At 36.3% G+C, this 57,671-nt stretch carries 56 protein-coding genes and 1 tRNA gene (2 of these 57 cut by a window edge); 30 read left to right on the forward strand and 27 right to left on the reverse strand.

The window, feature by feature from the left end; translation table 11 throughout:
* A protein-coding gene (locus tag Q1K34_RS06360; protein ID WP_300436032.1) for a single-stranded DNA-binding protein crosses the window boundary here: on the reverse strand, positions 1–305 show its 5' portion. Its footprint begins 49 nt before the window's first position; the window shows 305 of its 354 coding nt (coding positions 1–305); its start codon is at positions 303–305; its stop codon lies beyond the left edge, outside the window.
* 880 nt (positions 306–1,185) lie between these two features.
* Positions 1,186–1,262, reverse strand: a tRNA-Met gene (locus Q1K34_RS06365).
* Positions 1,263–1,453: 191 nt separating this feature from the next.
* Between Q1K34_RS06365 and Q1K34_RS06370 the strand changes: the two genes are divergently transcribed.
* Together Q1K34_RS06370 and Q1K34_RS06375 are read left to right on the forward strand one after the other, a co-directional pair.
* Positions 1,454–1,840: an START-like domain-containing protein gene (locus Q1K34_RS06370; protein ID WP_300436035.1), complete on the forward strand. Its 387-nt coding sequence runs from the start codon at positions 1,454–1,456 to the stop codon at positions 1,838–1,840.
* 51 nt (positions 1,841–1,891) lie between these two features.
* Entirely contained in the window at positions 1,892–2,737 is an 846-nt protein-coding gene (locus Q1K34_RS06375) for an aminotransferase class IV (RefSeq protein ID WP_300436038.1), read from the forward strand.
* Here Q1K34_RS06375 and Q1K34_RS06380 read toward each other — a convergent pair.
* The 5 genes from Q1K34_RS06380 to Q1K34_RS06400 form a co-directional block, all read right to left on the reverse strand.
* Positions 2,734–3,294, reverse strand: coding sequence for a YqgE/AlgH family protein (locus Q1K34_RS06380; RefSeq protein WP_300436041.1), 561 nt, complete (start codon positions 3,292–3,294; stop codon positions 2,734–2,736). The genes Q1K34_RS06375 and Q1K34_RS06380 overlap by 4 nt on opposite strands.
* A 120-nt stretch (positions 3,295–3,414) precedes the next feature.
* Positions 3,415–3,687: an HU family DNA-binding protein gene (locus Q1K34_RS06385; RefSeq protein ID WP_006990442.1), complete on the reverse strand. Its 273-nt coding sequence runs from the start codon at positions 3,685–3,687 to the stop codon at positions 3,415–3,417.
* A 185-nt stretch (positions 3,688–3,872) separates the two neighbouring features.
* A complete protein-coding gene (gene fmt / locus Q1K34_RS06390; protein WP_300436044.1) occupies positions 3,873–4,820 on the reverse strand; it encodes a methionyl-tRNA formyltransferase in 948 nt (315 codons plus the stop codon).
* Positions 4,817–6,718 (reverse strand): ATP-dependent DNA helicase RecQ, encoded by a 1,902-nt coding sequence (locus Q1K34_RS06395; protein WP_300436047.1) that lies wholly within the window; start codon positions 6,716–6,718, stop codon positions 4,817–4,819. Before Q1K34_RS06395 ends, fmt begins: the two co-directional genes overlap by 4 nt.
* Positions 6,719–6,720: 2 nt before the next feature.
* Complete coding sequence (locus tag Q1K34_RS06400) at positions 6,721–7,257, reverse strand: ATP-binding protein (protein ID WP_300436049.1); 537 nt, start codon at positions 7,255–7,257, stop codon at positions 6,721–6,723.
* A gap of 82 nt (positions 7,258–7,339) precedes the next feature.
* Here Q1K34_RS06400 and Q1K34_RS06405 point away from each other — a divergent pair, with 82 nt between their 5' ends.
* From Q1K34_RS06405 to murA, 3 genes are all read left to right on the forward strand, one after another.
* Complete coding sequence (locus Q1K34_RS06405; protein ID WP_300436052.1) at positions 7,340–7,633, forward strand: DUF493 family protein; 294 nt, start codon at positions 7,340–7,342, stop codon at positions 7,631–7,633.
* Positions 7,634–7,733: 100 nt separating this feature from the next.
* On the forward strand, positions 7,734–8,372 hold the full coding sequence (locus Q1K34_RS06410; RefSeq protein WP_300436054.1) for a DUF4290 domain-containing protein: 639 nt from the start codon (positions 7,734–7,736) through the stop codon (positions 8,370–8,372).
* 15 nt (positions 8,373–8,387) lie between these two features.
* Positions 8,388–9,701, forward strand: a complete 1,314-nt coding sequence (gene murA, locus Q1K34_RS06415; protein ID WP_300436056.1) for a UDP-N-acetylglucosamine 1-carboxyvinyltransferase — start codon at positions 8,388–8,390, stop codon at positions 9,699–9,701.
* A gap of 70 nt (positions 9,702–9,771) precedes the next feature.
* Here the strand turns inward: murA and Q1K34_RS06420 are convergent, their stop codons facing one another.
* The gene (locus Q1K34_RS06420) at positions 9,772–11,235 is read right to left on the reverse strand and encodes a TonB-dependent receptor (protein WP_300436059.1); all 1,464 of its coding nucleotides are present in this window, start codon (positions 11,233–11,235) and stop codon (positions 9,772–9,774) included.
* A gap of 104 nt (positions 11,236–11,339) precedes the next feature.
* Between Q1K34_RS06420 and Q1K34_RS06425 the strand changes: the two genes are divergently transcribed.
* Both Q1K34_RS06425 and Q1K34_RS06430 read left to right on the forward strand, forming a co-directional pair.
* Positions 11,340–12,101, forward strand: a complete 762-nt coding sequence (locus Q1K34_RS06425) for an MBL fold metallo-hydrolase (RefSeq protein ID WP_300436061.1) — start codon at positions 11,340–11,342, stop codon at positions 12,099–12,101.
* Between the two features lies 1 nt (position 12,102).
* Positions 12,103–12,600: a hypothetical protein gene (locus tag Q1K34_RS06430; protein ID WP_300436062.1), complete on the forward strand. Its 498-nt coding sequence runs from the start codon at positions 12,103–12,105 to the stop codon at positions 12,598–12,600.
* Here the strand turns inward: Q1K34_RS06430 and Q1K34_RS06435 are convergent.
* The 9 genes from Q1K34_RS06435 to Q1K34_RS06475 are packed head-to-tail and all read right to left on the reverse strand — an operon-like array spanning position 12,597 to position 23,281.
* Positions 12,597–13,253, reverse strand: a complete 657-nt coding sequence (locus Q1K34_RS06435; RefSeq protein WP_300436064.1) for an alpha/beta fold hydrolase — start codon at positions 13,251–13,253, stop codon at positions 12,597–12,599. The genes Q1K34_RS06430 and Q1K34_RS06435 overlap by 4 nt on opposite strands.
* A complete protein-coding gene (locus tag Q1K34_RS06440) occupies positions 13,253–13,576 on the reverse strand; it encodes a hypothetical protein (RefSeq protein ID WP_300436067.1) in 324 nt (107 codons plus the stop codon). Before Q1K34_RS06440 ends, Q1K34_RS06435 begins: the two co-directional genes overlap by 1 nt.
* Before the next feature lie 10 nt (positions 13,577–13,586).
* Entirely contained in the window at positions 13,587–14,837 is a 1,251-nt protein-coding gene (locus Q1K34_RS06445; protein ID WP_300436070.1) for a dihydroorotase, read from the reverse strand.
* Positions 14,834–16,753: a BatA domain-containing protein gene (locus Q1K34_RS06450; RefSeq protein WP_300436071.1), complete on the reverse strand. Its 1,920-nt coding sequence runs from the start codon at positions 16,751–16,753 to the stop codon at positions 14,834–14,836. The genes Q1K34_RS06445 and Q1K34_RS06450 overlap by 4 nt, the downstream gene beginning before the upstream one ends.
* Positions 16,754–16,802: 49 nt before the next feature.
* Positions 16,803–18,005, reverse strand: coding sequence for a GAF domain-containing sensor histidine kinase (locus Q1K34_RS06455; RefSeq protein ID WP_300436074.1), 1,203 nt, complete (start codon positions 18,003–18,005; stop codon positions 16,803–16,805).
* A 59-nt stretch (positions 18,006–18,064) separates the two neighbouring features.
* Positions 18,065–19,282 carry a GAF domain-containing sensor histidine kinase gene (locus Q1K34_RS06460; RefSeq protein WP_300436077.1) on the reverse strand — a complete coding sequence of 406 codons (1,218 nt, stop codon included), beginning with the start codon at positions 19,280–19,282 and terminating at the stop codon, positions 18,065–18,067.
* A 57-nt stretch (positions 19,283–19,339) separates the two neighbouring features.
* A complete protein-coding gene (locus Q1K34_RS06465) occupies positions 19,340–20,110 on the reverse strand; it encodes a TIGR02757 family protein (protein ID WP_300436210.1) in 771 nt (256 codons plus the stop codon).
* A 20-nt stretch (positions 20,111–20,130) separates the two neighbouring features.
* The gene (locus tag Q1K34_RS06470) at positions 20,131–20,790 is read right to left on the reverse strand and encodes an ABC transporter ATP-binding protein (RefSeq protein ID WP_300436080.1); all 660 of its coding nucleotides are present in this window, start codon (positions 20,788–20,790) and stop codon (positions 20,131–20,133) included.
* Positions 20,791–20,842: 52 nt separating this feature from the next.
* Positions 20,843–23,281, reverse strand: coding sequence for a DUF5916 domain-containing protein (locus Q1K34_RS06475; RefSeq protein WP_300436083.1), 2,439 nt, complete (start codon positions 23,279–23,281; stop codon positions 20,843–20,845).
* A 145-nt stretch (positions 23,282–23,426) separates the two neighbouring features.
* Between Q1K34_RS06475 and msrA the strand changes: the two genes are divergently transcribed.
* Genes msrA through Q1K34_RS06490 form a run of 3 tightly spaced genes read left to right on the forward strand, consistent with a single transcriptional unit; the run spans position 23,427 to position 24,918 of the window.
* On the forward strand, positions 23,427–23,969 hold the full coding sequence (msrA, locus tag Q1K34_RS06480) for a peptide-methionine (S)-S-oxide reductase MsrA (RefSeq protein ID WP_300436213.1): 543 nt from the start codon (positions 23,427–23,429) through the stop codon (positions 23,967–23,969).
* Between the two features lie 6 nt (positions 23,970–23,975).
* Entirely contained in the window at positions 23,976–24,572 is a 597-nt protein-coding gene (folE, locus tag Q1K34_RS06485; RefSeq protein ID WP_300436086.1) for a GTP cyclohydrolase I FolE, read from the forward strand.
* A 43-nt stretch (positions 24,573–24,615) separates the two neighbouring features.
* The gene (locus Q1K34_RS06490; RefSeq protein ID WP_300436089.1) at positions 24,616–24,918 is read left to right on the forward strand and encodes a hypothetical protein; all 303 of its coding nucleotides are present in this window, start codon (positions 24,616–24,618) and stop codon (positions 24,916–24,918) included.
* 91 nt (positions 24,919–25,009) lie between these two features.
* Here Q1K34_RS06490 and Q1K34_RS06495 read toward each other — a convergent pair whose 3' ends face one another.
* Complete coding sequence (locus Q1K34_RS06495) at positions 25,010–25,336, reverse strand: YbaB/EbfC family nucleoid-associated protein (protein ID WP_300436092.1); 327 nt, start codon at positions 25,334–25,336, stop codon at positions 25,010–25,012.
* Positions 25,337–25,400: 64 nt separating this feature from the next.
* Here Q1K34_RS06495 and Q1K34_RS06500 point away from each other — a divergent pair, with 64 nt between their 5' ends.
* The 3 genes from Q1K34_RS06500 to Q1K34_RS06510 all read left to right on the forward strand — a co-directional run bounded on the left by Q1K34_RS06500 (position 25,401) and on the right by Q1K34_RS06510 (position 30,045).
* On the forward strand, positions 25,401–27,527 hold the full coding sequence (locus tag Q1K34_RS06500) for a S9 family peptidase (RefSeq protein ID WP_300436095.1): 2,127 nt from the start codon (positions 25,401–25,403) through the stop codon (positions 27,525–27,527).
* Positions 27,528–27,601: 74 nt separating this feature from the next.
* Positions 27,602–28,642: a PLP-dependent cysteine synthase family protein gene (locus Q1K34_RS06505; RefSeq protein ID WP_300436098.1), complete on the forward strand. Its 1,041-nt coding sequence runs from the start codon at positions 27,602–27,604 to the stop codon at positions 28,640–28,642.
* A 140-nt stretch (positions 28,643–28,782) separates the two neighbouring features.
* Positions 28,783–30,045, forward strand: coding sequence for an aminotransferase class I/II-fold pyridoxal phosphate-dependent enzyme (locus Q1K34_RS06510; RefSeq protein WP_300436101.1), 1,263 nt, complete (start codon positions 28,783–28,785; stop codon positions 30,043–30,045).
* A gap of 77 nt (positions 30,046–30,122) precedes the next feature.
* Here Q1K34_RS06510 and Q1K34_RS06515 read toward each other — a convergent pair whose 3' ends face one another.
* On the reverse strand, positions 30,123–31,118 hold the full coding sequence (locus Q1K34_RS06515) for a transporter (protein ID WP_300436103.1): 996 nt from the start codon (positions 31,116–31,118) through the stop codon (positions 30,123–30,125).
* Positions 31,119–31,200: 82 nt separating this feature from the next.
* On the opposite strand from Q1K34_RS06515, the gene Q1K34_RS06520 reads away from it, so the two are divergent.
* The 4 genes from Q1K34_RS06520 to Q1K34_RS06535 all read left to right on the forward strand — a co-directional run bounded on the left by Q1K34_RS06520 (position 31,201) and on the right by Q1K34_RS06535 (position 36,734).
* A complete protein-coding gene (locus Q1K34_RS06520; protein WP_300436106.1) occupies positions 31,201–31,482 on the forward strand; it encodes a DUF4834 family protein in 282 nt (93 codons plus the stop codon).
* 75 nt (positions 31,483–31,557) lie between these two features.
* Complete coding sequence (locus tag Q1K34_RS06525) at positions 31,558–33,972, forward strand: YfhO family protein (RefSeq protein ID WP_300436108.1); 2,415 nt, start codon at positions 31,558–31,560, stop codon at positions 33,970–33,972.
* A gap of 20 nt (positions 33,973–33,992) precedes the next feature.
* On the forward strand, positions 33,993–35,276 hold the full coding sequence (locus tag Q1K34_RS06530) for a glycosyltransferase family 4 protein (protein ID WP_300436111.1): 1,284 nt from the start codon (positions 33,993–33,995) through the stop codon (positions 35,274–35,276).
* Positions 35,277–36,734, forward strand: a complete 1,458-nt coding sequence (locus tag Q1K34_RS06535) for a lipopolysaccharide biosynthesis protein (RefSeq protein WP_300436113.1) — start codon at positions 35,277–35,279, stop codon at positions 36,732–36,734.
* 80 nt (positions 36,735–36,814) lie between these two features.
* Here Q1K34_RS06535 and Q1K34_RS06540 read toward each other — a convergent pair whose 3' ends face one another.
* Together Q1K34_RS06540 and uvrA are read right to left on the reverse strand one after the other, a co-directional pair.
* Positions 36,815–38,074, reverse strand: coding sequence for a hypothetical protein (locus tag Q1K34_RS06540; RefSeq protein WP_300436116.1), 1,260 nt, complete (start codon positions 38,072–38,074; stop codon positions 36,815–36,817).
* A gap of 365 nt (positions 38,075–38,439) precedes the next feature.
* Complete coding sequence (gene uvrA / locus Q1K34_RS06545; protein ID WP_300436119.1) at positions 38,440–41,226, reverse strand: excinuclease ABC subunit UvrA; 2,787 nt, start codon at positions 41,224–41,226, stop codon at positions 38,440–38,442.
* A 235-nt stretch (positions 41,227–41,461) separates the two neighbouring features.
* On the opposite strand from uvrA, the gene Q1K34_RS06550 reads away from it, so the two are divergent.
* The gene (locus tag Q1K34_RS06550) at positions 41,462–42,046 is read left to right on the forward strand and encodes a sigma-70 family RNA polymerase sigma factor (RefSeq protein WP_300436121.1); all 585 of its coding nucleotides are present in this window, start codon (positions 41,462–41,464) and stop codon (positions 42,044–42,046) included.
* A 61-nt stretch (positions 42,047–42,107) separates the two neighbouring features.
* On the forward strand, positions 42,108–42,260 hold the full coding sequence (locus Q1K34_RS06555) for a hypothetical protein (RefSeq protein WP_300436123.1): 153 nt from the start codon (positions 42,108–42,110) through the stop codon (positions 42,258–42,260).
* 38 nt (positions 42,261–42,298) lie between these two features.
* Here Q1K34_RS06555 and nth read toward each other — a convergent pair whose 3' ends face one another.
* On the reverse strand, positions 42,299–42,955 hold the full coding sequence (gene nth / locus Q1K34_RS06560; protein ID WP_300436126.1) for an endonuclease III: 657 nt from the start codon (positions 42,953–42,955) through the stop codon (positions 42,299–42,301).
* A 33-nt stretch (positions 42,956–42,988) separates the two neighbouring features.
* On the opposite strand from nth, the gene bcp reads away from it, so the two are divergent.
* Positions 42,989–43,441: a thioredoxin-dependent thiol peroxidase gene (bcp, locus tag Q1K34_RS06565; RefSeq protein ID WP_300436129.1), complete on the forward strand. Its 453-nt coding sequence runs from the start codon at positions 42,989–42,991 to the stop codon at positions 43,439–43,441.
* A 36-nt stretch (positions 43,442–43,477) separates the two neighbouring features.
* Here the strand turns inward: bcp and Q1K34_RS06570 are convergent, their stop codons facing one another.
* The 5 genes from Q1K34_RS06570 to Q1K34_RS06590 form a co-directional block, all read right to left on the reverse strand.
* A complete protein-coding gene (locus Q1K34_RS06570; protein WP_300436132.1) occupies positions 43,478–43,858 on the reverse strand; it encodes a hypothetical protein in 381 nt (126 codons plus the stop codon).
* Between the two features lie 3 nt (positions 43,859–43,861).
* On the reverse strand, positions 43,862–45,064 hold the full coding sequence (locus Q1K34_RS06575; protein WP_300436135.1) for an alanine dehydrogenase: 1,203 nt from the start codon (positions 45,062–45,064) through the stop codon (positions 43,862–43,864).
* A gap of 58 nt (positions 45,065–45,122) precedes the next feature.
* Entirely contained in the window at positions 45,123–45,728 is a 606-nt protein-coding gene (locus tag Q1K34_RS06580; RefSeq protein WP_300436137.1) for a hypothetical protein, read from the reverse strand.
* 369 nt (positions 45,729–46,097) lie between these two features.
* Entirely contained in the window at positions 46,098–46,502 is a 405-nt protein-coding gene (tsaE, locus tag Q1K34_RS06585) for a tRNA (adenosine(37)-N6)-threonylcarbamoyltransferase complex ATPase subunit type 1 TsaE (RefSeq protein WP_300436139.1), read from the reverse strand.
* Positions 46,503–46,630: 128 nt separating this feature from the next.
* Positions 46,631–48,181, reverse strand: a complete 1,551-nt coding sequence (locus Q1K34_RS06590) for a response regulator (RefSeq protein WP_300436142.1) — start codon at positions 48,179–48,181, stop codon at positions 46,631–46,633.
* A 206-nt stretch (positions 48,182–48,387) separates the two neighbouring features.
* On the opposite strand from Q1K34_RS06590, the gene Q1K34_RS06595 reads away from it, so the two are divergent.
* From Q1K34_RS06595 to sucD, 10 genes are all read left to right on the forward strand, one after another.
* The gene (locus Q1K34_RS06595; protein ID WP_300436144.1) at positions 48,388–49,617 is read left to right on the forward strand and encodes an HD domain-containing protein; all 1,230 of its coding nucleotides are present in this window, start codon (positions 48,388–48,390) and stop codon (positions 49,615–49,617) included.
* A 24-nt stretch (positions 49,618–49,641) separates the two neighbouring features.
* Complete coding sequence (gene lpxD / locus Q1K34_RS06600) at positions 49,642–50,667, forward strand: UDP-3-O-(3-hydroxymyristoyl)glucosamine N-acyltransferase (protein WP_300436147.1); 1,026 nt, start codon at positions 49,642–49,644, stop codon at positions 50,665–50,667.
* On the forward strand, positions 50,660–52,057 hold the full coding sequence (locus Q1K34_RS06605; RefSeq protein WP_300436150.1) for a bifunctional UDP-3-O-[3-hydroxymyristoyl] N-acetylglucosamine deacetylase/3-hydroxyacyl-ACP dehydratase: 1,398 nt from the start codon (positions 50,660–50,662) through the stop codon (positions 52,055–52,057). The genes lpxD and Q1K34_RS06605 overlap by 8 nt, the downstream gene beginning before the upstream one ends.
* 5 nt (positions 52,058–52,062) lie before the next feature.
* Complete coding sequence (lpxA, locus tag Q1K34_RS06610) at positions 52,063–52,848, forward strand: acyl-ACP--UDP-N-acetylglucosamine O-acyltransferase (RefSeq protein ID WP_300436152.1); 786 nt, start codon at positions 52,063–52,065, stop codon at positions 52,846–52,848.
* 7 nt (positions 52,849–52,855) lie between these two features.
* Positions 52,856–53,422 carry an elongation factor P gene (gene efp / locus Q1K34_RS06615; RefSeq protein ID WP_300436155.1) on the forward strand — a complete coding sequence of 189 codons (567 nt, stop codon included), beginning with the start codon at positions 52,856–52,858 and terminating at the stop codon, positions 53,420–53,422.
* Positions 53,423–53,432: 10 nt separating this feature from the next.
* Positions 53,433–54,362, forward strand: coding sequence for a UDP-3-O-(3-hydroxymyristoyl)glucosamine N-acyltransferase (locus tag Q1K34_RS06620; protein WP_300436158.1), 930 nt, complete (start codon positions 53,433–53,435; stop codon positions 54,360–54,362).
* A gap of 8 nt (positions 54,363–54,370) precedes the next feature.
* Positions 54,371–54,766, forward strand: coding sequence for a nuclear transport factor 2 family protein (locus tag Q1K34_RS06625; protein WP_300436160.1), 396 nt, complete (start codon positions 54,371–54,373; stop codon positions 54,764–54,766).
* Between the two features lie 116 nt (positions 54,767–54,882).
* Complete coding sequence (locus Q1K34_RS06630) at positions 54,883–55,248, forward strand: BlaI/MecI/CopY family transcriptional regulator (protein WP_300436162.1); 366 nt, start codon at positions 54,883–54,885, stop codon at positions 55,246–55,248.
* 1 nt (position 55,249) lies between these two features.
* Positions 55,250–57,025 carry a M56 family metallopeptidase gene (locus tag Q1K34_RS06635; protein ID WP_300436164.1) on the forward strand — a complete coding sequence of 592 codons (1,776 nt, stop codon included), beginning with the start codon at positions 55,250–55,252 and terminating at the stop codon, positions 57,023–57,025.
* Positions 57,026–57,191: 166 nt separating this feature from the next.
* Positions 57,192–57,671, forward strand: partial view of a succinate--CoA ligase subunit alpha gene (sucD, locus tag Q1K34_RS06640; protein WP_300436167.1) — the 5' portion only. The gene runs 396 nt beyond the window's last position; the window shows 480 of its 876 coding nt (coding positions 1–480); its start codon is at positions 57,192–57,194; the stop codon falls past the right edge of the window.

Raw genomic sequence — 57,671 nt, forward strand, 5'->3', positions numbered from 1 at the left:
GCTAAAATTTCTGTCACATATCGTTTCTCACCATTTTCAGTTTTATAGGTTCGGGAAGTAAGCTTTCCTTCGATAGCGATTTCTTTTCCCTTACCAACATAGTTTTCAACGATTTCTGCAGTTTTGCCCCATGCGACAATACTATGCCATTGTGTGTTTTGCACTTTCTCACCATTGGAATTTTTATAAAATTCGTTAGTGGCAATTGAAAAACTGGCTACTTTTTTGCCGCTTTCAAGGTTCTTGATTTCGGGAGCGTTACCTACATTTCCGATTAACTGTACTTTGTTTCTAAGTGTACTCATGATTAAAAAAATTTTAAGTTGAAATATTTATGTTTCCCGCTTTCACCCACGGGTAGGTTAAAAAATTTACTTATTGTATCCTGAGCGTTTTCCTTTTTTGATTTTTTAACTTTCTTTCCGCTTCAGTTTTATGGATTTGATACGATTTCATGATTTCTGATTTAAAATTTACTTCCCGTAGAGCCGTCGCTGTTACCTTTTTTGATGCCAATACAGTTTCATGATTTAGAATTAGAGAGGAGTTATAAAAGGGAAAGCGTAGCCGACCGGTTATGCACTCCGGCTAACTTCTAAATCATGGTATTTTGCATTATAAAAAAGGTGAAACGGGTAGGCTGGGATGGAGTTTTAATAAATTATGAGAAGTAAAAAGAAGTTGAAGTGGAAGAAAGATTATTATAATATACCAATCTGGCGGACTCCGTTCCTTTCCGAAATTTTAAGATGGCTAAACTATTTAATTTGTAATTCTGAATAAAGAACGTTTCAAAAGTTTTAAAGGGGAACGGTGTCCAAGATTTTTTTTGTGAAGCTCTTTGCCCGGAATGTAGTGATAACGAAATGCAGGAAAATGTGCTGAACTACTTAAATCAGAAACTAAAGAATAATTTTCAGTTTTCATTTATTATGAATAAATATTGCGTGAATAGCTGTGAATACCAATATTCTTTCTAGCTATAAAACACTAATGATCATTTGCAGATCATTCGCCAATTTCATTCAAATATTAGTCATTTTCCGATTTTACGAAAGAAATGTAATCAAATGCATTGATTTGATATCAATTAATATAAATAAGAAAAATTGCTTAAATGTTGTACCTATGTTGTACCTGGAGAAAAAATAAAGGCTCCCGATTTCTCGAAAGCCTTGTTTTTACTGGTAGCGAGACCGAGATTTGAACTCGGGACCTCCGGGTTATGAATCCGACGCTCTAACCAACTGAGCTACCTCGCCATAAATTCTGCAAAGCTTTAAATCCTGCATGAGTACTGAGCTTGTCAATCTCCCTTACAGTTTTTGCTAATGCGGGTGCAAATATAAAAACAATTTGATTTGGCACAAACTTTATTTTCCGAATTATTTATTTTGATTTCTTTTTATCTTACTAATTAATATCTATATTGCCCGAAACTAATTAATCAAGAATGGAAGAAAAGATCAAATACGAAATGGAGTTTCCTATTCAAGCTTCTCCTTCATTACTTTACCAATATATTTCAACTCCCTCAGGTTTAAGTGAGTGGTATGCAGATAATGTGAATTCCCGGGGGGAATTTTTTACTTTTATATGGGAAGGTAGTGAGGAAAAAGCAAAGCTTGTTAGTAAAAAAAGTGATGAGCGTATCAAATTTAAATGGGTAGATGATGAAGACACTCCTTATTTTTTCGAACTGCGTATACAGGTAGATGATATTACCAAAGATGTGTCCCTTATGATTACAGATTTTGCTGAAGAGGACGAAGTAGACGAAGGTAAGATGCTTTGGGATAATATGGTTTCAGACTTAAAACAGATTCTAGGATCAGCCTAGAATTCTTATTATAAATAGTAACTTTGCCCCGTCTAAAAACGGGGTTTTTTTATGATCAATTTAAATGGTAAAATAGTTAAAAAAGAGAACGCGAAATTATCGGTTGCAAATCGGGGCTTTTCTTATGGAGATTCTGTATTTGAGACTATTCGTGTAATTAGTGGTAAAATTATGTTCTGGGAAGACCATTATTTTAGATTAATGGCTTCCATGCGAATTATGAGAATGGAGATCCCTTCTAGTTTCTCACCTGAATTTCTGGAAGCTGAAATAAAAGGTATAATTGAGGCCAATGATCTTTCAACTTCTCCGTGCAGAATTAAATTCTCAGTCTATAGATTACAGGGAGGTTATTATACACCGGCAACCAGAGATATTGGTTACGTGATAAGTGCCGAGCCTATGGAGAATTCATTCTACCTCTTTAATGATGATCCCTACGAAATTGAGCTTTTTAAAGACCATTATGTGACCAGTGGTTTGCTTTCTACCATAAAATCTAATAACCGGGCGGTAAATGTGCTTGGAAGTATTTATGCAAGCGAGAATGGCTATAATAATTGTTTACTTATAAACGAGAAGAAGAGTGTAGTGGAAGCTCTTAACGGAAATTTATTTCTGGTAAAAGGAACTACTGTAAAAACACCTCCGTTAAGCGATGGGGTCCTTACTGGGATAATTAGGAAGCAACTTATTAATATTGTGAAGAAAACAGAAGGATATAATTTAGAAGAATCTTCTATTTCTCCCTTTGAACTACAAAAAGCTGATGAACTTTTTATTACGAACGTTGCGTTGGGAATTCAGCCAGTGAGTAAATATCGTAAAAAGGATTTTTCACATAAGGTTTCAAAAGACCTATTGAGCAAACTAAATGTGAAAGCAAGATTGGGTTAGTTATACGTTGGATTTTCTGGTGAATTAGACCAAAGCACATATTCACCACCTAATTCTAACATTTTATCCTTCCAGAAGGAATTGTAAGGCTTTTCAAGCAAATCTTTATTATTTTCATTTTCTGTAATCACCCACGAGTGTGAATTTAATTCTTCATCCAGTTGATTTGCGTCCCAACCAGAATAGCCTAAAAAGAATTTTATTTGTTTATCATCTATAAGTTCTTTTGCAATTAAATCCATAACGGCATCAAAATTTCCGCCCCAATAAATTCCATGGGCTATTTCAATACTATCCGGAATGAGATCTGGAACCTTATGTATAAAATATAAATTGTCCTGTTCCACGGGGCCTCCATTATATACTTTGAAATTGCCTTTTACTTCGGGAATAAGGTCTTTAAGGGTAAAATCGAGAATTTTATTCAGAATAAATCCAACCGATCCATTATCTGAATGGTCGGCAAGCAGAACGACAGAACGATTAAAAGAGACATCCCCAATAATAGATGGTTCTGCGACTAATAGATGCCCTTTGGTTGGTTTCAACGCGATCATTGTAGCAGTCTTTTTAACTAAACTAATTATTTATTGTATTAAAAGCAATACAAAGCTTAAAATTTTACATAAAAAAAGCCTTCCCTGAGGAAGGCTTAAATTTTTCACTAATACAAATTATTAGTTCACAGCTTTTTGTAAATCTGCTCCGGCTTTAAATTTCACTACATTTTTAGCAGCAATCTTAATAGTTTTTCCGGTTTGTGGGTTTCTTCCTTCGCGAGCAGCTCTTTTAGATACAGACCAGGATCCGAATCCTACTAATGATACTCTATCTCCTTTTTTAAGGGATTTTTCTACGTTTTCAAGGAAAGACTCTAATGCTTTTTTTGCTGCTGCTTTTGAAATTCCAGCGTTTTCAGCCATTGCATCGATTAAATCTGTTTTGTTCATAATTTGAATTTTAAATTAATTGTTGGTTAAACATTCTGTTAAACTGGTATACAAATTTATACGGATTTCTTGTTCATGCAAGTAATGACAAGGGAAAAGCCCGTATTTGTTAATAACTTGACAGTATTGTTAATAAAGATAATTGTTTTTTATTAAAATGCAACAAAATCAGTGTTAATCAGGCTTTAGCGCATTTTAGCATCTGGAGCAAAATTAAAACCATTTAAAAGTGCTTTGGATGGCATTTTTCTTTTCCCGGGAAGCTGAATTTCATTTACCAGGATATATCCATCTTTTGCAGCGATCTTAATTTTATTATCTGTAATAGTCACTGTGCCATTTGGCAGGTGATGTTCCTGAGTAATTTTTTCAATATCATAAATTTTGACCTTTAATTCTTCTGAACTGTTCTCTAAATAGCACCATGCCGCCGGATAGGGGTTTAAGCCCCTAATGTGGTTGTATATCTGTTCTACTGAAGCGTTCCAGTCTATTTTCGTATTCTCTTTGGAAAGTTTTGGAGCTTCTTTTAAAGAATTAGATTCCTGCTGGGGTGTTGTTTTCACCTTATCTGCCGCAATTATTTGAAGCGTTTTAACTACCAGTTCAGCACCAATTTTCATGAGACGATCATGTAAAGAGGCTACATTTTCGGCCTTATTAATATTAATATCTTTCTGAAGTATCATTGCGCCGGTATCTATCTTTTCGTCCAGAAAGAAAGTAGAAACACCTGTTTTGTGTTCTCCATTAATAATAGCCCAGTTTATTGGAGCAGCGCCCCTGTATTGGGGTAACAGGGAGGCATGTAAGTTAAATGTCCCGTATTCGGGAAGATCCCAGACAGATTTTGGAAGCATTCTAAATGCTACCACAACCTGCACATTTGGCTTTAAATCTTTCAGTTCTTCCTGAAATTCTTCAGATTTTAGGTTGGTTGGTTGAAGTATTTTCAGATTTTTAGACTGGGCATACTCTTTTACCGCACTTCCTTTAAGTTTTCTCCCGCGGCCTGCTGGTTTATCTGGAGCAGTTATCACGCCCACTACATTATACCTGGCTTCTAAGATAGCTTCCAGGCTTTTTACAGCAAATTCCGGAGTTCCCATAAAGACTATTCTAAGGTCTCTCATTTCTTTAAGATTTTATACTTATTATTTTCTGTACGAATAAGTACTTCTTTTTCACAAAGAAGACCTAGTACTTTTAATACAGAATCTTCTGGATAATTTAATTTCGCAACGATTTTCCTTGAATTCTGAGGAGTATATTTCAGAAATCGCAAAATACCCAAATAGATTTCATTCATATCATCCCTGGATAATTTTTCAGCTTTTTTATTACATACAGAGCATTTACCACAAGGTTTAGGAGCTATTTCCCCAAAATATGTTAATAGCTGAACCTGTTTGCAAATTTCTTCGTTTTCTACAAACTCAAGAACAGCTTCAATTTTAGCTTTTTTAGTATTGTTGTATTCTTTTATAAATGCTGAAACAGGATTTATGGTAGACTCATCTTCCCTCGGAAGCAAATAGATGATGCTTGCGTCATGTTTGGATAAATTAAACTCTATAATTTCTTTTTCATCCAATTCTTCAAAGATCTTTACACATTCTTTTTCTGAAAGATTTGCTTTTTCACTTACCGAGGATAAATTAAAGGAAACCAAATTTTCAAAAACACCACCATAATTTCGCAATATAGTTCTCATTAGAGTGGCGTATCTTGGATTCTCGTCAAGATAATTATCCAGATAATTACCCGAAAGCACTATCTTTATTTCGGTTTTCTTCTGGTAATTTTGCGATAGCCTTAAAATACTGCATCTATCCAGCAATTGCAACGCGTTAAATGCTTTATGTGAATTGAATTTATATTGATTACAAAAATCGGCGAAATTAAAATCATATTCGTTGTTTTCCCCTTCTCCAAAGGCAATTCTGAAATAGGCGTTCAATTTGCGATATACCAGTTTTACATCTTCCACAGAAGCCAGATTATTTAAAAACTGATTTTTTAGAACAGGAATATCCCCGGCATTTGTTAAAATAATCGCCCGTGCTGGTTTAGAATCTCTTCCAGCTCTTCCTGCCTCCTGAAAATAACTTTCCATACTTTCAGGGAGATCTATATGGATTACAGTTCGTACATCTGGTTTATCTATTCCCATCCCAAATGCGGTGGTTGCTACCATGACGCTAACATTATTCTGAATCCATTGCTGAAATTTGGCCGATTTATCTTCCTTTTTCATTCCACCATGATAGGCAGCAGCAGTGATTCCATTTTTATTCAAAAACCTACTGATTTCCTGGGTAGCATTTCTGCTTCGAACATAGATAATAGCCGACTCCTTTTTTAGAATTTGAGTGAGCCTAAAATATTTGTCTTCCGTTTTTATAACGTCGTACTGAAGATTGGTTCTTTCAAAAGATTTTTGATGAATTACAGGTTTCTCAAAATGGAGTTGGGCACCTATATCTTTTACAACTTCTTTGGTTGCGGTAGCTGTGAAAGCTGCGATAGGTATTTCGGGTAAAAATTCTCTTATTTCAGCAATATTTCTATAGGCAGGTCTAAAATCATGTCCCCACTGTGAAATACAATGAGCCTCGTCTACGGCAATAAGATTGATGTTCATTTGTTTTAAACGCTCACGGACTAATTCCTGCTGAAGCCTTTCCGGTGAGAGATAAAGGAATTTATAATTTCCGAAGATACAGTTGTCCAGGTTCCTGTCAAGATCGGCATAAGAGATGCCGCCCGTAATAGCCATTGCTTTGATATTTCTTTGCTGTAAGGCATTCACCTGATCTTCCATTAAAGAGATTAAGGGAGAAACCACGATGCAAATACCTTCCCGCATCATTGTAGGCACCTGAAAACAAATAGATTTTCCCCCGCCGGTAGGAAAAAGAGTTAGTGTGTCTTTCCCTTCCAGAATAGAAGAGATTACTTCCATTTGTTGAGTTCTAAACTCATGGAAACCCCAATGTTTTTCTAATATCTTTAAAGCCTCTTCCTGCAAATTTATTCTATCTTATCTAAAATAAAATTAGTACGATCTTCCACCTTTAACTTTGGAACTTCAATCGGCTCATAACCGTACCTCTTATAGGTAGAATAAAGATAAGACGAAATTTTTAAGGCTTCTTCGAAACTTTCATAGCGCTCATTGTCGCTAATATAAATTTCCTTCCAGGGTGGAAGTATAAAGACCTTATCATAGCGATTGTTTTGACAGGTTTTCTCAAAAACTTGAGGATACTCTGTATTAAAATAATCCATATAAGCGACGACATCTGGTAAGCCACGATCTAAAAATATATGGTCTGATCCAAATTCTGATGCCTCCGTGTATTGTTTCAGCCGGCCTTCTAACAGTTTTTCACTGAACAGTAAGGGTTTTTCTAGAAACAACTGGGCAATTCCTTCTTTTTGCGCTTCCAGTGTAACCTGCCTGGAGATTTCATGAAGACATTTTTCACCCTTTTCTTCCAACTTATGGATAATGGATGATTTTCCTGTTCCCGGTCCTCCGGTAATGACAATCTTTCTGTTTTTCACGCAACAAATTTCGACAATTGAATTTGATTATAAAAATGGGATCATTCCTTGTATCTTTGCCAGGAAAAGAAGGAGAAAAATTATGAGTGAATCAAAGAACCCGGAAGAATTTTACGCAAACCTTAAAAAGCAACTTCAGGATACGGCCCTGTGGCCCTCAGAATATTTATACAAATTCATTGTTCCTACCAAAGGAGATAAGGTAGATGAAGTACAGGCTATTTTTAATGATATGGGAGCGGTAATAGAAAACAAACAATCCAAGAAAGGTACTTATACCAGTGTTTCCATTAATGTTAGGATGAAAAATCCTGATGCTGTTATTGAAAAGTATAAAGAAGTAGCAGAAAAAGTTGAGGGCGTCATCTCTCTTTAACTTGTGTATAAAAGAACCTTTTTGTTGTGCATCTTTCGTAATATTTAGTATTTTGCAGGCAGGAGTAAACTTCAATAAATTACCTAATTAAACTTCAATTTTGACAAACGCATTAGAATATAACTCTGAAAGGAGTAAACTGATAATTCCCGAGTATGGAAGACATCTTCAGAAAATGGTGGAACACACTGTGAGTATTGAGGATGATAAAGAAAGAAATAAGGTGGCAAATTCCATCATTGCGGTCATGGGAAATATGAATCCGCATTTGCGAGATGTGCCCGATTTTCAGCATAAACTTTGGGACCAGTTATTTATTATTAGTGATTTTAAACTCGATGTAGAATCACCCTTTCCAAAACCAACTAAAGAGATGTTGGCAGAAAGACCAGAAATGCTTGAATATCCGGAAAACAATCCTAAATACAGGTTTTACGGAAACAATATCAAGCGCATGATTGATGCTGCTAAAGATTATGAAGAAGGCGATTTTAAAGAGGCGCTTGTGCTCACTATAGCAAATCACATGAAGAAGTCTTATCTTAACTGGAACAGGGATTCTGTAGATGACGAAGTGATCTTTAATCATCTTAAAGAGCTTAGCAATGGTAAGATTACCGTTAAGAATATAGATGAAGATCTAAGTCAGGCTTCAGATCTAATTCGAGGAGGAGGAAAGAAAAAATACTCCAAAAGCAAAAAGAATACTGGCCGTAAAGGAGGTCGCAAACGCCACTAAACTCAAGAAATTTTAATGGGAACTTTTCAAATTGAAGGCGGTCATCGTTTGAGCGGGGAGATTCAGCCCCAGGGAGCAAAAAACGAAGCACTGCAAATTTTATGTGCCGTTTTGTTAACAGAAGAGACGGTGACGATCCACAACATTCCGAATATACTTGATGTAAATAAGTTGATCAACCTTCTCAAAAATCTTGGGGTAAAGGTTGAAAATACAGGAAAAGGCAGCTATACCTTTAAAAGTGATACACTTGATATGGACTACCTCAATAGTGAGCAGTTCAAAGTAGATGGCGGAGGTCTTAGAGGTTCTATAATGATTGTGGGCCCCATGTTGGGAAGATTCGGAAAAGGTTTTATTCCTAAGCCCGGGGGCGATAAGATTGGTAGAAGAAGGCTGGATACACACTTCGAGGGTTTTATGAAACTCGGTGCCGATTTTAGGTATAATAAAGAGGAAAGGTTTTATGGGGTAGAGGCGCCAAACGGGTTAAAAGGTGATTATATGCTGTTGGAAGAAGCTTCGGTTACCGGAACAGCGAATATTGTCATGGCTGCTGTCCTGGCGAAAGGAACTACTACCATTTATAACGCTGCCTGTGAACCTTATTTACAGCAATTATGTGGTATGCTGAATTCTATGGGGGCTAATATCAGTGGAGTAGGCTCTAATTTACTCACGATTGAAGGAGTAGAAAAACTAGGTGGCTGCGAACATACGATCTTACCCGATATGATCGAAATTGGCTCATGGATAGGGCTGGCTGCAATGACCAAAAGTGATATCACGATAAAGAACGTCAATTGGCAAATGTTGGGTATTATTCCAACAACTTTTAGAAAGCTAGGAATTACAGTAGAAAAGAAAGGGGATGATATTCATATTCCTGCTCATGAAAATGGTTATGAAGTACAAAATTTTATTGATGGTTCTATTATGAATATTAGTGATGCTCCATGGCCTGGGTTTACCCCGGATCTTTTGAGCATTATGCTGGTAGTGGCCACGCAGGCCAGAGGTAGCGTTCTAATACATCAAAAGATGTTTGAAAGCCGATTATTTTTCGTGGATAAATTGATTGATATGGGTGCAAAGATCATACTTTGTGATCCGCATAGAGCTACTGTTATTGGTCACGATTTTAAGTCGCAATTAAAGGCTACTACTATGACTTCACCAGATATTAGGGCGGGTATTTCCTTATTGATAGCAGCACTCTCAGCTAAAGGAACTTCTACTATTCATAATATTGAACAAATAGATAGAGGATACGAGCATATCGTAGAGCGCTTGAAAGGAATTGGAGCGAAAATTACAAGATTGGATTAATTTCTATACTTCAATAAATAAAAAAAGCTGCTATTTAAAGCAGCTTTTTTAATATTCATATAACTCTAAGCTACACTTCTTCAGTCTTTGCTTTCGCTTTATTTTCTTTATAATGAAAGAGATTTTTATCCTTGATCATTGCGGCTGTTTTTTCAGGCAGCATTTCTTCCCAGCCTTCTTCTCCCTCAGAAATCATTTTTAAAACCTCTCTGGAGTATACATTCAGGGTGTCAGGATTATAATCTTCAATATCCTCTACACGTCCGTTGTATTTGAAGAATTTATAAAGTTCCTTCATTCTAGGATGTACTTTTAAGCTATCGCTTGTGGTAATTTCTCCCGTTTCAGGATCTTTAAGAGGATAAAGGTAAACTTTCAGATCTTTAAAGAATAGTTTTCCAAAAGCTTCAAGAATGCCTCCACTTAAGTGTCGATAATACTTTTCGTCAAATACATCTATCAAATTTTGAACCCCCATGGTAAGACCCATTCTCTGCTTGGAATATCTTGAAAAATATTCTACCACTTTAAAGTATTCCTGGAAGTTGGATATCATAACCGTCTGTCCCAGTGAGCAAAGCAATTCAGCACGATCCATGAAATCCCTTTCATCAATTTCTCCTTCGGCTCTTAAATTTGATAAAGTGATTTCAAAAATGATTTCAGTATTCTCTTCAGAAACCTTGCTTTCATTTAAAAATAATTCCTTGGAGCGCTGGTACATATCCATATTCACCTTGGTAACGGGTCTAAAGCTACCTCTCAAAGCAAGAATATTCTTTTTATATAGGATCTTTGCAGGAAGCACATTGTTACCATCAGGACCAAACATCACCGCTTCGGTCATTCCGTTTTTAACCAACTGAAGGCTCATAAGCCTGTTATCAACATTTTCAAATCTTGGACCTGAAAAGTTGATAGTATCAATTTCAATTTGGTCTTTATCTATATGATCGTATAGATATCTAAGTAGTTTTTTTGGATTATCGTATTTGTAATAAGCACCATAAATTAGATTAACACCAAGAATTCCCAGGGTATTTTGCTGGTGCCTTGCATCGTTCTCGTGAAACCTAATATGGAGTAATATTTCATTATAATCTTCTCCCGGTTCCACCTGATATCGAATTCCTACCCAACCGTGGCCCTTATATTTTTTAGCAAAATCTATGGTTGCCACAGTATTGGCATAGGTGAAAAATAATTTATTAGGATGTTTTTCACGGGAAATCCTTTCTTCTATAAGTCCTGTCTCATGAGACAGCATTTTCTTGAGTCTTGCTTCAGTAACGTAGCGACGGTCATTCTCAACTCCATAAATCGCGTCACTAAAATCTTTGTCATAAGCGCTCATAGCCTTGGCAATAGTGCCAGAAGCACCTCCAGCACGGAAAAAGTTACGGACCGTTTCCTGGCCTGCCCCAATTTCTGAAAATGTTCCGTAGATATTTTCATTTAAATTGATGCGAAGCGCTTTGCTATTAATTGAAGGAACATTTTCAAATTCCTTATCGCCCATTATAGTAATTGGCATATTTTTCCTTTTAAATCAACAATTTAGTTTGTGTCCTTCAAAAGTACTAAAAGCGGTAGGCATACAAAAAAATATATTTACTTTTGTGCTAAAAATAACACGGCTTGGACGTAACATTTTTAGGAACAGGAACATCTCAGGGCATTCCAATCATTGGAAGTGAACATCCGGTATGTCTTAGTGAAGACCCAAAAGACAAAAGGCTTCGTGTATCTGTGCTTATAAGCTGGAAAGATTTAAATATTCTTATAGATTGTGGGCCCGACTTCAGGCAGCAAATGCTGGCAAATAAAGTAAAAAAACTGGATGCTATTTTTTACACCCACGAGCATAACGATCATACCGCAGGACTTGACGATATACGGCCTTTCTTTTTTAGACAGGGGGATATCCCGGTATTTGCCCATGCAAGAGTTTTGAATGCTTTGAGAAAAAGGTTCGATTATATTTTTACCACAGAGAATAAGTATCCCGGCGCTCCCGGTGTCACTGAAAATATAATAGAAAATAAGCCATTTAATTTTCATGGCTTAACGGTCACGCCGATCGAGTTCATGCATAATAGGCTTCAGGTGTTTGGATTTAGAATGGAGGATTTTGCCTATTTAACTGATTTGAAGACCATTGAACAACAGGAAGTGGAGAAGTTAAAGGATTTAAAGGTACTTGTGATAAGCGCCCTTAGAATCGAACCACACCATTCTCATTTCAATTTAAAAGAAGCTTTGGAATTTATAAAAGAGGTGCAGCCGGAGAAGGCTTATCTCACACATATAAGCCATATGCTTGGGTTTCATGAAGAAGTGGAGAAAAAGCTTCCCACAAATGTGCATCTCGCTTACGATAATTTAAAAATAACGGTTTAGAATGCGTAATAAGATATTGATGTATCTGTTTATTTTTACTCTTTTGTTTTGCATTTTCATTTATGTGAACGATAAAAGGATACTTGATTCGAAACAGGAAAAGATAGAATATCTTCAGACAAAATTAGCAGAAGCAGAAGCTAATGCTGAAAGTTCCGGGATTAACTCAGAGAATGAGGATTATTTCAGTCTTGAGAATAACGAAGATGCCATAAGCTATTTTGAGAATAAAGAAATTTACACAGAAGATCTCATTCTTAATATTGAAGATGCCATTATTAGTAAGAATAAAGTAGGAGAAGATAATCCTCTGGTGCCGATGGACGGAATGGAAGGGGATATGCGCATTAATAAAATAAAAGTATTAAACCATAAATGGATAATTGCTGATTTCACCGACGGCAGCTTTTGGGGAGAAGTTTTTTTAAGTTATGAGATTTCAGATGAGGGGGAAATCCAATTTTTTCCTGAAAAGTCGTTCTTGTATCCGCAGTTCTAAAGTCGTTTCATAAGCCATTGCCTTAACTCAAAAAAGTTTTGTGGGGCAACACCATGGCCTACAGGAAATTCTGAATAAGAGTTTTGAATTCCCAATTGATCTAGAAAAGGTTTGGTCTTCCTTGCCCAATCTACCGGGATCACCTGATCTGCTGAGCCGTGGGAGCAATAAAATTTCAAATTTGAAAAATCATTATTTTCGAATCCTTTTTTGATAATTCCCTGATTTACATACCCGCTTAAAGCGATCACATTTTTGATCTTTTCAGGATAGGAAAGCGCTACGGCATAACTGAGAATACTTCCCTGGCTAAATCCAAGAAGATTGATATTTTTGCTATCTACCGGATATTTTTCAATAATTTCATCTATAAAATCCCGTATAGTTTCTCTGGAAGCAATTGCCTGCACATCATCACTGAATTTACCATCATTATTGTCCCAATGTATCGCATACCAGGCATTACCGTAGGGCTGCATTGTATAAGGGGCCTTAGCGGAAATAACAAAAAGTTCCTCCGGTAGTTCTTCAGCAAATGAAAAAAGATCATTTTCATCACTACCATAGCCGTGAAGCAGTATTAAAACCGGTGCTTTGGTGATTTCTATTTTTGGTTTTCTTATTATGTGTTGAAGGGAAAATTCTGTAGTCATTATGAAATTGTACTAAACCATTTTTGAAATAGAGGGCCCAGAAAAGGTACCTCCCGTGTTTCTCCTTTAATTGCAGTTATAAGACCATAACCCCATAAAACAATAAAACAGAGATAAAAAGCACCAATAATAAATGCCTGATCAAATAAGCCCATCAGGGCTCCAATGAGATAAAAAGTAATATTGATACCAAAAGCCTGCCTTATATGAAAACTGGCAAATCTTTCTTTCGTATCCAGGTTCATAAAATAAGCGATGATAGTTCCTATAATGGTGATATAGGCGACAATAGCAGTAGTTTTTCCCTGTGAGCTTACTTTCATTGTATACTATTTATTTAAGCACGGTCCCTTGTTGCGTGATCACTCCAATAGACCTTCCTTTTAATTCCTTGTTTAAAAATATACTATTCTTAGAAGATGAAATGATATCTTTTTGGGTGAAAGTATAGGTTTCACCTGGAACAAATAAGCTGAGATCCACCGGTTCACCTTCCTTAATTTCGTATTCTTTGATATTGAACCTTTTTTTACCCTTGGCTAAAAAACTTACGGCATCTTCAGTATCAAATATTTTGCAAAGGGCACCAAATGCCGATTCCAGGCCAATGCTTCCGTAGAGGGCATTATCGAATTCTACTTTTTTATGCTCCACGTCTATTGGGTTGTGATCTGTGGTTACCATATCTATAGTTCCATCCTTAAGTCCTTTTATAAGCGCTTTTACATCTTTTTTAATTCTTAGTGGCGGTAACACTTTTGAGTTTGCGTCAAAGTCTTTTAGTTCGTCATCTGTCAATACCAGGTTATGGATAGCTACGCTACAACTTACATCCAGACCCTTTTTCTTTGCTTCTTTGATCAGCTTTACTGATTTTTCGGTAGAAATGGTAGGAATATGAAGTTTCCCGCCGGTATACTCCAATAAATACAGATCCCGGGTGATTTGAAGTTCTTCCGCAAGATTTGGAATACCTTTTAATCCAAGAGAAGTACTATTTTCCTGTTCATTCACCATCCCGTTGCCGGCAATTCTGTTTTCCTGAGGAAAGCTTTGTATAAGCGCATCAAAATTCTGGGCATATTGCAAGGCAATTTTCAGTAGATTTGGGTTGCGCAGAGGCAGTTTATAATCACCAAAGCTTATAGCTCCAGCCTCTTTCATATCCAGCAATTCTGCCAGGTCTATTCCTTCACTTTTAACACTTAAGGCACCTACAGGATAAAGTTGTACAGGATGATTGGCAGCTTTTGCTTTTACTGCTGAAATACTGCCGCTATGGTCTAAAACAGGATAGGTATAAGGATTTAAGGCAACACCCGAAAAACCAGATTTACCGGCTGTTTCCAATCCGTTTGCTATGGTTTCCCTATCCTCATAACCAGGTTCTCCAAAACTTACACTACTATCAAACCAGCCCCGGGAAACATGAAGATTTTTAATATTAATTTCCTTATCTGCATCCTCATTCAGGTTTTTTCCTATTTTTTTAATAATTCCTTTATCTATAAAAATATCCAGTTTCTTCTTGTGGAAACCTGATGTTTTATCAAGGATCGTAACCGATTTTAAGAGTAGCTTCATTTGAAGAATTTTATAAGTAGCATTTCAATTGCTATAAAAATCAGGGCAAAAATAACAAACCATTTCCAAAGTGCCGTAATTTGTACTGCTGCATTTATTTCAGAAAAATACTCTGCAACAGAATTATAGATTTTCAGATTATTCTCTTCAGATATTTCGGTATAAGTGAGGTTGCTTTCACTTCTGTCATAGTTCAAACTAATATTTGCAATAGGAGAGGAGCTATTGGTTACCGCATAATTTCCCGCCTCCAGGGATATACTATTAAGCTTGATCTCTACCCTGTTGCTAAAGTTTTGTTGTTGCGGGATAATATCAATGTCCTTCTTTGTGATGTGTAGCACATTATCTTTACCAATTTCTACAGCGATATCTACGGTGGTTTTTTGGTCTGTTTGGTAGTACAACCGATTATTTTTCAGTGCTTCGAGTCCAATTTGATATAATACCGGTACGATCAATGGCGAATTGATAAAGTTGGAGTTTTTATTATTCAAAGCTGCCGTAAATAAATATACCTGATTTGAGCCGATAAGAAAGGGATGGTTATCCTGGTATCTTAAAATAGCATTGGTAGACGCTGAGTTGAAAGACGAGAGCACTAGGGGATAATCAAAGTTCTCTGTCCTTTCTTCAAAAACGCCCTCCAATAATGGGTGATCGTAGACGATGTTGGTAATTAATCTTTCTGTTTCAATTTTTTGGCTTAACAAGGGCAAATCAAACTCATTTAAAATCTGGTTGTAATCATTGGCTTCTTCAGGCGGAATAATAATCAGGGAGGCCCCATTATCCCAGGTATTTTTCAAATTAATTGTAAGCGAAGGAGAAATTTGGTCAATTTCATTTAAAATAATCAGGTTTGCTGAATTTAATTTATTAAAATCTATTTGATCTGAAGTGAAAATAGAAGTTTCAAACTCAGGTTCCGTATAGATCTTTTTGAGAAATTGTGAATTTATATCATCTGAAATAATCACTGTTTTTATGGGCTGATTTTCAGCGATATTGAAAAAAAGTTTATTGTCATAACGAAGTCCTGCATCTTCAATTTCTATCCGGCCATTACTGATTTTTTCATTTTGTAGTCTGAAATTAATAGTTGCCATGCCGTCTTTAAAATTCTCTATCGCACTACGACCGAGCAATTGTTCATTATTAAATACAGAAATACTCACTGGATTTTTTATTGTCCCGTGAGATTTTAGCTGAATGTTTAGAGAAAAACTTTCAGGATTTGAATCTCCTATATAGGCACTATCCAGATTTACATTGGGTGTTGTTGGAGGCTGTGTATGAATAAAATTATGATTAAAATCAGCTTTATTTATTTCTGAAGCTACACCAAGCCGGGTTTGAAAGTCTGAGATGATAAGCAGTTCATTTTCAGTATTTTTTTTATCCCTGAAATAATTCTCGGCTTTTAAATTTATCTGTCTTAGATCAAGCTGTTTATCTGTAAATTCAATTTCCTGAAGATTCTTTTTTAGCTCTGATGTAGAAAGGTTAAAATAGTTTTGATCATTAGTGAAAAATCCGTAACTATTTTCAGGTTTTAGATGCTCTAATAATCCGTTTACAGCATTTTGTAGCAGGGTGTTTTGATCAGAAGCCTGCATGCTGAAAGAATTGTCTAGGTATATTAGCGTACTGGAGTCCTTTAAAGCCTTATTGCTAGCAGGAATATAAGGTTGCGCGAAAGCGAGGACAAGGCAGGTAATTAATAAAAGACGGGTAATAAGGATCAGGAATTTCTTTAACTGCGAACTTTTGCGTGTTTCCTGAATGACTTTTTTCAGAAACTTTACATTGGTGAAATCTTCTTTCTGAAATTTTCTAAGTCGGAATAAATGAACAATCAGCGGAATAATCAATAGGATCAACGCATAGAGTAATTCCGGATGTTCAAAATGCATATTCAGAAATAAGGTTTCTCAAATATAGAAAATGAAAAGAGAATGCGTACTATAACCTTTTTATATGAAATTTAAAATTGCTTCCTTTTCCAGCTTCCGACTCTAAAGAAATACTTCCACCCATAGACTCGATGAGTTTCTTTACCGTGGCAAGGCCTATCCCGCTTCCCAGGTTTCCATCCCGATCTGGAGTTTCGAGAGTAGTAAATAAACTAAAAATCTCTGTAGCTTTTTCTTTAGGAATACCGTTGCCGTTATCTTTTACCTCAAAAGAATAGTATCTTTCATTTTTGGAGAATCTAATGTCTACTTTTCTCAGATCCTTATTGTTATATTTTAAAGCATTGCTGATTAGGTTCATAAAAACCTGGGATAACGCAGCTTTATTAACATTGTGAAGCATAACATCATCTGGATAGGTAATTTCTATGTCGTCTGAAACCTGATAAAGATCTATAATTCCTTTTAAAAGCTTTCTGAGATCTACGTTGGTGTAATCCTTTTCCATTACATGATCACTGCGATAGAAGCTTAGAATTCCATCAATATAATTTCTGAGTGAATAGGAGGATTCTACTAAAAACTCGAGATATTGTTCAGTGTCTTCATTCAACTTGCCTTTATTTTCGTCCTTTAACAGTTCACTTAAAGAAATAATATTGGCAAGAGGTGATTTAAGATCATGCGAAACCATACTGGCGAATTTTTCAAGTTCCCTGTATTTTTCTTTTAATTTCTTCTGTACCTCGTATAGTTTATTTTTTTGTTTCCTAAATTCAAAGAGTTTTAAAGTTTGCTGGGCTAAGGCCTTCAAAGATCGCTGCTGTTCTTCTGACAGTTTTTTCTCTTCAGTATCAAAAATGCAAAAAACTGCGATAGCATGCCCTTGAGGATTATAAAGGGGTACGCCTGCGTAAAAAGAAAATTCACGGTCATAGATACCTGTAGCTTTTTTAAAAACTTCTGGATCTTCAGAGCGATTTAAGATGAGTATAGGTTTTTCGCTATGGATAGCCTTGTCACAAAAGGAATTTTGCCTGCAGATTTCTTCAATATCAGCACCAAATACAGATTTGTTCCAAATCCTGTTCTTATCTACGATACTAATTTTTACTACAGGAACATTACAAATAACAGAGGCAAGAAACGTTAGATTATCATAATCTTCGTCTGGCCCGGAATTAAGGATATTGTACTCCTCCAAAGCAGCTCTTCTAAGCTTTTCATTGAAGGGAATTAATTTATGTTGCATGCCCCAATAGAATATTTTTAAAGTTATTTAAAAAAAAATAACTTTTACCTAAAAAAATCCTAATCTACTGTCGTGGGACGTTTTATAGTGAATTCAAAGATGGTTCCCTTATTTTCTTCTGAAGTTAAATTGATAGTCCCGCCAAGATTTTCAATCAATTTTTTAACCGTAGAAAGCCCTATTCCATGACCTTTCTTGCCTCGTCTATCTTTTTTCGCCGCAGTGGCAAATAGTTCGAAAATTTTATTTTGCTCCTCTAGCGGGATGCCTATTCCATTATCTTTTATACTAAAGTTGAAGAATTCACGGTTTTCTGTGCAATCTATATCAATAATAATATGTTCATTATTATTATACTTCAGACTGTTACTTATTAAATTCATGAAAATCTGCCCCAGGGCGGAGCTATTTCCGTAAAGTTTTAAATTATTGTCTGGTAGATTAATTTCGCAGTTTTCTGCTATTTGTAGTAGGTCTATAATATCTTCCAGCAGGTCATTTAGGAAGAAGTCTTCATTATTGAGAGTTTGGGAACTATTGCTGGAATAATGATCTAAAATTCCGCTTATATAATCGCTGAGGGTAAGTCCGGAATGTTTTAGGTAATTAATATACTCAAGCCCTTGCTCATCCAGTTGACTGGCATATTTAACTTTCAGCATATCTGCCGTCAGGATCATATTAGCCAAAGGCATTTTAAGATCATGGGAGACTGTACTGGCGAATTCAGCGAGAATTTTATTATTCTCCTTTAATTCATGTTTTAGCTCTTCTAGAATTTTATTTTTTCTACGCGATTCAATTAACATCTCTACCTGTTTCCCAAGTGCTTTTAATGCGATCTTCTGATCTTCGTCTAAATGATGTTCTTTAGAATCGTATACGCAAAGGGTTCCCATAGGTAAACCTTTATTGTCTAAGATTGATATTCCTGCATAATATTTTATAGACGCATCGCTAGTCACAAACGGATTATCCTCAAATCTGGCATCTTTGGTGGCGTTTGGAATCTCCAGGAGCATATTGGGCTCTAATATGGTATGTCCGCAAAAAGAATCTTCCCTACTTGAACCTGCAAGATCGGTTCCATGTTTAGATTTAAACCAGTTGTGTTCTGAACCTATAATATTTACAACAGCGATGGGCGTTTCGCAGATATAACTTGCAAGTTTGGTTATATTGTCATACGCCTCTTCCGGTAAACTATTAATAATGTCTAATTCCCTTAGGGAATCCAACCTTTTTAATTCATTAATAGGTACAGCAGGATTGATCATTTAAGATAAAAAATTAAAGAGAGTAAAATAACTTAAATTTTATGAGAATTCCAAAGTCTAAAAATTGCCCTTTTCAAAGACACCCAGCCCAAAGAGAGCAAAATCGTATTTTACAGGGTCACTGGCATCCATTCTTCTCAAATTGTTATCTAATTCAGCTAAAGCTTTAGAATCGTTCATTTTTCGATTCAGTATACCCAATTTCCTTGCCACGTTTCCAGAATGAACATCTAGAGGACAGGAAAGTTGTGCTGAAGACAAACTATTCCACAATCCAAAATCGACTCCTTTTTTATCATTTCTTACCATCCATCTAAGAAACATATTAATGCGTTTTGCTGCTGAATTTTTTAATGGATCACTCACATGTTTCTCGGTTCTTTTTTGATGAGGCAGTTCAAAAAAAGCCTTTTTAAAATGATGAATAGCGGGTTGTAAACTGGTTTTACTAGCATTTATATGGAAGATATTTTCCAATCCCCTATGATTTAAATAAATGTTTTTTAAAGCCTGAATAAAATATTTAAGATCTTCAGCATTGAAAGTTCTATGTACAAAACCATCCAGGCTATTTAAATCGCTCTCCTGATGGTTTATAACGAAATCATAAGGACTCATATCCATTAAGTCCATGAGTTTCCTGGAGTTTTTCAAAATACTTTTTCTATTACCCCAGGCAATAGTTGCGGTCAAAAAACCAGCGATCTCAATATCTTCTTTTCTGTGGAATAAATGTGGAATTTGTATAGGATCTGAGGTGATAAATTCAGGAGTATTATATTGTTCTACTTTGAAATCGAGGAAGTTTTTTAGTTCAGATTTGTTCAAAAAACTCATTTTTTTTCAGATTAAACAATTTCTCCGTCTACCATGGTAAGTTTTCGGTCGGCCATATTCGCAAGTTCTTCATTATGGGTTACGATAACAAAAGTCTGATTAAACTCATCCCTTAACCGAAAGAATAATTTATGGAGGTTTTCAGCAGATTCACTATCCAGGTTTCCTGAAGGCTCATCAGCAAAAATGACCGCCGGATTATTGATAAGGCTTCTGGCAACCGCAATTCGTTGTTGTTCACCACCACTAAGTTCCCCGGGTTTATGGGAGGCTCTGTTTTCAAGGCCAAGAAAACTGAGCAATTCCATAGCTCTTTTTTCTGCTTCTTTTCTGGAAGTTTTATGGATATAAGCAGGAATGCAAATATTTTCCAAAGCGGTAAATTCTGGTAATAATTGATGGAACTGAAATATAAAACCTATGTGTTTATTCCTGAATTTTGAAAGCTCACGCGACTTTAAACCATAAATATTGGTTTTATTGATTTCTAAAGCAGAATCTTTTTTCTTTGATGGTTTATCCAGCGTCCCCATTATTTGGAGAAGGGTGGTTTTACCAGCTCCGGAGGCACCGACTATAGATACGATCTCACTCTTTTTTATATGAAGATCTACCGATTTTAATACGTGCAGGTCTCCGTAATATTTATGAATATTCTTGGCAACGATCATTTATGAGAAATAAGAGCACCGAAAATAGCCAAATTAGAGAGATTCCCCAAGTTTAACTATGGAATAAGTTCTTAAGCCTGTTGTAATCTATAAAATATACCACACGAAGGCTTAGATTATGCCTTGCCGGCTGTGCGAATAGGTTATCCAAACTTTCATCGAAGCCTAAATTACTTAGTTTATCTTCGTTAAAAATGGAATTTCTATATAATAAGACGGCTTCGCTTCCCGGGGCGAAACGCCATCTATAACTTAGATCCAGGTTCCAGATATTAAAATTGGCATCGGGATCATTATTAGCAGTTACCGTGTAATCTATTGGACTCAGTTTTCCCTGGTTTTTCAATTGGCTGTAGCCGTTTTCTGAAAAACTGGCGGTAGACCAGAAGTGTCTAAAACTTAGATTTAGACCCTGCCTGGTATTGAAATTATAAGTGCTGTCCAGAGAATTCTCAATACTTTTTTGATCCCTGAGTCCGAATATTATATTATCCCTGTTTCGGGATACAAAACTTGATCTGTCATTTTGATATGAATATTCAAATTCATAGATCATATTAAATTTTTCACTAAAACGATACCTGGGTTCTATACTAAGATTAAATTCGCTCTGAGAAACTTTATAGTACTTTTCAAAGTTAAGCCTAACATCATAGGCAAATGTTTTTCTATAATCTGTAGAAATAAAACCACGAACACTTCCAAAAGGTTTATAAATAACATAGGTGTCTGCTGCCCGTGGTTCAAAATAATCCCTGAATTCAGAATTAATATCCATGGAGCCGCCAAAAGCAAACCTTTCTTTGGTAATAGCAAAAAATTCTCCGCCAACTCCAGTGTTTACAGGAACATCAGGTTTATATCTTCTTAGATGTTGCCCGTAAAGACCTATTCTATAAGTATTATAATTTCCCGTAGGTTCAAAAATCCGGTAAGAAGTTGACCAAAAGAAGTTATTGTAATTAGTGGTGAAATTTATTCCAAGGTCATTAATATCGTAAGTTTCGTTTGCAAATTCATTCGTAAGTCCATATCGAATATTTCCTTTGGTTCTTTTTACGGAAAGGAGGGAGGCAAAACCGGTTTTATTCTGTTGTGGTAAATTAACATTACTCATTTTCGCCTGGCCCTCAAAATTGAAGGAGTTCTCCTTATTATATATATCAAATAAAAATCCAGTAACATTTCCATCCCTAAAATGACCATTTCTGGTCACGTTGGTATTGATCATTGTAATAGAAGAATTTTTATTAAATCGCTGATCCAGAACTAGAATATTATAATTCGCAAAAGATTCGGTTACTTTTCTTCTGATATTACCTGTGATAGTATCACGGAATATAGCTTCCTGTTTATTGGTAATTGCATTAAAAAAACCAATTCCAAGGCCTCTGTCTGTTCTACCGGATATTTTCAATGCATTTAATAAATCGGTCCTATCGGGGTTTTCAACTATTTCCTCATTCTCCAAAATTTGCGCCTGTGCTTTATTAAAACCAATGGGAGTGCTGCCAACCCTTCTGGAATAAAAAAGATCACCTTTGTTGAATAACTCTGTACCTTCAGTGAAGAAAGCCCGATTCTCTCCGAATACCTGCTCAAATGGTCCAAGGTTCAAAACAACTTCATCATAAGCCGTTTGTCCGAAGTCTGGAACCAGCGTCATGTCTAAAGTAAAGGAATCATTGATCCCGTATTTAAGATCCATGCCGGCGTTAAAATTAAAATCTGTACGGCCATCAAATTGATCTAAAACCAGAGAAGTGAAGGGATACAAACTCAGGCGTACAGGTGGGTCTATATTTGAAATACCTTTTAAAAGTCCAGTATACTGGCTAAACTGTCCAACAGATTTATTAACGTAGTTCCATACATACGTGGAATTTAAATGAGTGATTTCCCGGGCAAATTGAATTCCCCATTGTTGGTTTGGTTTCTCTGGAAACCTGAGTGCTGCGTATGGTATTTTTATTTCTACATACCATCCATCCTTATCTTCTGAAACAGCCGATTCCCAAACGAGATTATATGCAAAATCTTCGCTATTCCCCGTCATTCTCGCGTCGGCCTGGGTTCCGGCAGAGGTAACAATAAATCTTGTTTGGTTCTCGCCATCATCGTAAGTGTTAATATCCAGTAAAAAGAATTCAGATTGATTAATATTATCACGCTGCGTGAATTGTCTCATGATCTTCTCCGGCTGACTCTCTTTCATAAATGCTGCCACATAGATAGCCTCATCATCATAAAGTATTTTTGCAGTTGTCGCATGAGATTCAGGAATTTGATCACCATCGCCCGGCTCTAGCATAACAAAATTGTCTGCGCTTTCTACTTTCTGCCAAATATCCTCATTCGGAATTCCATCAATCTTTGGCGGAATTTCGATCTTTTCGGTAGTGTAAAACTTTCTTTCCTGTGGTAATTTTTGGGCATAAGAGAAAAAGCAGGAAATAAAGAGAACATAAAAAAAGATTCGATTTGTGGGCATTGATTGTTGAATTGTTAATTTAAAACCGACCAAATGTATTATTGTTATTACTAATGGACAAAATATTTCTTTAAAAACAAGTTAAACAGGGGTGGCTTTGTTTAGTAAAAAACTAAATTTGATAAACAAAAAAGAAATTGCTTTTATGGAAGATTTGGAATTGAAAAAAGCGACGCTTGCCGGAGGATGTTTTTGGTGCACAGAGGCAGTTTTTCAAAGATTGGAAGGAGTAGAGAAAGTGATCTCAGGTTTTACCGGTGGATCTATTAAAAATCCTGCATATCGTGAGATAATTACGGGAAGGACGGGACATGCGGAAGCGATAGAAATTGAATTTAATCCTACAAAAATAAGTTATGAGGAATTACTCTTAGTTTTTTTCTCCACGCACGATCCTACGACCCTTAATAGGCAACAAAATGATGTTGGTACCCAATACCGCAGTGCCATATTTTATCATGATGAAGAACAAAAGCTAAAAGCTGAAGAGGTTATTGCCCTTCTCGAAAAAGAAGAAATGTTTAAAAATCCTATTGTTACTGAAGTAAGTGAAGCATCAGCATTCTATCAAGCAGAACAGGAGCATCAGGATTTTTACAACCAGCATAGGCAACAACCCTACTGCCAGTATATAATTGATCCTAAGATCAATAAATTGAATAAATTATTTTCTGATAAATTGAAATAAAACCACATGTCTTACAAATACTTTGAAGAGTATAACCAGAAGGTTACCGATACTATGAAAAATAGTTTCCATGAAATCATTAAAGGGGTTGGAGAAGATCCTGAAAGGGAAGGAGTTGTAAAAACCCCGGAAAGGGCTGCTAAAGCCATGCAATTCCTTACGCAGGGATATTCCATGGGCGCTGAAGAAATTCTCAAACAAGCTGTATTTGAAGAAAGTTATGATGAAATGGTTGTAGTAAAGGATATAGAACTCTATTCGCTTTGTGAACATCATATGCTTCCTTTTTTTGGTAAAGCCCATATAGCTTATATCCCAAATGGAAAAATTATAGGATTAAGCAAACTGCCAAGGGTGGTAGATGTGTTTGCACGAAGGCTACAGGTACAGGAACGCTTAACTCATGACATTTTGGAATGTTTAAACAAAACCTTGCAGCCGCAGGGGGTAGCCGTGGTTATTGAAGCAGTGCATATGTGTATGATGATGCGGGGAGTTCAAAAACAAAATAGTGCGACCACAACATCAGGTTTCCGCGGACAATTCAAAGAGATTGAGACCAGGAATGAATTCCTGAAGCTTATCAGCTCAGAGTTAAGATAAAGTTGGCACTTTATTTGAGTTATTACAGGTAAAACTGAAATAAATGAAATTATTTAAAAATAAAATTTTTGTAAAAGGACTTGTATATGATCTGGCCGGTATGGCAACAGTCGCAATTCCTTTTATAGGTCCTTTTCTTGATATTATCTGGGCACCTTATGCAGCAAAGAAAATGCGAGAGATGTATCCCGGTAGAAAAGGTAAACTGGCATCAATCTTAGTTTTCCTTGAAGAAATATTACCAGGAACCGATATTATCCCAACTTTTACCTTAATGTATATTTATACTCATGTATGGAAAAAACAATCTGTAAACCCTCGGGTGATAGAAGTTGAAAGCTATTAAAGCTCGCCTAATTAGTTGAAATTAATAAAAAAGGCTGTCAATTTTTTTTGACAGCCTTTTTTATTTGATACTAAAACTATACTTCTAATATCTACTTCATCAATCCATCCATCCCAGGAATATCAGGCATTCCATCTTTAGCTGCCGCACCAATTTCAGCTTCATTGATTTGGGTTGCTTTTTCAATAGCCTTATTCATCGTTAATACCAGGTAATCTTCCAGTTGTTCTTTGTCTTCAAGCAGCTTATCATCTACCGAAATATTTTTAACTTCTCTATTTGCCGTAATCGTTACCTTCAAAAGACCGTCACCAGACTGTTCATCTACCAGTACGGTATTCAATCTTTTTTTAGTTGCTTCCACTTTTTCCTGGGCTTCCTTCAGTTTATTCATCATGCCCATCATATCTCCAAACATATTTTTTCCGATTTAAAAATTTATGAATTCAAATTTACTAAATTACGGCATTAAACCAGTCAAAATGAAAAGAGTATTAGTTTTTCTATTAGGATGCGTTACATTTGCAACCGCTCAAAATAATTCCGATTTGAAAAAAGACATTCAGGCTCCTGTAGCAAAGAAAATTCAAAAAGAACTTAAGAAACATGGAGACATTCGTATAGATAATTATTTCTGGATGAACCAACGTGAAGACCAGGAAGTGATAGATTATCTGACGGCTGAAAATGAATATAATGATGAAATGACTTCTCATACAAAGGATTTTCAGCAGAAGTTATTTGAGGAGATGAAAGGCAGGATTAAGGAAGATGATGAATCGGTTCCTTATAAATTAAATGGCTACTGGTATATTACTCGTTTTGAAAAAGGATATAATTATCCTGTTTATTCCAGAAAAATGGAAAGCCTGGACGCTCCTGAGGAAGTAATGTTCAATGTGAACGACATGGCTAAAGGCTTCGATTACTATAGCCTGGGAGGACTCAATGTTAGTCCCGATAATAAACTGGTTGCTTTTGGAACAGATACTTTAAGCAGAAGGAAATATACCATTAGGATAAAAAATCTTGAAACGGGGGAAATCTATGACGAACAGATTAAAAATACCACCGGCGGATCTACCTGGGCTAACGATAATAAAACCCTTTATTATACTAAAAAAGATCCCCAAACTTTAAGATCTTCCCAGATTTTCAAACATGTATTGGGAACCGATCCCAAGCAAGACCAATTGGTTTACGAGGAGGAAGATGAAACCTTTAATACCTATGTATATAAATCAAAATCGAGAGAATACATCATTATAGGTTCACATAGTACCCTTACTACTGAATATCGGTTTTTAGATGCAGATAAGCCGGAAGAAAAATTTAAAATATTTCAACCCCGGGTAAGAGGTCTGGAATATAGCATTTCTCATTTCGATAATAATTTCTATGTGGTTACCAATAAGGATAAAGCCACCAATTTTAAATTGATGAAAACCCCGCTGAATAAAACCGGGATGAAAAACTGGGTAGATGTGATCCCACATAGGAAGGATTATTTACTGGAGGATATAGATATTTTTAAGGAATATCTTGTGGTTAGCGAACGTAATAATGGTTTAAATAAGATAAGGATCATAAAATGGGATAATAGTGAAGAATTTTATATTTCATTTGATAATGAAACATATACCGCCTTCACTTCCATAAATCCAGATTTTGATACAGATTTGCTGAGGTATACGTATAATAGTCTTACCACGCCTACCTCTGTGGTGGAGTATAATATGAAAACCGGGGACAAGACAGTTCTAAAGGAACAGGAAGTGCTGGGAGGAAATTTTGATAAAAATAAGTATGTTTCAGAAAGGCTCTGGGCTACCGCTAGTGATGGTACCCAAATTCCGGTTTCCTTGGTTTATAAAAAAGGAACCAAAAAAGATGGAAAAAGTCCATTGCTACAATATGCCTATGGTTCCTATGGTTCAACTATAGATCCTTATTTTTCTTCGGTGAGATTAAGCCTTTTAGATCGTGGTTTTATATACGCCATAGCTCATATTAGAGGCGGGGAATATCTGGGACGTGAATGGTATGAAGACGGAAAATTATTTACCAAGAAAAATACGTTTACAGATTTTATTGACGTTTCAGAATTTTTAGTAAAAGAAAATTATACTTCAGCAAATCATTTATACGCCATGGGCGGATCTGCAGGAGGTTTGCTTATGGGAGCAGTTGTTAATATAGCTCCCAATCTCTATAATGGAGTAATAGCAGCAGTGCCTTTTGTAGATGTGGTTACCACCATGCTGGACGATAGTATCCCGCTTACTACTGGTGAATACGATGAGTGGGGAAATCCAAACGATAAAGATTATTATGATTACATGAAATCATATTCTCCTTATGATAATGTGAAAGCGCAGGATTATCCTAATATGCTCGTTACTACCGGACTTCATGATTCGCAGGTTCAGTATTGGGAACCGGCCAAATGGGTAGCGAAATTAAGAGAACTAAAAACAGATAACAATATCCTTCTTCTGCATACCAATATGGAAGCGGGACACGGAGGTGCCTCAGGAAGGTTTGAAGCTTTGAAAGAAGTTGCAGAAGAATATGCGTTTCTATTGGATTTAGAAGGCATAAACGAATAATTAAAATATTTGCCTTAAATTTGAACGGCTTTAAAAGTATTTTTTTAAAGCCAGTTTTTAAAGAACTTCGATTTATGAGAGAAGACTTGAAGGTATATGACAATGTATTGCAGTTAGTAGGTAATACACCGTTAATTCATCTAAATAAAATCACGAGGACTTTTAAAGGTAATTATTTCGCAAAAATTGAAGCCTTTAACCCTGGTCACTCCTCTAAAGACAGAATAGCCTTACATATTATAGAAGAAGCTGAAAGAAAAGGGATCTTAAAGCCTGGAGATACCATTATTGAAACTACTTCCGGTAACACAGGTTTCAGTATTGCGATGGTTAGCTGTATCAAAGGCTATAAATGTATTCTTGCGGTTAGTTCGAAATCTTCCCGGGATAAGATAGATATGCTGAAAACAATGGGGGCAAAGGTGTATGTGTGTCCTGCCAATGTGCCTGCAGACGATCCCCGGTCTTACTATGAAGTGGCTAAAAGATTACATAAAGAAATCGAAGGTTCTGTTTATATCAATCAATATTTCAATGAGCTGAATATGGATGCTCATTTTCACTCTACAGGACCTGAAATATGGAAACAAACTGAAGGGAAAATCACTCATCTGGTCGCCTGTAGTGGAACAGGAGGCACTATTTCTGGTACAGCCCGATTTTTAAAGGAAAAGAATCCTGATATTAAAATACTTGGTATAGACGCGTTCGGATCTGTTCTAAAAAAATATCACGAAACCCGGGAATTCGATAAAGATGAAATCTATCCTTATAGAATTGAAGGATTGGGAAAAAACCTTATTCCAACCGCTACAGATTTTGATGTAATAGACAAATTCACCAAGGTATCTGATGAGGATGCGGCTCACACCGCCAGGGAAATTGCGAGAACTGAAGGTTTATTTGTGGGTTATACCAGTGGAGCAGCGATGCAGGGTTTAAAACAATATTATGAGGAAGGTGAGTTTGATGATAATTCAAAAGTGGTAATGATATTTCCAGATCATGGTTCCCGTTATATGAGCAAAATATATAGTGATAACTGGATGAACGAACAGGGATTCTTTGATGCTGAACATAAAACAACTTCACAAACTATTGAAGTGATTAAATAATAGTTTATTAACACTTATTAACAAAAGCATCCTAATCTTTGTGGGATGCTTTTGTTTTTATTAGATTTCGATCTTTATAATTTACTTTGTAGAATTGAGCCAAATTTCAGTATTTTTGCGGCTCGTCTAAAAAATGACCGATGAAGGATTTATTTGATAAAATTTACAAAGACAAAGGACCCTTAGGTAAATGGGCAGAGCAGGCAGAAGGATACTTCGTTTTTCCGAAGCTGGAAGGACCAATTTCTAACCGTATGAAATTTCGCGGTAAGGAAGTGATTACATGGAGTATCAATGATTATTTAGGGCTTGCCAATCATCCTGAAGTTCGTAAAGTAGACGCAGAAGCAGCCGCCGAATATGGTTCTGCATATCCCATGGGTGCGAGAATGATGAGTGGTCATACAGATCTTCATGAAAAATTACAGGATGAACTGGCTTCTTTTGTACATAAACAATCAGCTTACCTTCTTAATTTTGGTTATCAGGGTATGGTATCTACCATTGATGCGTTGGTTTCTAAGCAGGACGTGATCGTTTATGACGTAGATGCCCACGCCTGTATTATAGACGGGGTTAGGTTGCATTTAGGTCAGAGGTTTACCTATAAGCATAACGATATGGAAAGTATCGAAAAGAACCTGAAAAGAGCTACGAAAATTGCTGAACAAACTGGAGGAGGTATCCTTTTGATTTCTGAAGGAGTTTTCGGGATGCGAGGAGAACAGGGAAGGTTAAAGGAAATCGTAGAGCTTAAGAAAAAATACAATTTCAGATTGTTTGTTGATGATGCACATGGCTTTGGTACCTTAGGGAAAACCGGCGCCGGGGCAGGTGAGGAGCAGGGAATTCAGGATGAAATTGATGTATATTTTGCAACTTTCGCTAAATCCCTTGCCAGCACAGGTGCTTTTATTGCCGGTGATAAAGAGATCATGGACTATCTAAAGTATAATCTTAGATCTCAAATGTTCGCCAAGTCACTTCAAATGCAATTAGTCGTTGGCGCATTAAAACGTCTTGAAATGTTAAGAACCATGCCAGAGCTTAAAGAAAAGCTTTGGGAGAATGTGAATGCGCTCCAAAATGGGTTAAAAGAAAATGGTTTTGATATTGGAACCACACAAAGTTGCGTAACTCCGGTATATCTTAAAGGAAGTATTCCAGAAGCTATGGCTTTAGTGAAAGACCTTCGCGAAAACCATGGTGTATTTTGTTCTATTGTGGTATATCCTGTAATTCCCAAAGGATTGATTCTATTAAGAATGATCCCTACGGCTACCCATACAATACAGGATGTGGAAGAAACACTTGTTGCATTTTCTGCTATTAGGGAGCGACTTGAGAATGGTACATATAAAAGACTTTCAGCATCTGTAGAAGCTGCTATGTCTAATAAATAGGAATTTTTTATTACCTAAAATATAAAGCGTTGCCTATAGGCAGCGCTTTTCTTTTTGAGCCATTTTAAAAAAATGAATTATTGTTCTAATAATCCTCCTTCATCGTCTTCTAAACCTTCTTCTTCGTCTAATCTCTTGCTTCTGGCCCTTCTTCGGTTTCCTTCGTTGGATTCTTCAAGAAACTCATCCACCTTATGAAGATCTAATCTATAGGATACTCCGGCAGCTACTTGCCATCTGGAAGGAGTATCTTTAAAATTAATCAATCCTGAAACATCAAATTGTAAATTTTTACCTAATAAATAAGCCGCTCCGGCACGAGCGAGATCGTCTGCATATAAATCTCCTTTTATTGCCTGATATTCTGCAAAAACAGCAAAATTCTGACTAATGGCATGGGTCATGGTCGCAATCCCTGCATAAGTCCTGAAATCTTCTGTAAGTTTATCAGCAATAAAATTCAGCACCAATACCCAACGTCCCCAGTTATTCTGAGTTATAATAGCGGCTTTCGGACTAAATTTACCTTCTCCCTGAAATAGATAAGGATTATCACCAAATGAAAAATTGGCGCCGGCGTAAATTGATACTGCCGGAATTAGTGTTTTCCAATTGAATCGCTGATTCGCTTTCCAGCTATAGAGATTGGGTTTGTCTTCTTTCAGGCTTACATTAGGATCAAAAACCAAATATTTAGCACCTATAGTATTAGATCTGAAATTTCTAAAAGAAGCCTCCGAGGTGGTTCCCAGGAAGTTCCGGGTAATATCCTGGTTTTCAAAAGCTCCGGAAATATTCAGCTCCAGTCGTTCAAATAGCAAACCATAACGCAATTGATAATCTATACCCCAAATATCGGTGTCCGTACCCAAACCAGTATGCTCATCATTACCAAAATAAGGTCCTGTTTCTAATTGGAGTACATTAGTTCCCACGGCGAATGCGCCCTGGGATTGCCCTGGCCGGTTTGAATTAATTGTTTCAGTATATTGAGCCTTAAGACTGGTGGTAATAATTAGGAATAAGCTAAATAGGGCAAATTTCTGCATGGACATTCGGGTTAATTCACTCAAATATATAAGATTTATTATAATTTTATAGCCGTGTCTTCGCTGATTGTTATGGCTAATTTTTATTTTTGCAAAAAGCTTAAAAATGTTAGAAGCATCATTATCTGGAGTATTAAAAACGGTACTCATCGTTTTGTTAGTATACTTTGGTCTTAAAATTTTAATTCGGTTTTTTGGACCTCTTATTCTGAAATGGTTTATGAAAAAGATGGGACAGAAATTTGAAAAACAATTCAATCAGCAATTTGGAGGTGCTCAGCATTCCAGTGATAAGAAAGGAAAAGTGAGCATCGATAAGAAGCCGAAGGGGACAAAGGCTGCCAATAAAAATGTAGGCGAATATATCGATTACGAAGAAATTGATTAATTTCGGATTTTGACAGAGCTTATTGAGTTGGGCTTTGTTTTGCACAAATTGTGATTAAAATCAAAAGTCCGATTAATGGCTAAACTGAAGCAATTCTTACCTCACCTGCTCGTACTGGCAGGTTTTATATTATTATCATTATTTTATTTTAACCCCGTATTGCAGGGAAAAGAGATTTTCCAGAGTGATATTGTCCAGTATATTGGCATGGCTCAGGAACAAAAAGATTTCAGGGCCGAAACCGGGGAAGAACCTTACTGGACAGATGCTGCATTCGGGGGAATGCCAACTTATCAATTAGGTGCCTATTATCCTCATAATTATGTAAAAAAACTCGATACGGTCTTAAGGTTTCTGCCTCGTCCCGCAGATTATCTTTTTCTCTATTTCATTGGGTTTTATATTCTCTTACTATGCATGAAAGTAGATTATAAGCTCGCGTTTTTAGGTTCTATAGCCTTCGGTTTTTCTACTTATCTTATTATAATTCTGGGAATTGGCCATAATTCTAAAGCTCATGCAATTGCTTATATGCCTATGGTACTGGCAGGAATCATCGCTATTTTCAGAAATCGGAATATTTGGAGCTTTTTATTGCTCACTATAGCCATGGCCCTGGAAATCCAGGCAAATCATTTCCAGATGACCTATTATTTGCTTCTTCTTGTAATAATTCTGGGGATCGCCTATTTGATAGATGCTTATCGAAAAAAAGTAATTTCTAACTATTTTAAATCTCTTGCTATCATGGTGGTTGCCGTGGTTCTTGCAATTGCAGCAAATGCGACCAACTTATTGGCTACCAGTGAATATACGCAATTTAGTACGAGAGGGGATTCAGAATTAAGCATTCAACCAGATGGTAGTCCCAAAGAAAAATCCGGGCTTGGTTTTGATTATATCACCTCTTACAGTTATGGTATTTTGGAAAGTTTCAATCTCATGGTTCCTAGATTTATGGGAGGAGGAAGCTCTGAGAATATAGGAAAAGACTCCAGTATTTATGATGAGTTGAGAAAAATTGGAGCATCACCGGTCCAGGCAGCAGGATTCGCTGAAAATGCACCGACTTATTGGGGAGATCAACCTTATGTTGGCGCGCCTGCTTATATTGGAGCTTCAGTAATATTTCTTTTTGTTTTTGCTCTTTTTTTAATTCGCGGCCGACTAAAATGGTGGATCGTAGGAGGAAGTATTTTGGCTTTGTTATTAAGCTGGGGAAAGAACTTTGAATTTCTTACGAGGTTTTTTATCGAATTTGTTCCGCTTTATGATAAATTCAGGGCAATTACTTCCATACAGGTAATCCTGGAACTTTGTCTGCCTCTACTTGCCGTCATCGGCCTGTGTAAATTATTTCAGAATGATCAGAACAAGGACGAAAAATGGTATGCCTTAAAATGGTCATCAATCATCACCGGGGGCTTATTGCTATTATTCCTTTTATTCAAATCTATTTTATTCGATTTTTCCGGAGCGAATGATGCGATGTATAGTCAGCAATTTGGAATGGACTTCATGAAGGCGCTGGAAGAAGACCGAAAATCTATTTTTACTTCAGATGTAATTCGTTCGCTCATTTTAGTTTTAATTGCTGCCGGACTTATTTGGGCTTATTTGAAGTCGAGAATAAATAAGAATTTAGTTATCGGAGGTTTGGTAATTCTAATTTTAGTGGACCTTATTGGTGTTGATAGACGTTATGTTAATGAGGAAGATTTTGTAAAGGCCAGGGAAATGGAACAGCCTTTTGAAAAAATGGCGGCAGATGCTGCAATTCTTGAAGATAAATCCCATTACAGGGTGTTTGATGTTTCGGGCGATCCTTTTAATACCGGAAGAACTTCTTATTACCACAACGCCCTTGGAGGATACCATGCGGCTAAGCCGGGGAGAATTCAGGATCTTTTCGATTTTTATATTTCACAGAACAACATGAAGATATTAAGTATGCTGAACGTGAAATATTTTATAGTACCTACGGAAGAAGGTGCGCAGGCGCAGCAAAACCCTGAAGCAGTTGGAAATGCCTGGTTAGTAGAAGATATTGAATGGGTGTCCACTCAAAATGAAGAAATTTTAAGTTTGGAGGAGATAGATCCTGAGAATACGGCCGTGATCAATTCTAAATTTCGGGATATGGTGAATGAAAATTTCAGTTTTGAACCTGATGCAGAAATTGAATTGGTTACCTATCAACCCAATGAGTTAAAATATGAGTTTTCCGCAGACTCTAATCAATTTGCTGTTTTCTCAGAAAATTACTATCAACCTGGATGGCAGGCTTATATAGATGGAAAGCCTGTGCCACATGTGCAGGTTAATTATGTACTTCGAGGCATGAACCTTCCCGCTGGCAATCATGAAATAGTTTTTAAATTTGAACCAGAGGTGGTAAACACCGGTAGCACGATCGCTTTAATAAGCTCCATCTTAATTGGCTTGGTGCTCATTGGGGGAATAGGATTCGAATTCAAAAAGAGAAATTAGTTTCACCACTTGATAATTGAATGAAAAAAGTTCTCATTATTACCTATTACTGGCCACCGGCTGGAGGCCCAGGCGTTCAGCGTTGGCTGAAATTTGTAAAGTATTTGAGGAGTTTTGAAATTGAGCCAGTGGTATATGTTCCGGAGAATCCAAGCTATCCTATTATAGATAAAGATTTAGAGAAAGAAATTCCGGACGAAACCAGGATCATCAAAAAAAAGATATTTGAACCTTACTCATTAGCCAGCATATTTTCAAAAAAAGAAACGGAAACCATCAGTTCAGGTATTATTCAGAAGGAAGAGAATCAGTCCAGTATTCAAAAGATGATGCTTTACATTCGTGGAAATTTCTTTATTCCCGATGCCCGAAAATTCTGGATTAATCCTTCGGTTAAATTTTTAGAAAGGGAGATTGAGAAGGAAAATTTTGATGTAATTATCACCACGGGTCCGCCACATAGTTTACATTTAATCGGCTTAAAACTTAAAGAACGTTTAAATATAAAATGGATCGCAGATTTTCGTGATCCCTGGACTCAAATTGGATACCATGAGAAGTTAAAACTCACTAAGAGTTCCCGGAGAAAACATGAAGCTTTGGAAAAGCAAGTTTTAAACTCAGCCGATCATTTAATTACTACCAGTTTTACCACGAAGAATGAGTTTATTTCTAAAACCTCGACTCCTATAGAAGTAATTACAAATGGTTTTGATTCTGAAATAAATCATTCAGAAACTAAAAATGAGAAATTTGAAATTGCCCATATTGGTTCACTTTTATCTGGAAGAAATCCTGAAAATCTTTGGAAAGCTTTAAAAGAATTACTGGATGAAAATGCTGAATTCAGAAATAAATTTCGATTAACACTGGCCGGAAAGCTTAGTGAAGAAGTTCTGGAGAGTATTCGTGAAAATAAGCTTCAGGACCATCTGGCAAATAAAGGTTATGTAAGTCATACAAGGGCGATTGAAATGCAAAGAGAGGCTTCAGTTTTGTTACTTATTGAAATTAATTCCGAAGAAACCCGTGGAATAATTCCGGGGAAGATTTTTGAATACCTCGCTTCAAAAAGTCCAATTCTGGCTATTGGTCCAAAAAATTGGGATGCGCAAAAAATTATTGCTGAAACCGATGCTGGAAAATTCTTTTTATACGAAGAGACTTCCGCAATTAAAAGCCACATTATGAGTTTGTTTCAGAAATTTATAAGCAATGAAATGATGAGTGTATCCCACGATATTGAGCAATATCACCGAAAACTGCTCACCGGGAAATTAGCAAACCTGATAAAGAATGTCTAAATGGGTATTATAATTAACCAGTCCTTTAAGAACATGATCACCACCTATGTTGGGTTTGGGATTGGTGCTGTAAATACCCTGTTTCTCTTTACTTATTTTCTGGAAAAAGAATATTACGGGCTGGTTAGTTTTCTCTTATCTGCGGCGAACCTTATTTGGCCATTTTTAGTATTTGGCGTGCATAGCACCCTGATCAAGTTTTTTACATCTTATAGAACCCGAGGGGAACAGGACAGATTGTTAAATCTCGTTCTGGTAATTCCGTTAGTTGTAGGACTCATTATTGGTTTTTCCGGTATGATTTTCTACGAATATCTGCTGGATTATTTTAAGGGAGAAAATGACCTGGTGCAGCCTTATATCTGGTTGATCTTTTTAATAGCCATGGCGACCGCCTACTTTGAAGTATTCTTTGCCTGGTCTAAAATATATTATAAAAGTGCCTTTGGAAATTTGATGAAGGAGGTTTTTCATAGGTTCTGCATTAGTGTGTTATTATTTGCAGTTTATTTTAAATGGATTAATATTGAACTTTTTATTTATGCAACCTCGGGAGTTTTTCTAATAAGAACCATATTGATGGCTTTATACGCTTTTTCGTTACACCGGCCAAAATTCAGTTTTAAATTCCCAGAGAATCTTTCACCGGTTTTAAAATACTCTTCCTTAATATTGCTAGCGGCTTCTGTAGCCACTTTATTGCTGGATCTGGACAAAGTAATGATAGAACATTATTTACCTATAGAGAATGTTGCCGTATATGGTATCGCGGTTTATATCGCCACAGTAATCTCTGTTCCGCAAAAAGCAATGCATCAAATAACTCACCCGCTTACGGCTGAAATGCTGAATAAAAAAGATAAAGCAGGATTAAAAGATCTTTATAAGAAGAGTTCTCTCAATTTGTTAATCATAAGCGGACTTATTTTTATCTGGATTATTACCAATGTGAACTCTTTGTATGAATTAATTCCTGAAGAATACAACACGGGGATTCTAGTGGTGTTACTGATTTCTCTGGTAAAATTGTATGATAATTTTTTAGGAAATAATAACAGCATATTGTTCAATTCAGATTATTACCGAATTGTATTGGCAGTAGGAGTTATTTTGGTAATTGTAGCCTTTATTCTGAATATAATTTTAATTCCATCCTATGGAATTGAAGGTGCAGCGATGGCAAGTTTTATTGCCTTTGCGATATATAATACTTTGAAGATCTTTATAGTATTCAGTAAATTTAGGATACATCCCTTTACTTCCCAAAGCTGGCTTGCATTACTACTTACAGGATTACTTTGTGTAATTTTCTATTATATAAATCTTAATATGCACCCCATTCTCCATATTTCGATTAAAGCTATTTTGGCTGGGGTTTTATATCTTTTTATTATCTATTTCTTTCAGTTTTCAGCAGAAATTAATCAAATGATAGATAAATTTTTGAAAAGGTCCTAAAACGAGAAAACCCCATCAGCTTGGGAGCTTCAGGGGTTTTCCAACTAACCAACCAAAAAATTAAATTATGAATTTATCATTTACAATCTATCATTCACATTTCGTGCCGAACTTCTCGATCTGGAAGAATTTTTTGTTCTAATATTTTGTGATTTAGAAGTTCTTGAAGTTGATCTGTTTTGTACAGAAGAACTTCGCTGTCTTGTTGGACGTGCGACACCAGAATTCCTTGCAGAACTTCGTGAACTATTTTCAACAGATCTATTTCTTGTAGCCGGAGTAGATCTTTCTACTCTTGAATTACTTCTGGCTTGGACAGACCTGCCTTTAGTTTGGGCTGTTGGTCTTTCCACTCTTCCTGAACTTCTGTTTTCTAACCGTGTAGATCTTTCGGGTGTATTTCTCAAAGATCTTTCTCTTGTAGCGTTTTGTCTTTTCTGAGGCTCAATTCCAATTCTTGAACTTCTCCCTCTGGAATCAGTACTTTTCTCATTAAGTCCTCTGTACGTACGAGATTCTGAATTTCTGAAATTTCCTCTATTATCAGATCTACTGGTATAAGCTTTATTTCTTCCTCTGTTTTGTCTGGACGCAGCTATATTGTCATTAGATCTTGTTCTTGTATAAGCAATATTTCTTTTTGAAGAAGTTCTTCTTCCGTAATTATAAGATCTTACTTTTTGAGAAGGCCTGTAAAAGTTTCTCTTTCTCTCATTGTTCACGTAATAGTTATTGTAAACCGTTACATAATTATTATAAGAAACTCTCCGTGGCTCATAATAAGCTCTATAAGGCCTTCCGAAGACAATACTAACATTTACATTCGGTCGGCGGTAGTAATCATGCCATGGTCTGTATACATACCGTCTGTTGTAGGGGTTTATAAAGCCCGTATAATGGGTGATGTGGTGATGAGGATTATAATGGATATGCAAATTACCAACGCTGGCAAGTCTTCCAAAACCATTATATCTCATAAAAATATCCCCTGCCCGAATAATACGTCCATAATAGTCGTAATAAACCGGAACATTTTCAATTTGAATAACCGCGCCATAATCATCATACTGCACATACGGCTCATAATTATAGCCTGCATTATAGCTAATATTTACATTTGGGGAGGAAATATGAACGGAATTTCCTCTTCTGAAATCGGGGTTGAAATAAAAATCAAATTCCCCATTAGGATAAACCGCAAATTCTACGCCTCCTTCAACAAAAATGAATGAATCATTATAATTATTAAAATTAGTTGAAGTGACTGAGTTAGAATTTTCAGATGCCGATATAGACCATCCAATAAATAAGAATGCAAAAATAGGGACGAGGTTTTTCATGATATGGGCGTATTTAATTAAGAACATTTTCTTAATAAATACAAAGCGTGTGCCAAAGTCCTGGAATAGCTATATTCCTAACTAATCTTCGCTATAATTTAAATCAGTATCGTCTGATAAAATCTTTAAAGAATAGACCTGAACCCAATATTTATAACAGTGCAAAGCTTTTTTACTACTATCCATACCTGCTTTTGCAAATTTTTAAATTTTGGTATTTTTTGAAAAACACAATTTCAAACCTACTTTGTTTATCAGTTAGTTAAGCTCAAGTCTAATTTCTTATATCTATAAGCGAAGCGGTCTAGTTTCTTTGCCGGGACCTGAATGGTTTAAACCTTTGATAATGAGTGTTTTAAAATATCTTAAAGTTTTTCTTTAAGATATTTTGAAGTATAAGATTCTTTTATTTGAGCAAGTTCTTCTGGAGTTCCCTGGCCAACCAGGTATCCTCCGCGTTCCCCTCCTTCAGGTCCCAGATCTATGACGTAATCTGCACATTTTACTAAATCCATATTATGCTCGATTACAATGACCGAGTGCCCTTTAGCTATAAGAGCGTTAAACGACTGCAACAATTTTTTGATATCATGAAAATGCAAACCAGTGGTTGGTTCGTCAAAAATGAATAAGGCTTTAGTTTTTGTATTTCCCTTTACCAGGAACGATGCTAATTTTATACGCTGGGCTTCACCACCAGATAGGGTAGAGGAGCTTTGACCGAGTTGTACATATCCTAATCCAACATCTTTAAGAGGTTTCAATTTTTTAACGATCTTATTTTGATCATGATCTTCGAAGAATCTTGTAGCATCATCGATGGTCATATTAAGAATATCATCAATATTCTTATCATGAAAAGTGACTTCTAAAACTTCTTTTTTAAATCGTTTTCCATTGCAGGTTTCACATTCCAGGTGCACATCTGCCATGAACTGCATTTCTATAGTAACTTCTCCTTCCCCTTTACAGGTTTCGCATCTACCGCCATCAACATTAAATGAAAAATGTTTTGCTTTAAAACCCCTTATTTTCGATAAACGCTGACTGGCAAATAGATTTCTGATATCATCATAAGCTTTAATGTAGGTTACGGGATTGGATCTTGAAGACCTTCCTATAGGATTTTGGTCTACAAATTCTACTGTTCCAAGATTTTTGAAATTTCCTTCCACACCACTAAACTGGCCGGCTTTTTCTCCATAGCCTCCAATTTCTTTCTGAACGGCAGGATATAATATCTTTTTTACCAAGGTACTTTTACCACTTCCGGAAACCCCGGTAATGGCTGTAAAAACGCCAAGTTGAAACTCTACATTAATATTTTTCAGGTTATTTTCCCGTGCACCCAGAACTTTGATCTTATTTTTAGAAGTTCTCCTTTTCTCCGGAACTTCAATTTTCATTTTTCCGTTGAGATAATTGGCTGTAAGGGAATCAGATTTTAAAATATCCTCCATCTTTCCGGTTGCAACTACATGACCGCCGTTAGTTCCAGCTTCGGGACCAATATCAATAATTTCATCTGCAGCATTCATGATCTCTTCATCATGTTCCACGACTATAACCGTATTTCCTAAATCGCGCAGATGCTTTAGCACGCCAATTAGCTTTTCTGTATCTTTTGGATGCAGGCCAATAGAAGGTTCATCAAGGATGTACATGGAGCCTACGAGGCTGCTGCCCAATGAGGTAGCCAGGTTAATTCTTTGAGATTCCCCGCCGGAGAGGGTATTAGATTTTCTATTTAGCGTAAGATAATCCAGACCCACATTAGAAAGGAACTCCATTCGGTTTCTTATTTCGGTGAGCAGGCGTTTCGCGATCTTTTCGTCATATTCATTAAGTTCCAGTTCGTTAAAGAAAGCTCTTACTTTATCCAAAGGTTTTTCCACGAGGTCTGTAATGCTATGGCCATTAATTTTTACGTATTGAGCTTCCGGCCTTAGTCGTTTTCCTTTACAGACAGAGCATTTTGTCTTTCCACGATACCTGGACAGCATGACCCGGTTTTGAATTTTATAGGCTTTTCTTTCTAAAAATTCAAAAAACTGATTGATCCCTTCAAAATATTTATTTCCATTCCATAGAAGAACTTTTTGCTCATCTGAAAGTTCAAAATAGGGTTTGTGGATTGGGAAATCGAATTTATGGGAGCTATTTACAAGCTGATCCCTGTACCAACTCATACTATCCCCACGCCAGGGAAAAATTGCATTATCATACACAGATAGTCCTGTATTCGGGATTACCAGTTCTTCATCAATTCCAATAACATCCCCATATCCTTCACATTTAGGGCAGGCGCCGTAGGGATTATTAAAACTGAATAAATGAACATTTGGTTCCAGGAAGTTCATTCCGTCCAGTTCAAATTTATTGCTGAAGTACCTCGAACTATTATCTGAAAGTTTTTCTATAAAAAGTTCTCCTTTTCCTTCAAAGAAAGCTGCTTCAACTGCATCTGCAAGACGATTGTAAAAATCTTCTTCATCTTTGGTAATGATCCTGTCTACTACTAGCCACGTATTATCCTCCTTTACTTTTTTTAGATCTGTCTCGTCTATCCTGCTAACCTGGTGATCGATTTTGATTCGGCTATATCCCTGTTGAGCCAGTACTTTTATCTTTTTTTCAAGAGAGCGTCCTTCTTCAACATGAATAGGGGCCAGGAGCAAAAGTTTTTCTTTTTTCGGGAAAGACTTTACATAATTTATAACATCTGTTACCGTGTCTTTTTTTACTTCATTTCCAGAAACAGGGGAGTAGGTTCTTCCTATCCTTGCAAAAAGTAATTTTAAATAATCATAGATTTCTGTAGATGTTCCTACAGTTGATCTTGGATTGGTTGAGTTCACTTTCTGCTCAATAGCAATTGCAGGAGCAATGCCCTTTATATAATCAACCTTCGGTTTGTTCAGTCTCCCTAAAAATTGCCTGGCATAAGAGCTTAAACTTTCCACATAACGACGCTGCCCTTCCGCATATAAGGTATCAAAAGCGAGACTTGATTTACCAGACCCGGAAAGGCCGGTAATAACCACAAGCTTGTTTCGGGGAATAACTGCATTAATATTTTTAAGATTGTGCAATTTTGCACCTTTAATGATAATATTTTGCTTAGGATCTACTTTAGATATGTCTTCTATCATGCTGGAATTTCTGCTAAAGCTGCAAAGTTACTCAATATGAAGCGGTAAAGAAAGCCCGCGAAAAGCTATAGTATTGTTAAAATATTAAGTTTTTGTTTGCATTTGTCAAATTTATCTTGCTATATTTGAGCCATAACCCGAAAATCGAAGTTGCCTATTAAGCACAGTTACTTTTTTAAAACTAAATAACCTAATCCTCAGGAATCCTAAATTCCTGTAAATTAAAGTAACTGTTATGAACTACACTAAGGTAACTGACGCTACGCTCGTCCGTGATTATCTTGATGGCAATGAAAACGCACTTGGCGCCCTTATCAATCGTCACCATCATCGCATTTATAGTTTTATTTTTTCAAAAGTATACGACAGGGATATTGCAGAAGATATTTTTCAGGATACTTTTATAAAAGTGATTCGAACGCTCAAGAGAGGAAAGTACAATGAAGAAGGTAAATTTCTTCCCTGGGTAATGCGAATTTCCCATAACCTCGTCATAGATCATTTTAGAAAGAACAAGAGAATGCCAAAATTTGACAATAGCGGTGACTTTAATATTTTTTCTGTTTTAAGTGATGGTGATTTAAATGCTGAAAAACAATTGATCAAAGATCAAATTGAATCTGATGTTCAGGAATTGATTAAGGAATTACCTGAAGATCAATTAGAGGTACTAACCATGAGAATTTATAAAGACATGAGCTTTAAGGAAATTTCTGAACGTACCGGAGTGAGCATCAACACCGCTCTTGGAAGAATGCGTTATGCCCTTATAAATCTTAGAAAGATCATAGAGAAAAGAAATTTAATTTTAACCAATTAAATAGAGCAATATCCCCCCGTTTGTTGCGTTATTCTATAAAACCATCAAAAAATTATATCAAATGGGGAAACTTTACTTTAAAAACACTTCGAAAGAAGAAAAATCTTTTCATCCACAAGCTAAAAAAGAGACGATCGAGTTTCTTTTGAATTACTCAAAGGCACTAGATGTATTTGAGTATAAGGAGGTGAAGTTCGAGATGATGTTGAATTAATTTCAAAAAAGACCTGCTTATTAGCCTACAGGTCTTTTTTATTTTATTTTCTTCAGATAATTTTTAATAACACTCTTTCTTCCTATGGTTTTGGTAATAACATCTTTTTCTAAATTCCAGCCTCTGGCGGGTGAATATTGCCGCCCATACCAAATAATTTGAAGGTGCAGTTTATTCCACAGATCTTTTGGAAATAATCGCTTGGCGTCTTTTTCCGTTTGGGCCACATTTTTACCCTTACTTAAATTCCATCGATACATCAATCGGTGAATATGTGTATCTACCGGAAATGCAGGAATATTAAAAGCCTGTGACATTACCACACTTGCCGTTTTATGTCCTACGGCGGGCAATTCTTCCAGAGCCTCAAAATCTGCAGGAACCTGACCCTTATGTTTTTCAATCAAAATTTTTGAGAGTCCATGTATGCCTTTAGACTTCATAGGAGAAAGCCCTACCGGTTTAATAATCTCCCTTATTTCTTCAACTGAAAGTTTCACCATATCAAATGGATTATCTGCAATTTCGAAAAGCTTAGGTGTAATTTGATTAACCTTTACATCGGTACTTTGTGCAGACATTAAAACTGCAATCAGCAAAGTATAAGGATCTTTATGGTCCAGGGGAATGGGAATTTCAGGATAAATATCATTTAATGTATCAATAACGAACTGTACCTTTTCCTGTTTAGTCATAAAGCTTTAAATTTAGTGGCAAAAGTAATAATTATGACAACATTGAAAGAAGGGGATAAGGCTCCCGATTTTAAAGCTGAAGACCAGGACGGTAATGAAATTAAACTTTCAGATTATAAAGGAAAGAAATTAGTTTTGTTTTTTTATCCAAAAGCCAGCACGCCCGGTTGTACGGCAGAAGCATGTAATCTTAGCGATAATTATGATGTGATGAAGAAGAAGGGATATGAGATACTGGGAGTGAGCGCCGATTCTAAAAAAAGGCAGCAAAACTTTAAGAATAAATACGATTTTAAATACCCGCTTTTAGCCGATGAAGAAAAGGAAGTGATTAATGCGTATGGCGTTTGGGGGCCGAAGAAATTCATGGGCAAGGAATACGATGGGATTCATCGAACCACTTTTATTATTGACGAAGAAGGAAAAATCGAAGAAGTGATAAAAAAGGTAAAAACCAAAGCTCACGCGGAACAAATTCTGGAATAGCCCAGGCTTCTATAAATTTAAAAAGGCGGATATAAACTATTCGTCTTTTTTTATATATGCATTTTGGATGGTAGCAATACTATCACAGTTTTCTATTTCCAGTTCCAGAATAGTTGACTCTTCTCCTCCGGAAATAAAATAAATATTACAAGGCTCGGTATCGGTATTACTTTTATTAAAATCTACATCTCCGTTTTCAAGGATTTGGGAAACGACGGAGGTATCTATATTTTTAAATTTAAAGAAATTCATTGAGTGTTCTGAAAATTGTCTTTCTTTAATCCTAATGTTCTTCAGGACTCTGGCATTTGGAGAATAATCACAGGAGGTCTTTTTACCACCTAAAAAGAAAATCAATATAACAATTCCAAAAAATAGCCCTAACCCATAATAGGCAAGGCGATGCACAAGCTTCATATTCTAAAAGATCAATAGGTTTATATCACGGTAAGAAAGATTAAACCAGTCGGCTATGGATTTACTGGTTAAAATTCCGTGGTAAAAATACAAACCATTGCGTAAACCCCGGTCAAATCTCAAAGTATTTTCAAGACCTCCTTCTTCCGCAATATGTAAAAGGTAAGGGGTGAAAATGTTACTTATAGAAAGGGAAGAAGTTCTGGCATAGCGTGAGGGGATATTGGGTACACAATAATGAATTACATCGTGTTTTGTAAAAATAGGTTCGTCATGGGAAGTGATTTCACTCGTTTCTATACATCCTCCCATATCAATACTTACATCTATGACCACAGCACCTCTTTTCATAGATTGTACCATTTCTTCGGTAACAAGGATAGGCGATCTGTCTTTTCCGCGTACTGCACCAATCACAACATCGGCTCTTTTTAAAGCTTTACTAAGATTTTTAGGTTGGATGGTGCTGGTATAAAACGTACTTCCCAGATTGGCCTGGATATTTCGAAGTTTGGTTAGAGAGCTGTCAAATACTTTAATACTGGCACCTAATCCTATTGCAGACCTTGCCGCAAATTCTCCCACAGTCCCTGCGCCAATAATCACCACTTCCACCGGTGGAACTCCGCTGATATTTCCAAACATCAAGCCGTTACCTTTGGCATGGTTGCTCATGATTTCGGAAGAGATTAGTACAGAAGCAGTACCAGCGATCTCACTTAATGCGCGTACTATAGGATAACTCCCGTCCTCATCTTTAATAAATTCAAAACCCAGGGCAGTTATTCTTTTTTCTGCCAGTTTCTGAAAATATTCTTTACACTGTGTTTTAATCTGAAGCGCAGAGATTAAGATGGTTTGCGGATTTATATAATCCAGTTCTTCTGAAGATGGTGGTTCTATTTTAAGGATGGTAGGGCAGGAGAATACTTTCTTAGTGTCTTTAGTAATTTCAGCACCGGCATCGGAATAATCTTTATCGCTGAACCTGGCCCATTTCCCGGCTCCGGATTCTATCATTACCCGATGGCCGTGGGCAGTAATTGCTGCAACAGCATCTGGGCTAAGGCAGATCCTTTTTTCCTGGTAAGCTGTTTCCTTTGGAATTCCAATAAAAAGCTGACCTTTACTTTTATAGATTTCAAGTGTTTCCTCTTGTGGTATTAGTTGTTCCTTGGTAAAAGGTGAAACCTGCTGTTTGCCCATATAAAAAAGTTAAAGCAGTTAAATTACAACTAAATTAATAAAAAGCAGAAGATAGCATTTATAGTTTACGGTAGTAATCTTCGATAAGTGCATTAGACTCAGTATATTCATCAGCTTTCTCATCGTCCTGAAAATCTTTAATTTCTTTTAGATCTTTATCTGAAATATTGGAAAAAACAGAAATTTCTGTTTCATCTAATTCTGAAAGATCATAACCATATATTCGATCAAAAACTTTAATTCGAATTAAATAAACTATAGAAAGAATAATTATGAAAAAAGGAGCCAAATATATCAGTTGTCCTGTATCCATTAAATTTATACCTAAATAAACATCTTCATAAAAAGCTGATACTAATTGAAAACTATACATAGCAATAGGTACAAGTATAACATGGTACCACCAGTGCTTACAGGTAAGAAACCAAATAAGTAGAAGAAAAAGAGGAGTTAATTTTCCTAAATATGTCCAGGCAGCAGTTAAAACATTTTCATAGTATTTGCTTTCGTAGGAAAAAAAAGAATTTTCCCAAACGGGACCGCTTGGGAAAATTTCATATAAATAAAATAAATAAGGTGAAAATGCGATACTAATCGCAATCAAACTACCCGTTAGAAGGTACTTTGATTGATGACCTTTCCACCGCTTGTTCTTTGATTTCATGTTTCGTATCGTTGTCGTTTGAAGTTGAAGTTACAAAAAAACTGGCTCCAAATATAGCTGCTGCGAAAAGTACTGCTTTAAGTTTCATAATAATAGGTTTTAAAATTGTTATGTCGTTTTGTTTTCTGAGACAAACATATAACAACTTAATTTCCTGCTAATTAAAACATTAGTCGTACCTTTGCGCACTTTTTAGAGCACAAAATTGCTCTAAAAATCGCTTTTAAAATTTAAAATATGTTAGTTTAAATTAATTTATATATCGTTCAACGAATTATTTCATTTTAATTCACTTTATAAAACACTTGCAAAAGTAAAAAAATTCTTACAAAATATTTTACGACGTTATTTTTACATTTTTTGTTTTTGTTAACAAAATTTTAACTTTCTGGCATCTTTAGATTTCACCTCAATAAGCAGTTTTTGGGTGTTATCCCCCAGTAATCTTTCTACTCTTTCAGGCCATTCTATCAATTTCCATCCCTCAGAATCCAGGTAATCTTCCAACCCCATATCTAAGGCTTCCGTATCATTCTCGATCCTGTAAAAATCGAAATGAAATACCGGCCCTTCCTCTGACTCGTAATGGTTAACTAGTGAAAACGTAGGACTGGAGGCAGTATCCTGCACACCAAGTGCTTTAACCAACTCTTTAATAAGAGTGGTTTTGCCAGCACCCATTTCACCGTAAAAAAGCAGGGTTTTGCTTTTGGTATTACTAAGTATGTAATCTACGGCTACTTCCAGTTCTTGAAGTTTGTAGGTTAACTCCATAATTCAATATGTCAGATTCGGGATGGTAAAGATATATAAAAAAATCATAAAATAATACAGCCGGCTGATAATCAGTTGCATGCGGATATATAAAATGCTTTTAATCGATAGAAAAGGTATTTTGTCGATTATTTAGGGTTAAGGACTACAAAGGGGATTACAACTTCTTCCAAAGAAATACCTCCATGCTGATACGTATTTCTATAATAGCTTACATAATGGTTGTAATTATTAGGATAGGCAAAGAATAAATCTTCCTTGGCAAAAATGTAAGAACTACTCATATTTATAGTTGGAAGATGAACAGATTTAGGATCTTCGATCGCCAGGACTTCCTTATTTTCATACGTAAGACTTTTTCCTGTCTTATATCTCAGGTTGAGACTGGTATTTTTATCGCCTATAACTTTGGAAGGATTCTTTACATTGATAGTACCATGATCTGTGGTTATGATCAATTTAAATCCGGATTGCTGGGCTTTTTGAATTATTTCCAGTAACGGGGAATTTTTAAACCAGCTTTGCGTAAGGCTGCGGTAAGATTTATCATTAGAAGCCAGTTCCTTGATCACTTCCATTTCTGTTTTGGAATGTGAAAGCATATCCACAAAATTATACACAACTACCGTTAGGTCATTGGTTTTTTGTGTCTTGAAATTATCTACTAATTTCTTTCCGCCTTTTAAACTGGTAATTTTGTGATATTCAAATTTTAGATCAGATCCCAACCTTTTGAGTTGCTCGGCCAGAAATTCAGCTTCATAAATATTCTTGCCGCCATCATCTACATCGTTTTTCCAGTATTGTGGAAAAAGTTTTTCCATGTCGCTTGGCATCAATCCAGAAAATATTGCGTTACGCGCATATTGCGTGGCCGTGGGAAGAATACTATAATAAGCACTTTCGTGCTCTTTTTTATAATATGGGTTAATTATAGGCTCCAGGGCTTTCCATTGATCATACCTTAAATTATCCACTACGACCATCAATGTTGGCTTATCTTTTTCCAATTCTGGCAATACTTTGTTCTTGAATAAAGTATGGGACATTACCGGTGGCTCCGCATTTTTCTCAAACCAGCTTTGGTAATTCTTTGAAATGAATTTAAAAAACTGGTTGTTGGCTTCCTGCTTCTGGGATTCCAGAATTTCAAACATACTGGAATCTTCAATCTCTTCCAGTTGAATTTCCCAGTACACTAATTTCTGATAAAGTTCGGCCCATTCTTCATAAGAATTTACCTGCGACATTTCCATGGCAATTTTCCTGAATTCCTGTTGGTAGTTAGACGTGGTCTTTTCCGAAACCAGCCTGGAATGATCCAGGTTCTTTTTGATACTAAGCAGGATCTGGTTTGGATTCACCGGTTTTATGAGATAATCGGCAATTTTAGAGCCGATGGCTTCTTCCATAATATATTCCTCTTCGCTCTTTGTGATCATTACAATAGGGACGGTCTCCCTTTTTTCTTTAATCTCAGCCAGTGTTTCAAGTCCGGTAAGGCCTGGCATATTTTCATCCAGGAATATAATATCAAAATTCTCATTTTCTATCTCCTCTATTGCCTCGGTACCGCTTTTACAGGTTTGTACCTCATAGTTCCTGGATTCCAGAAACATAATGTGAGGTTTTAATAAGTCAATTTCATCATCTACCCACAGTATCTTGATATTAGCCATATGCTTGTTTTATTTTGATTATGAATGAGCTGTAATTCCCTCCTGATTTTCAGAAAATAATCTCGCTCACTTCCTATGTTTATATTTGTGTGTTTTAATCTCGCTTAAAATGCGATTCGCCTATAATCGTTTCGGTTGATTTCCAATTTTGTTTATGCCTCATTTCATATATGTATCTTTGCTATGAATTTTAGAAAAAATACAGCTTGGCTTCGCAAACTAAACTCAAAATATTAAACGATCCAATTTACGGTTTTATTACCATTCCCAACGACCGTATCTTTCGAATTATTGAACATCCTTACTTTCAAAGACTCCGCCGAATTTCCCAGATGGGACTTTCTTACCTGGTTTATCCGGGGGCACATCATACCAGGTTTCATCATGCACTTGGATGTGTGCACCTAATGCAAAAAGCGGTGCGAGTGCTTAAGTATAAAGGAGTTGAAATTTCTGAAGAGGAAGAAGAAGCGCTGATAATGGCCATTTTAATGCATGATATTGGGCATGGGCCTTTTAGCCACGCGATGGAACACAGTCTGGTGGAAGGTGTGGATCATGAGACGATATCCCTTCTTTTTATGGAAGAAATGAATTCCAGGTTTAACCAAAATTTAACGCTGGCCATCCAGATCTTTAAAGGCAGTTATCATCGAAAATTTATGAATCAGCTTATTTCCAGTCAGATGGATATGGACAGGCTCGATTATCTAAAACGCGATAGTTTTTATACGGGCGCGGTGGAAGGTAATATTAATAGTGAGCGGCTTATCACGATGCTGAACGTGGTGAATGATGAGCTTGTAGTAGCAGAAAAAGGAATTTATTCCGTAGAAAAATTCCTTATTGGACGTCGATTAATGTATTGGCAGGTTTATTTACATAAAACCAGCCTGGTGGCAGAACAGCTTTTGATAAGGGTTTTAAAAAGGGCGAAAGAATTGATCGAGAAAGGAGAGAGATTGCATGCCAGTAGCTCTTTAATGTTTTTTCTTGAAAACAAGATCACCAGGGAAGATTTTGATAGTAAAACGCTGGAAATGTTTTCCCGGCTCGACGATAATGATGTTATTTCGGCCATGAAAGACTGGATGCATTGTGATGATTTTGTATTAAGTAACTTATGCGAAATGATCATCAATCGAAATTTATTGAAAGTGAAGATCAAAAAGAAAAAACCTTCAGGAGAAAAGCTCGAAAAAAGATCTGTGGCTCTTCAGAAGAAATACGGTATTTCAGAAAAGGAAGCTTCGTATTTTGTATTCGAGGGAGAAATTGCAAATTTGGCCTACAAAAAGGAAAAAGACAATATTAATATCCTTCATAAAAACGGAAAGATCAATGATGTGGTAAAGGTTTCAGATCAATTCAATTTAAAAGCACTTACAAATACGGTAACTAAATACTATATGTGTTACCCAAAAGTTAAAGATTAGCTCATTTTTTTTACTTTTGCCAGAATGAAGTTTACTGCAACGCAAATAGCCGAGATTTTAGACGGCAAAGTTGAAGGCAATCCTGAAGCGGAAGTTTCAGAATTAGCCAAAATCGAAGAGGGCTCTGAGGGCTCCCTTACTTTCTTAAGCAATCCTAAATACACTTCTTTTCTATATACTACCAATGCTTCTGTCACTATCGTTAATGATAATTTTGAAGTTGAGCAACCTGTAAATACTACGTTAATCAAGGTTAAAGATGCTTATAAGGCATTTTCTACCTTACTGGAATATTATAATAAGATTAAACTGAATAAGTCTGGAATTGAACAACCTAGCCATATATCAGATTCTGCCAGCTATGGAGAAGGCCTTTATTTAGGTTCTTTTGCATATATAGGTGAAAACGTCAGGATAGGGGAGAATGTGAAGATTTATCCCAATGTTTATATAGGGGACAATGTGAAAATAGGAAATAATGTTACTCTTTTTCCCGGTGTTAAAATCTATTCTGAAAGTTTTATTGGCAATGAAGTGACCATTCACAGCGGGGTGGTAATTGGAGCTGACGGATTCGGATTTAGTCCGGGAGATACGGGAGAATATAGCAAAGTGCCGCAGATTGGAAATGTGATCATTGAAGATCATGTGGATATAGGGGCCGGCACCACGATAGACAGGGCAACGTTGGGTTCTACCATTATAAGAAAAGGCGTGAAACTGGATAACCATATCCAGATAGCTCATAATGTTGAAATAGGCGAGAATACAGCAATTGCGGCTCAAACGGGTATTGCCGGTTCTACCAAGATTGGTAAGAATTGCTTAATTGGAGGCCAGGTTGGAATAGCCGGGCACCTCACGATTGGCAACCGGGTTAAAATCCAGGCGCAATCTGGAATTGGCCGTGATATCAAGGATGATGAAATGCTTCAGGGTTCACCAGCAATAGGATATAGTGCTTATAATAAATCATATATTCATTTTAAGAACCTGCCTCAAACGATGAATAAAATACACCAACTGGAAAAAAAGATAAATAATGGCTGATAGAATTTCTAAACAAACAACCATTCAGGAGGAAGTTTCTCTTGAAGGTGTTGGCCTCCATACGGGAAAAGAGGTAAAATTAACTTTTAAGCCTGCCCCGGAAAATACAGGATACGTATTTGTAAGAACAGATCTGGAGGGAAACCCGCAGGTTGAAGCAGATGTGAGTTATGTGGTAAACACCAAAAGAGGTACCAACCTGGATAAAAATGGAGTTAGCATTCAGACTTCTGAGCACGTTCTTGCTGCCTGTGTGGGTCTTGAAATAGACAATTTATTTATTGAGCTAAATGCTTCAGAACCTCCAATTATGGATGGTTCTTCCAAATTTTTTGTCGAAGCTTTGGAAAAAGCCGGGACAAAAGAGCAGGAAGTAGATAGAGATGAGTATGTGGTGAACGAAATTATTTGTTACCGTGATGAAAACGGAAGCGAAATAATTGCCATGCCTGCTGATGAATATCAGGTGACCACTATGGTAGATTTTGGAACCAAAGTACTTGGTACACAAAACGCTTCCATAGAACACCTTTCAGAATTTAAAACCGAAATTGCTGATTCCAGGACATTCAGCTTTTTACATGAAATAGAAGCATTATTGGAGCATGGCCTTATTAAAGGAGGAGATCTTAATAATGCTATTGTTTACGTAGACAAAGAGATTAGTGAGGAAACTTTAAAAAAGCTGAGAGTAGCTTTTAATAGGGATGAGATTTCAGTAAAACCTAACGGGATACTGGACAATCTCAACCTGCATTACCCTAATGAAGCGGCAAGGCATAAACTACTTGATGTACTTGGAGATTTAGCGTTGATAGGCACCCGCATTAAAGGAAAGATCATTGCTACCAAACCGGGGCATCATGTAAATACTGAATTTGCTAAGAAATTATCTAAGATAATTAAAGCTGAAAAAAGGAATAACGTGCCTAAAATAGATCTTTCTCAACCGCCTTTAATGGATGTGAATGATATTATGGATACGCTTCCTCACAGGTCACCATTTTTACTGGTGGATAAGATTTATGAGCTTACAGATTCTCATGTAATCGGGATGAAGAATGTCACGATGAACGAACCTTTCTTTGTGGGGCATTTCCCAGGGAAACCGGTAATGCCAGGTGTGCTTCAGGTAGAAGCTATGGCTCAAACTGGAGGTATACTTGCTTTGAAATCGGTGCCAGATCCTGAAAACTATCTTACGTTTTTTATGAAGATAGATAATGTAAGATTTAAAAGGCAGGTAGTTCCTGGCGATACCCTTATCTTCAAGCTGGAATTGCTCGCTCCAATAAGACGTGGAATTTGCCAAATGCAAGGTTATGCCTATGTAAACGGACAACTAGCCACAGAAGCCATATTGATGGCACAAATCGTAAAATCAAAATAAAGTTTATGAACCAACCTTTAGCATATGTGCATCCGGGAGCAAAAATCGCCAAAAATGTGGTGATTGAGCCTTTTGCCACCATACATAATAATGTCGTGATTGGGGAAGGTACCTGGATTGGTTCCAATGTTAGTATTATGGAAGGTGCACGCATCGGGAAGAATTGTAGTATTTTTCCAGGTGCCGTAATATCAGCAGTTCCGCAGGATAAGAAATTTAATGATGAGGATACCTTAACCGTAATAGGGGATAACACTACCATTAGGGAATGTGTTACTATTAATAGAGGGACTACAGACAGGATGAAGACCGTAATTGGTAATAACTGCTGGATCATGGCTTATTGCCATATTGCCCACGACTGTATTGTGGGGGATAATTGTATCTTTTCAAATAATAGTACGCTGGCAGGACATATCAATGTGGGTGAACATGTTATTCTAGCAGGAATGGCAGCAATCCAGCAGTTTTGTAGTATAGGCAAGCATGCTTTCGTTACCGGAGGATCTTTGGTAAGAAAAGATGTACCGCCATTTGTAAAGGCGGGACGTGAACCTTTAAGTTATGTTGGGATAAATTCCATAGGTTTGCGTAGAAGAGGTTTTACTACGGAAAAGATTCGGGAGATTCAGGACATTTATAGAATACTTTATCAGAAAAACTATAACAATTCCCAGGCAGTGGCTATTATTGAAGCAGAAATGCAGGCAACTGCGGAAAGGGATGAAATATTAGAATTTATTAAAAACTCACAAAGAGGTATCATGAAAGGGTACTTCAGTTCAAATTAAATAAAGAATGGCATCAACTAGTGATATTAGAAACGGACTTTGTATTCGATACAATCACGATATTTATAAAATCGTAGAATTCCTTCATGTAAAACCGGGTAAAGGTCCAGCTTTCGTTAGAACCAAGCTAAAAAGTGTGACCACCGGAAAAGTGCTTGAAAATACTTTTTCCGCAGGTCATAAGATTGAAGATATTAGAGTGGAAACACATAAATTTCAATTTTTATATGAAGATGGCGAATTTTGGCATTTTATGAATGTAGAGGATTATACGCAGATAAGACTTACGGAGAATGCACTGGATATGCCAAAGCTCCTTAAAGAGGGTGAAGTGGTAACTATTCTTATCAATACTGAAGATAATATGCCTCTTTCCGTAGATATGCCTGCTAGCGTTGTCCTTGAAGTTACGCATACAGAACCTGGAATAAAAGGTAATACTGCAACTAATGCAACAAAACCTGCTACGGTTGAAACTGGTTTCGAAGTAAATGTTCCTTTGTTTATCAATGAAGGTGATAAGATCAAAATAGAAACAGATAAGGGTACTTACAAAGAACGAATGAAGGAGTAAATATTTTTCTATGAAATTTCCTCGCGAACATTCACTTAAAGAAATTGCGGCGCTAATCGATTGTGATTACGTGGGCGATGATCAATTCCCTGTACAGGGAATGAATGAGATCCATGTGGTTACACCAGGTGATATCGTTTTTGTGGACCATCCCAAATATTATGAGAAAGCATTACAATCTGCTGCGACCATTGTGCTGATCAACAAAGAAGTGGATTGTCCTGAAGGAAAAGCACTGTTGATATCAGATGATCCTTTCAGGGACTTCAATAAACTTACCCGGCATTTTAAACCTTTTCAGCGATTGAATACTGTTATTTCAGATTCTGCTGAAATTGGTGAGGGTACCATCATTCAGCCAAACGCAGTGATTGGCAATAATGTGAAAATAGGAAAAGATTGTGTGATTCATTCCAATGTGACTATTGGAGATGACTGTATTATTGGAAATAACGTGATTATCCACAGTGGTACAGTGCTAGGCGGAGATGCCTTTTATTATAAAAAAAGACCTGAAGGTTTTGATAAACTTCTTTCAGGAGGTAGAGTAGTGGTGCAGGATAATGTGGAGATTGGCACTAATAATTCCATAGATCGTGGAGTTACCGGCGATACTATTATAGGAGAAGGTTCTAAACTGGACAATCTTATTCAAATAGGTCACGATACGGTGATCGGTAGAAATTGCTTACTTGCTTCCCAAATCGGGATTGCAGGTTGTGTGGTTGTTGAAGATGATGTAACCATTTGGGGACAGGTAGGAATAAGAAGTGATATAACTATAGCGAAAGGAACTATATTAATGGCACAGTGCGGAGTTTCAAAAGATACGGAACCTAATACAACCTATTGGGGCACGCCTTTTGGAGAAGTACGTACAAAATTAAAAGAGTACGCGGCTATTAAGAAGTTACCTGAGATTGTTAAGAACATAAAATAAATATTATTATGGGTTTAAAGACAAAAGAAGTTGTAGAACAATTTTATCAATCCAATTTTTATAAAGATAAAGAGGTTTTAAACAGCTTTCTTCATCCAGATGTAGAATTATCCTGGTACGGTACCACCGGACTTAGAAAATTACAGCTTTCTGGAATTGCAGAAATAAGCGAACAGCTGGCTTCATCTTTTGATTCCTTACGTGCCGAAATTGAAAAAGTACTGGTAGAGGGGGATCAGGTGGCGATTCATTTTACCTATCATGTAACTACCATAGAAAACCCCGAAGAAGAAATGCCTTTAGCTCATTTTATTGCCATGTGGGAATTAAAAGATGGTAAACTTTATAAAGGCGTACAAATAAGTCAGCTGGGCGAAGAGATTGAAGATAATCCATGGAATTAATTCCACTCTAGAACGTAAAATTTGCCCTCTCTTAGTAGAGGGTTTTTTATTTATTTTTAATTCTATGTTTGTAGAATTAAAAAATTATTCTACATTTGTAGAGTAATATAATGCATATGGAACTTTCAAATTCAGAAGAGCAATTAATGCAGATCCTTTGGAGAAAGGAAAAAGCTATTATGAAAGATCTGCTAGAAGCTTATCCAGAACCCAGGCCGGCATTAACAACGATAGCAACTTTACTGAAGCGCATGCAGGATAAAAATTTTGTGGGATATACTCAAATTGGGAGATCGAGGGAATATTTTCCGAAAGTCAGTAAAAAAAGCTATTTCTCCAGGCAGATGAACGGATTTATCAAAAACTTCTTTAATGATTCTACTTCTCAGTTTGCATCATTTTTTACCAAAGAAACTGATCTTTCGGAAAAGGAACTGATCGAATTAAGGAAACTGATAGACGAAAGAATTAAAAATAAATAGCATGTGGGAATATCTAATAAAATCGATGCTTTGCCTAATGATGCTTCTTGCTTTCTATAAAGTCTTTTTAGAAAATGAAAAAGCACATATTTTTAAAAGATTTTTTCTTTTAGGCAGCTTGATTTTGTCCGTTCTCCTGCCGCTTATAACTATTACTTACACTACTCAAATAGAAGATAAGTCCCCGGTAATGGCTTCCAATATGGGTTATTCAATATCAGAAGCCAGTGAGAAAGTCACTTTATGGGAAACTTTTTCTGAATATATACCTTATCTATTAGGAGGGATATATTCCCTGGGAATTATTTTTTTCAGCATTCGATTTTGTAAAAATATATATGGGATGCAAAAAAGAGTATCTCAAGGTGAAAAACATGATTTTTCTTCTTATATAATTGTCTTGCTGAAGTCAAAGCTTATTCCACATACATTCCTGTCTTATATATTCTTAAATAAAGATGAATATAAGAATGAGCAAATTTCAAAAGAGGTATTCCTGCATGAGAAAGCGCATGTAGATCAAAAACATTCCCTGGATATTATTTTCATGGAAATAGTACAAATAATCTTCTGGATAAATCCTGCTTTTATTTGGTTAAAAAGGTCGGCCAGGCTTAACCATGAATTTCTGGCCGATGAACAGGTTATATCTGAAACCCGGGATGCTTCAAACTATTCAGAAGTTTTATTTAAATATGCGGGCAGCACTCATCATGTTAGTCTGTCAAGTTCTATCAATTATGCATTAACTAAAAAACGAATTATTATGATTTCAAAAAGTTATTCTATCAAAAAGCTCTTAGCTAAAATAGGGCTTCTAATCCCGGTGCTGGGCTGTTGTATTTTTTTCTTTAATAATGATATTGTGGCTAAACCTGTTCTGGCTTCAGATGAAACCGCTGTAAATTATAATTCTAAGTTGTATAATTCACAAGATCAGAAAACAGAAGAAATTAAGCCGGATATTAATTTAATGCAGGAGCCGAAAATAAAAGTAAAAATTGAAGGCAATAACGTTTGGTTAAACGGAAAAAAAACTACCGTAAATGATTTTTCAGAAGCTGTAAACGAAATCACTAAAAACTGGTCTGAGGCAGATCTGAAAAATGTGAATATTCACATGAGTACAGAAAATACAGAGGAAGGCTTTCTACAAAAATTGGATACACAATTTTCTAAAACAAGATTGGCGAAAGTTTCAGGTCATGGGATGCTGCCTCCGCCACCTCCAATGCCACCTACTGTTGGGCAAGTACCCCCACCAGCACCGCCGGTACCACCTGCTTCTTGGGCTGAAGTAGACATTCATGGAGAAAGAGCGAAGGAGTGGATACATATGAAAGATGCAGAAAGAAAAATGATTGTGGAAGAAAGAAGAAAAATTCAGGAAATTAAAAAAGAATTAGAAGATGATGCCCGTTTTACTCCTATAGAGCGTACAAAAATGCGAGAAAAAGTAAGGGAAAAACAAGTAGAGATCAATCAGAAGATGAGAGAGGTTGAGCGAAAACGTAGAAAGATTGAAAGGGAACATATAGATATGGATAGAGCAGGAAAGCATCGGGATATTCCTGTTCCGCCAAATCCACCTGCTCCACCAAACCCAGCAGATGCAATTGATGATATTGAGCGGCAGGGTGGTAGTTTCTATTATAACGGCAAAGAAATAGATGCCGAAAAAGCGAAACAACTAGTTCAGAAGAATGATAATATCCAGATTCATGTAAAGAAGGGTAGTGGGGAGAATAAAGCCCGATTTGAAATAAGCGATCACTAAACGGCAATCCATATATTACAAAATCCCGAATCAATTGATTCGGGATTTTTTGTTTCAGAGTAATTTTATAGGAATTTTAAGGATATTTCTGCCAATATTCTATAAAATGACTTTAGGTTTTATATTTAAAAACATACTTTTGTAATCCAAAATTCAAAAGACACTTATGAGCGTTTTAGTCAATAAAGATTCTAAAGTAATTGTGCAGGGTTTTACGGGAAGTGAAGGAACTTTCCATGCCGAGCAGATGATAGAATATGGTACCAATGTAGTTGGTGGAGTTACTCCTGGTAAAGGAGGACAGAAACATCTTAATAAGCCAGTTTTCAATACAGTTTCTGAAGCTGTGGAGCAGGTTGGGGCAGATGTATCTATCATTTTTGTGCCACCAGCATTTGCTGCTGACGCGATTATGGAAGCTGCTGATGCAGGTATTAAAGTTATTATTACGATTACTGAAGGTATCCCTGTTGCCGATATGGTAAAAGCTTCAGATTATATCAAAGATCGCGATTGTAGATTAATTGGTCCTAACTGTCCTGGTGTGATAACCCCGGGAGAAGCAAAAGTTGGTATTATGCCAGGTTTTGTTTTCAAAAAAGGTAAAGTGGGGATCGTTTCTAAATCTGGAACGCTAACTTATGAG

It is taken from the genome of Christiangramia sp., from assembly GCF_029937855.1.
GTDB lineage: Bacteria > Bacteroidota > Bacteroidia > Flavobacteriales > Flavobacteriaceae > Christiangramia.

Excerpts from the sequence above, each read along its gene's own strand:
- Q1K34_RS06460 (WP_300436077.1), bottom strand. The coding sequence starts at position 19,282 with ATGATCAATCCTGCTGTACCTATTAATGAATTAAAAAGGTTGGATTCC.
- Q1K34_RS06580 (WP_300436137.1), bottom strand. The coding sequence starts at position 45,728 with ATGAAATCAAAGAACAAGCGGTGGAAAGGTCATCAATCAAAGTACCTT.
- fmt (WP_300436044.1), bottom strand. The coding sequence starts at position 4,820 with ATGAGAGACCTTAGAATAGTCTTTATGGGAACTCCGGAATTTGCTGTA.
- Q1K34_RS06475 (WP_300436083.1), bottom strand. The coding sequence starts at position 23,281 with ATGCCCACAAATCGAATCTTTTTTTATGTTCTCTTTATTTCCTGCTTT.
- nth (WP_300436126.1), bottom strand. The coding sequence starts at position 42,955 with ATGACTAAACAGGAAAAGGTACAGTTCGTTATTGATACATTAAATGAT.
- efp (WP_300436155.1), top strand. The coding sequence starts at position 52,856 with ATGGCATCAACTAGTGATATTAGAAACGGACTTTGTATTCGATACAAT.
- Q1K34_RS06490 (WP_300436089.1), top strand. The coding sequence starts at position 24,616 with ATGAAATTATTTAAAAATAAAATTTTTGTAAAAGGACTTGTATATGAT.
- Q1K34_RS06555 (WP_300436123.1), top strand. The coding sequence starts at position 42,108 with ATGGGGAAACTTTACTTTAAAAACACTTCGAAAGAAGAAAAATCTTTT.
- Q1K34_RS06435 (WP_300436064.1), bottom strand. The coding sequence starts at position 13,253 with ATGACTACAGAATTTTCCCTTCAACACATAATAAGAAAACCAAAAATA.
- lpxD (WP_300436147.1), top strand. The coding sequence starts at position 49,642 with ATGAAGTTTACTGCAACGCAAATAGCCGAGATTTTAGACGGCAAAGTT.
- tsaE (WP_300436139.1), bottom strand. The coding sequence starts at position 46,502 with ATGGAGTTAACCTACAAACTTCAAGAACTGGAAGTAGCCGTAGATTAC.
- msrA (WP_300436213.1), top strand. The coding sequence starts at position 23,427 with ATGGAAGATTTGGAATTGAAAAAAGCGACGCTTGCCGGAGGATGTTTT.
- Q1K34_RS06635 (WP_300436164.1), top strand. The coding sequence starts at position 55,250 with ATGTGGGAATATCTAATAAAATCGATGCTTTGCCTAATGATGCTTCTT.
- Q1K34_RS06385 (WP_006990442.1), bottom strand. The coding sequence starts at position 3,687 with ATGAACAAAACAGATTTAATCGATGCAATGGCTGAAAACGCTGGAATT.
- Q1K34_RS06550 (WP_300436121.1), top strand. The coding sequence starts at position 41,462 with ATGAACTACACTAAGGTAACTGACGCTACGCTCGTCCGTGATTATCTT.
- Q1K34_RS06440 (WP_300436067.1), bottom strand. The coding sequence starts at position 13,576 with ATGAAAGTAAGCTCACAGGGAAAAACTACTGCTATTGTCGCCTATATC.
- Q1K34_RS06455 (WP_300436074.1), bottom strand. The coding sequence starts at position 18,005 with ATGCAACATAAATTAATTCCCTTCAATGAAAAGCTTAGAAGAGCTGCT.
- folE (WP_300436086.1), top strand. The coding sequence starts at position 23,976 with ATGTCTTACAAATACTTTGAAGAGTATAACCAGAAGGTTACCGATACT.
- Q1K34_RS06575 (WP_300436135.1), bottom strand. The coding sequence starts at position 45,064 with ATGGGCAAACAGCAGGTTTCACCTTTTACCAAGGAACAACTAATACCA.
- Q1K34_RS06505 (WP_300436098.1), top strand. The coding sequence starts at position 27,602 with ATGAGAGAAGACTTGAAGGTATATGACAATGTATTGCAGTTAGTAGGT.
- Q1K34_RS06405 (WP_300436052.1), top strand. The coding sequence starts at position 7,340 with ATGAGTGAATCAAAGAACCCGGAAGAATTTTACGCAAACCTTAAAAAG.
- Q1K34_RS06535 (WP_300436113.1), top strand. The coding sequence starts at position 35,277 with ATGGGTATTATAATTAACCAGTCCTTTAAGAACATGATCACCACCTAT.
- Q1K34_RS06530 (WP_300436111.1), top strand. The coding sequence starts at position 33,993 with ATGAAAAAAGTTCTCATTATTACCTATTACTGGCCACCGGCTGGAGGC.
- murA (WP_300436056.1), top strand. The coding sequence starts at position 8,388 with ATGGGAACTTTTCAAATTGAAGGCGGTCATCGTTTGAGCGGGGAGATT.
- Q1K34_RS06430 (WP_300436062.1), top strand. The coding sequence starts at position 12,103 with ATGCGTAATAAGATATTGATGTATCTGTTTATTTTTACTCTTTTGTTT.
- Q1K34_RS06495 (WP_300436092.1), bottom strand. The coding sequence starts at position 25,336 with ATGTTTGGAGATATGATGGGCATGATGAATAAACTGAAGGAAGCCCAG.
- Q1K34_RS06445 (WP_300436070.1), bottom strand. The coding sequence starts at position 14,837 with ATGAAGCTACTCTTAAAATCGGTTACGATCCTTGATAAAACATCAGGT.
- Q1K34_RS06630 (WP_300436162.1), top strand. The coding sequence starts at position 54,883 with ATGGAACTTTCAAATTCAGAAGAGCAATTAATGCAGATCCTTTGGAGA.
- Q1K34_RS06470 (WP_300436080.1), bottom strand. The coding sequence starts at position 20,790 with ATGATCGTTGCCAAGAATATTCATAAATATTACGGAGACCTGCACGTA.
- Q1K34_RS06420 (WP_300436059.1), bottom strand. The coding sequence starts at position 11,235 with ATGCCAATTACTATAATGGGCGATAAGGAATTTGAAAATGTTCCTTCA.
- Q1K34_RS06525 (WP_300436108.1), top strand. The coding sequence starts at position 31,558 with ATGGCTAAACTGAAGCAATTCTTACCTCACCTGCTCGTACTGGCAGGT.
- Q1K34_RS06540 (WP_300436116.1), bottom strand. The coding sequence starts at position 38,074 with ATGAAAAACCTCGTCCCTATTTTTGCATTCTTATTTATTGGATGGTCT.
- Q1K34_RS06590 (WP_300436142.1), bottom strand. The coding sequence starts at position 48,181 with ATGGCTAATATCAAGATACTGTGGGTAGATGATGAAATTGACTTATTA.
- Q1K34_RS06625 (WP_300436160.1), top strand. The coding sequence starts at position 54,371 with ATGGGTTTAAAGACAAAAGAAGTTGTAGAACAATTTTATCAATCCAAT.
- uvrA (WP_300436119.1), bottom strand. The coding sequence starts at position 41,226 with ATGATAGAAGACATATCTAAAGTAGATCCTAAGCAAAATATTATCATT.
- Q1K34_RS06380 (WP_300436041.1), bottom strand. The coding sequence starts at position 3,294 with ATGATCGCGTTGAAACCAACCAAAGGGCATCTATTAGTCGCAGAACCA.
- lpxA (WP_300436152.1), top strand. The coding sequence starts at position 52,063 with ATGAACCAACCTTTAGCATATGTGCATCCGGGAGCAAAAATCGCCAAA.
- Q1K34_RS06570 (WP_300436132.1), bottom strand. The coding sequence starts at position 43,858 with ATGAAGCTTGTGCATCGCCTTGCCTATTATGGGTTAGGGCTATTTTTT.
- Q1K34_RS06375 (WP_300436038.1), top strand. The coding sequence starts at position 1,892 with ATGATCAATTTAAATGGTAAAATAGTTAAAAAAGAGAACGCGAAATTA.
- Q1K34_RS06605 (WP_300436150.1), top strand. The coding sequence starts at position 50,660 with ATGGCTGATAGAATTTCTAAACAAACAACCATTCAGGAGGAAGTTTCT.
- Q1K34_RS06510 (WP_300436101.1), top strand. The coding sequence starts at position 28,783 with ATGAAGGATTTATTTGATAAAATTTACAAAGACAAAGGACCCTTAGGT.
- Q1K34_RS06520 (WP_300436106.1), top strand. The coding sequence starts at position 31,201 with ATGTTAGAAGCATCATTATCTGGAGTATTAAAAACGGTACTCATCGTT.
- bcp (WP_300436129.1), top strand. The coding sequence starts at position 42,989 with ATGACAACATTGAAAGAAGGGGATAAGGCTCCCGATTTTAAAGCTGAA.
- Q1K34_RS06370 (WP_300436035.1), top strand. The coding sequence starts at position 1,454 with ATGGAAGAAAAGATCAAATACGAAATGGAGTTTCCTATTCAAGCTTCT.
- Q1K34_RS06620 (WP_300436158.1), top strand. The coding sequence starts at position 53,433 with ATGAAATTTCCTCGCGAACATTCACTTAAAGAAATTGCGGCGCTAATC.
- Q1K34_RS06450 (WP_300436071.1), bottom strand. The coding sequence starts at position 16,753 with ATGCATTTTGAACATCCGGAATTACTCTATGCGTTGATCCTATTGATT.
- Q1K34_RS06500 (WP_300436095.1), top strand. The coding sequence starts at position 25,401 with ATGAAAAGAGTATTAGTTTTTCTATTAGGATGCGTTACATTTGCAACC.